General features: G+C 63.2%; 52 protein-coding genes and 5 pseudogenes (2 of these 57 cut by a window edge). 30 read left to right on the top strand and 27 right to left on the bottom strand.

The annotated features are described in order from the left end of the window. A protein-coding gene (locus tag MSTE_RS18775; RefSeq protein ID WP_096503516.1) for a purine-nucleoside phosphorylase crosses the window boundary here: on the bottom strand, positions 1–575 show its 5' portion. The gene continues 298 nt to the left of window position 1, outside the view; only the first 575 of its 873 coding nucleotides appear in the window; the start codon lies at positions 573–575; its stop codon lies off the left edge, out of view. 3 nt (positions 576–578) lie between these two features. Between MSTE_RS18775 and MSTE_RS18770 the strand changes: the two genes are divergently transcribed. Then, complete coding sequence (locus MSTE_RS18770; protein WP_096503514.1) at positions 579–1784, top strand: M20 family metallopeptidase; 1206 nt, start codon at positions 579–581, stop codon at positions 1782–1784. Continuing rightward, positions 1781–2965 (top strand): M20 family metallopeptidase, encoded by a 1185-nt coding sequence (locus tag MSTE_RS18765; RefSeq protein ID WP_096503512.1) that lies wholly within the window; start codon positions 1781–1783, stop codon positions 2963–2965. The genes MSTE_RS18770 and MSTE_RS18765 overlap by 4 nt, the downstream gene beginning before the upstream one ends. Here MSTE_RS18765 and MSTE_RS18760 read toward each other — a convergent pair. Next, positions 2962–3438, bottom strand: a complete 477-nt coding sequence (locus tag MSTE_RS18760) for a gamma-glutamylcyclotransferase (RefSeq protein WP_057964475.1) — start codon at positions 3436–3438, stop codon at positions 2962–2964. The genes MSTE_RS18765 and MSTE_RS18760 overlap by 4 nt on opposite strands. A 104-nt stretch (positions 3439–3542) precedes the next feature. Between MSTE_RS18760 and MSTE_RS18755 the strand changes: the two genes are divergently transcribed. The 3 genes from MSTE_RS18755 to MSTE_RS18745 all read left to right on the top strand — a co-directional run bounded on the left by MSTE_RS18755 (position 3543) and on the right by MSTE_RS18745 (position 7753). Then, positions 3543–4958: an NAD(P)H-quinone dehydrogenase gene (locus MSTE_RS18755; protein ID WP_096503510.1), complete on the top strand. Its 1416-nt coding sequence runs from the start codon at positions 3543–3545 to the stop codon at positions 4956–4958. 115 nt (positions 4959–5073) lie between these two features. Then, a complete protein-coding gene (locus MSTE_RS18750) occupies positions 5074–6840 on the top strand; it encodes a glycerol-3-phosphate dehydrogenase/oxidase (RefSeq protein WP_030096847.1) in 1767 nt (588 codons plus the stop codon). Between the two features lie 19 nt (positions 6841–6859). Continuing rightward, on the top strand, positions 6860–7753 hold the full coding sequence (locus tag MSTE_RS18745; protein WP_231896923.1) for a pseudouridine synthase: 894 nt from the start codon (positions 6860–6862) through the stop codon (positions 7751–7753). Here the strand turns inward: MSTE_RS18745 and MSTE_RS18740 are convergent. Genes MSTE_RS18740 through MSTE_RS18720 form a run of 5 tightly spaced genes read right to left on the bottom strand, consistent with a single transcriptional unit; the run spans position 7742 to position 14666 of the window. Continuing rightward, positions 7742–8413, bottom strand: a complete 672-nt coding sequence (locus MSTE_RS18740) for a hypothetical protein (protein WP_096503506.1) — start codon at positions 8411–8413, stop codon at positions 7742–7744. The genes MSTE_RS18745 and MSTE_RS18740 overlap by 12 nt on opposite strands. Beyond that, on the bottom strand, positions 8410–9012 hold the full coding sequence (locus MSTE_RS18735) for a pyridoxamine 5'-phosphate oxidase family protein (protein WP_096503504.1): 603 nt from the start codon (positions 9010–9012) through the stop codon (positions 8410–8412). Before MSTE_RS18735 ends, MSTE_RS18740 begins: the two co-directional genes overlap by 4 nt. Beyond that, positions 9009–9398, bottom strand: a complete 390-nt coding sequence (locus MSTE_RS18730) for a VOC family protein (RefSeq protein ID WP_096503502.1) — start codon at positions 9396–9398, stop codon at positions 9009–9011. The genes MSTE_RS18735 and MSTE_RS18730 overlap by 4 nt, the downstream gene beginning before the upstream one ends. Before the next feature lie 10 nt (positions 9399–9408). Further along, positions 9409–13956, bottom strand: a complete 4548-nt coding sequence (locus tag MSTE_RS18725) for an ATP-dependent helicase (RefSeq protein WP_096503500.1) — start codon at positions 13954–13956, stop codon at positions 9409–9411. Between the two features lie 29 nt (positions 13957–13985). Beyond that, positions 13986–14666 (bottom strand): TetR/AcrR family transcriptional regulator, encoded by a 681-nt coding sequence (locus MSTE_RS18720; protein ID WP_096503498.1) that lies wholly within the window; start codon positions 14664–14666, stop codon positions 13986–13988. A gap of 151 nt (positions 14667–14817) precedes the next feature. On the opposite strand from MSTE_RS18720, the gene MSTE_RS18715 reads away from it, so the two are divergent. Next, positions 14818–16209, top strand: a complete 1392-nt coding sequence (locus tag MSTE_RS18715; RefSeq protein ID WP_096506087.1) for an SDR family oxidoreductase — start codon at positions 14818–14820, stop codon at positions 16207–16209. A gap of 22 nt (positions 16210–16231) precedes the next feature. On the opposite strand, the gene amaB is transcribed toward MSTE_RS18715, so the two are convergent. Then, positions 16232–17791 carry an L-piperidine-6-carboxylate dehydrogenase gene (amaB, locus tag MSTE_RS18710; RefSeq protein WP_096503496.1) on the bottom strand — a complete coding sequence of 520 codons (1560 nt, stop codon included), beginning with the start codon at positions 17789–17791 and terminating at the stop codon, positions 16232–16234. Beyond that, complete coding sequence (hglS, locus tag MSTE_RS18705) at positions 17788–19095, bottom strand: 2-oxoadipate dioxygenase/decarboxylase (protein WP_096503494.1); 1308 nt, start codon at positions 19093–19095, stop codon at positions 17788–17790. The genes amaB and hglS overlap by 4 nt, the downstream gene beginning before the upstream one ends. Positions 19096–19185: 90 nt before the next feature. On the opposite strand from hglS, the gene MSTE_RS18700 reads away from it, so the two are divergent. Both MSTE_RS18700 and lat read left to right on the top strand, forming a co-directional pair. Continuing rightward, a complete protein-coding gene (locus MSTE_RS18700; protein WP_096503492.1) occupies positions 19186–19662 on the top strand; it encodes an Lrp/AsnC family transcriptional regulator in 477 nt (158 codons plus the stop codon). 125 nt (positions 19663–19787) lie between these two features. After that, entirely contained in the window at positions 19788–21086 is a 1299-nt protein-coding gene (gene lat, locus MSTE_RS18695; RefSeq protein WP_231897124.1) for an L-lysine 6-transaminase, read from the top strand. A 49-nt stretch (positions 21087–21135) separates the two neighbouring features. Here the strand turns inward: lat and MSTE_RS18690 are convergent, their stop codons facing one another. After that, complete coding sequence (locus tag MSTE_RS18690) at positions 21136–21801, bottom strand: GAP family protein (protein ID WP_157997720.1); 666 nt, start codon at positions 21799–21801, stop codon at positions 21136–21138. Between the two features lie 218 nt (positions 21802–22019). Between MSTE_RS18690 and MSTE_RS18685 the strand changes: the two genes are divergently transcribed. From MSTE_RS18685 to MSTE_RS18670, 4 genes are all read left to right on the top strand, one after another. Continuing rightward, on the top strand, positions 22020–23282 hold the full coding sequence (locus MSTE_RS18685) for a glycosyltransferase (RefSeq protein ID WP_096503486.1): 1263 nt from the start codon (positions 22020–22022) through the stop codon (positions 23280–23282). A gap of 729 nt (positions 23283–24011) precedes the next feature. Then, on the top strand, positions 24012–24257 hold the full coding sequence (locus tag MSTE_RS18680) for a hypothetical protein (RefSeq protein WP_096503484.1): 246 nt from the start codon (positions 24012–24014) through the stop codon (positions 24255–24257). A 514-nt stretch (positions 24258–24771) separates the two neighbouring features. Next, positions 24772–26487, top strand: coding sequence for an MSCRAMM family adhesin SdrC (locus MSTE_RS25595; RefSeq protein ID WP_231896922.1), 1716 nt, complete (start codon positions 24772–24774; stop codon positions 26485–26487). Positions 26488–26497: 10 nt separating this feature from the next. Beyond that, positions 26498–27130 carry an LpqN/LpqT family lipoprotein gene (locus MSTE_RS18670; RefSeq protein ID WP_157997719.1) on the top strand — a complete coding sequence of 211 codons (633 nt, stop codon included), beginning with the start codon at positions 26498–26500 and terminating at the stop codon, positions 27128–27130. A gap of 31 nt (positions 27131–27161) precedes the next feature. Here MSTE_RS18670 and MSTE_RS25590 read toward each other — a convergent pair. The 5 genes and pseudogenes from MSTE_RS25590 to MSTE_RS18650 all read right to left on the bottom strand — a co-directional run. Further along, positions 27162–27538: pseudogene (locus MSTE_RS25590) on the bottom strand (NAD(P)H-dependent oxidoreductase); the annotation flags it as partial. Further along, the gene (locus MSTE_RS18665) at positions 27539–27865 is read right to left on the bottom strand and encodes a hypothetical protein (RefSeq protein WP_096503480.1); all 327 of its coding nucleotides are present in this window, start codon (positions 27863–27865) and stop codon (positions 27539–27541) included. Between the two features lie 93 nt (positions 27866–27958). Next, positions 27959–29758, bottom strand: a complete 1800-nt coding sequence (locus tag MSTE_RS18660; protein WP_096503478.1) for an acetyl/propionyl/methylcrotonyl-CoA carboxylase subunit alpha — start codon at positions 29756–29758, stop codon at positions 27959–27961. Between the two features lie 121 nt (positions 29759–29879). Then, positions 29880–30290: a SufE family protein gene (locus MSTE_RS18655; protein ID WP_096503476.1), complete on the bottom strand. Its 411-nt coding sequence runs from the start codon at positions 30288–30290 to the stop codon at positions 29880–29882. Next, positions 30287–31183 (bottom strand): sulfurtransferase, encoded by an 897-nt coding sequence (locus tag MSTE_RS18650; protein WP_096503474.1) that lies wholly within the window; start codon positions 31181–31183, stop codon positions 30287–30289. Before MSTE_RS18650 ends, MSTE_RS18655 begins: the two co-directional genes overlap by 4 nt. A 99-nt stretch (positions 31184–31282) precedes the next feature. Here MSTE_RS18650 and MSTE_RS18645 point away from each other — a divergent pair. Continuing rightward, positions 31283–31857: pseudogene (locus tag MSTE_RS18645) on the top strand (hypothetical protein); the annotation flags it as partial. Positions 31858–32170: 313 nt separating this feature from the next. On the opposite strand, the gene MSTE_RS18640 reads toward MSTE_RS18645, so the two are convergent. Continuing rightward, entirely contained in the window at positions 32171–32506 is a 336-nt protein-coding gene (locus tag MSTE_RS18640; RefSeq protein ID WP_157997718.1) for a hypothetical protein, read from the bottom strand. 721 nt (positions 32507–33227) lie between these two features. Further along, on the bottom strand, positions 33228–34040 hold the full coding sequence (locus MSTE_RS18635) for a transporter substrate-binding domain-containing protein (RefSeq protein WP_096503470.1): 813 nt from the start codon (positions 34038–34040) through the stop codon (positions 33228–33230). A gap of 39 nt (positions 34041–34079) precedes the next feature. Between MSTE_RS18635 and MSTE_RS18630 the strand changes: the two genes are divergently transcribed. Beyond that, the gene (locus MSTE_RS18630) at positions 34080–34382 is read left to right on the top strand and encodes a hypothetical protein (RefSeq protein WP_096503468.1); all 303 of its coding nucleotides are present in this window, start codon (positions 34080–34082) and stop codon (positions 34380–34382) included. Beyond that, entirely contained in the window at positions 34379–34615 is a 237-nt protein-coding gene (locus tag MSTE_RS25335; RefSeq protein WP_193442039.1) for a hypothetical protein, read from the top strand. The genes MSTE_RS18630 and MSTE_RS25335 overlap by 4 nt, the downstream gene beginning before the upstream one ends. A gap of 97 nt (positions 34616–34712) precedes the next feature. Here MSTE_RS25335 and MSTE_RS18620 read toward each other — a convergent pair whose 3' ends face one another. From MSTE_RS18620 to MSTE_RS18605, 4 genes and pseudogenes are all read right to left on the bottom strand, one after another. Further along, positions 34713–35015 carry a hypothetical protein gene (locus tag MSTE_RS18620; protein ID WP_096503464.1) on the bottom strand — a complete coding sequence of 101 codons (303 nt, stop codon included), beginning with the start codon at positions 35013–35015 and terminating at the stop codon, positions 34713–34715. 299 nt (positions 35016–35314) lie between these two features. Then, positions 35315–35761: an META domain-containing protein gene (locus tag MSTE_RS25900; protein WP_408645927.1), complete on the bottom strand. Its 447-nt coding sequence runs from the start codon at positions 35759–35761 to the stop codon at positions 35315–35317. Between the two features lie 306 nt (positions 35762–36067). Beyond that, a pseudogene (locus MSTE_RS18610) lies at positions 36068–36596 on the bottom strand (DUF222 domain-containing protein); the annotation flags it as partial. A 66-nt stretch (positions 36597–36662) separates the two neighbouring features. Beyond that, positions 36663–37661: an LLM class flavin-dependent oxidoreductase gene (locus MSTE_RS18605; protein ID WP_096503460.1), complete on the bottom strand. Its 999-nt coding sequence runs from the start codon at positions 37659–37661 to the stop codon at positions 36663–36665. A gap of 71 nt (positions 37662–37732) precedes the next feature. Between MSTE_RS18605 and MSTE_RS18600 the strand changes: the two genes are divergently transcribed. Genes MSTE_RS18600 through MSTE_RS18580 form a run of 5 tightly spaced genes read left to right on the top strand, consistent with a single transcriptional unit; the run spans position 37733 to position 42141 of the window. After that, on the top strand, positions 37733–37987 hold the full coding sequence (locus MSTE_RS18600) for a hypothetical protein (RefSeq protein WP_096506083.1): 255 nt from the start codon (positions 37733–37735) through the stop codon (positions 37985–37987). Beyond that, positions 37984–38982, top strand: coding sequence for a phosphotransferase family protein (locus MSTE_RS18595; RefSeq protein WP_096503458.1), 999 nt, complete (start codon positions 37984–37986; stop codon positions 38980–38982). Before MSTE_RS18600 ends, MSTE_RS18595 begins: the two co-directional genes overlap by 4 nt. Then, positions 38982–40244 (top strand): acyl-CoA dehydrogenase family protein, encoded by a 1263-nt coding sequence (locus MSTE_RS18590; protein ID WP_096503456.1) that lies wholly within the window; start codon positions 38982–38984, stop codon positions 40242–40244. Before MSTE_RS18595 ends, MSTE_RS18590 begins: the two co-directional genes overlap by 1 nt. Positions 40245–40276: 32 nt before the next feature. Then, positions 40277–40756 (top strand): gluconokinase, encoded by a 480-nt coding sequence (locus tag MSTE_RS18585; protein WP_408645926.1) that lies wholly within the window; start codon positions 40277–40279, stop codon positions 40754–40756. Next, positions 40753–42141 (top strand): GntP family permease, encoded by a 1389-nt coding sequence (locus tag MSTE_RS18580; protein ID WP_096503452.1) that lies wholly within the window; start codon positions 40753–40755, stop codon positions 42139–42141. Before MSTE_RS18585 ends, MSTE_RS18580 begins: the two co-directional genes overlap by 4 nt. An 8-nt stretch (positions 42142–42149) precedes the next feature. Here the strand turns inward: MSTE_RS18580 and MSTE_RS18575 are convergent, their stop codons facing one another. Next, a complete protein-coding gene (locus tag MSTE_RS18575; protein WP_096503450.1) occupies positions 42150–42902 on the bottom strand; it encodes a class I SAM-dependent methyltransferase in 753 nt (250 codons plus the stop codon). Next, positions 42899–43609, bottom strand: a complete 711-nt coding sequence (locus MSTE_RS18570) for a dienelactone hydrolase family protein (protein WP_096503448.1) — start codon at positions 43607–43609, stop codon at positions 42899–42901. The genes MSTE_RS18575 and MSTE_RS18570 overlap by 4 nt, the downstream gene beginning before the upstream one ends. Positions 43610–43683: 74 nt before the next feature. Between MSTE_RS18570 and MSTE_RS18565 the strand changes: the two genes are divergently transcribed. Then, the gene (locus MSTE_RS18565; protein WP_096503446.1) at positions 43684–44343 is read left to right on the top strand and encodes a TetR/AcrR family transcriptional regulator; all 660 of its coding nucleotides are present in this window, start codon (positions 43684–43686) and stop codon (positions 44341–44343) included. 1073 nt (positions 44344–45416) lie between these two features. Here MSTE_RS18565 and MSTE_RS25740 read toward each other — a convergent pair. The 3 genes and pseudogenes from MSTE_RS25740 to MSTE_RS18550 all read right to left on the bottom strand — a co-directional run. Beyond that, a pseudogene (locus tag MSTE_RS25740) lies at positions 45417–46043 on the bottom strand (Maf family protein); the annotation flags it as partial. An 18-nt stretch (positions 46044–46061) separates the two neighbouring features. Continuing rightward, a complete protein-coding gene (locus MSTE_RS18555; protein ID WP_096503442.1) occupies positions 46062–46373 on the bottom strand; it encodes an acyl-CoA carboxylase epsilon subunit in 312 nt (103 codons plus the stop codon). Continuing rightward, the gene (locus tag MSTE_RS18550) at positions 46370–47980 is read right to left on the bottom strand and encodes an acyl-CoA carboxylase subunit beta (protein WP_096503440.1); all 1611 of its coding nucleotides are present in this window, start codon (positions 47978–47980) and stop codon (positions 46370–46372) included. Before MSTE_RS18550 ends, MSTE_RS18555 begins: the two co-directional genes overlap by 4 nt. A 107-nt stretch (positions 47981–48087) precedes the next feature. On the opposite strand from MSTE_RS18550, the pseudogene MSTE_RS18545 reads away from it, so the two are divergent. From MSTE_RS18545 to MSTE_RS18530, 4 genes and pseudogenes are all read left to right on the top strand, one after another. Continuing rightward, positions 48088–49107 (top strand): annotated as a pseudogene (locus MSTE_RS18545) (PucR family transcriptional regulator); the annotation flags it as partial. A gap of 84 nt (positions 49108–49191) precedes the next feature. Then, the gene (locus tag MSTE_RS18540; RefSeq protein WP_096503436.1) at positions 49192–49749 is read left to right on the top strand and encodes a nuclear transport factor 2 family protein; all 558 of its coding nucleotides are present in this window, start codon (positions 49192–49194) and stop codon (positions 49747–49749) included. After that, positions 49746–51413: an AMP-binding protein gene (locus MSTE_RS18535; RefSeq protein WP_096503434.1), complete on the top strand. Its 1668-nt coding sequence runs from the start codon at positions 49746–49748 to the stop codon at positions 51411–51413. Before MSTE_RS18540 ends, MSTE_RS18535 begins: the two co-directional genes overlap by 4 nt. A gap of 42 nt (positions 51414–51455) precedes the next feature. After that, on the top strand, positions 51456–52595 hold the full coding sequence (locus MSTE_RS18530) for a Rieske 2Fe-2S domain-containing protein (protein WP_096503432.1): 1140 nt from the start codon (positions 51456–51458) through the stop codon (positions 52593–52595). Between the two features lie 67 nt (positions 52596–52662). On the opposite strand, the gene MSTE_RS18525 is transcribed toward MSTE_RS18530, so the two are convergent. Beyond that, complete coding sequence (locus MSTE_RS18525) at positions 52663–53538, bottom strand: helix-turn-helix transcriptional regulator (protein WP_096503430.1); 876 nt, start codon at positions 53536–53538, stop codon at positions 52663–52665. Between the two features lie 164 nt (positions 53539–53702). Between MSTE_RS18525 and MSTE_RS18520 the strand changes: the two genes are divergently transcribed. From MSTE_RS18520 to MSTE_RS18500, 5 genes are all read left to right on the top strand, one after another. Then, the gene (locus MSTE_RS18520; protein ID WP_096503428.1) at positions 53703–54290 is read left to right on the top strand and encodes a non-oxidative hydroxyarylic acid decarboxylases subunit B; all 588 of its coding nucleotides are present in this window, start codon (positions 53703–53705) and stop codon (positions 54288–54290) included. A 28-nt stretch (positions 54291–54318) separates the two neighbouring features. After that, on the top strand, positions 54319–55746 hold the full coding sequence (locus MSTE_RS18515; protein WP_096503426.1) for a non-oxidative hydroxyarylic acid decarboxylases subunit C: 1428 nt from the start codon (positions 54319–54321) through the stop codon (positions 55744–55746). Positions 55747–55759: 13 nt separating this feature from the next. Then, on the top strand, positions 55760–56008 hold the full coding sequence (locus tag MSTE_RS25680; protein ID WP_269458214.1) for a non-oxidative hydroxyarylic acid decarboxylases subunit D: 249 nt from the start codon (positions 55760–55762) through the stop codon (positions 56006–56008). Positions 56009–56328: 320 nt separating this feature from the next. After that, entirely contained in the window at positions 56329–57309 is a 981-nt protein-coding gene (locus MSTE_RS18505; RefSeq protein WP_157997717.1) for an alpha/beta hydrolase, read from the top strand. A 75-nt stretch (positions 57310–57384) separates the two neighbouring features. Further along, positions 57385–57467, top strand: the start of a protein-coding gene (locus MSTE_RS18500) for a biotin--[acetyl-CoA-carboxylase] ligase (protein ID WP_096503422.1). 712 nt of this gene lie beyond the right edge of the window; 83 of the gene's 795 nt are visible here — the first part of the coding sequence; its start codon is at positions 57385–57387; its stop codon lies off the right edge, out of view.

The following is a 57467-nucleotide window of genomic DNA, read 5'->3' as shown; positions in this document are numbered from 1 at the left end:
TCCCGGGCCAGTGCCCGTAATCGTGGTGCGTACGCATCGACAAGGTCGACGAACTGCGCACCCACCAACGGTGAGCGGGCCGTGAGGTTGAGATGGTCGCTGATCAGCACCGGCTGACCCACCGTGTACTCGTCGCGCAATCCTCCGGCGGCGTTCGTGAGCACGATGGCGCGCGCACCGGCGGCACAGGCGGTGCGCACCGGGTGGACAACGTGGCGCAGGTCGTGACCCTCGTACGCGTGAATCCGACCCAGCAGGACCAGCATCCGCGCGCCGCTGTCGCCAATAGGCACCGACAACACTGAACCGCCGTGTCCGGCTGCGCTCGGTGGGCTGAATCCGGGTAGGTCTGCCATCGGGATGGTGGTGGCAGGGGCACCGAGCGCCGCGGCCGCCGGAGCCCAGCCGGACCCGAGAACCACCGCGACGGGGTGGGACGCGACGCCGGTGCGCGCGGCGATCTCCGCAGCGGCGCGCGCCGCCGCATCGGCCGGAGCCTCGTCGGTGCTGTTGCCTCTTCGCCCAAGTGGCTCATCGGTCACAGCTACGCAGCCTAACCATGATGGGATACTCATCTAATGCCCTTGAGCACCGGAGCGTCGTCCGCCGCGCATGCCCAGGCCGCTTGCACGGTCGTGGACGCCGCGGCAACGGATCTGGTGGCGTTATCGCACGATATTCACGGCGAACCCGAGCTGGCCTTCCACGAGGTTCGCAGCGCGCTGAAAACCCAGCGGCTGCTCGCCGAACGCGGATTCGAGATCGTGACCGGTCAGGGCGGTTTGGACACCGCATTCCGTGCCACCTTCGGGGATGGTCCGCTGGTCGTCGGTGTTTGCGCCGAGTACGACGCGCTGCCCGGTATCGGTCATGCGTGCGGGCACAACATCATCGCGGCCTCCGCGGTGGGCACCGGACTGGGGCTCGCCGAGGTCGCCGACGCACTCGGACTCACCGTGGTGGTTATCGGCACTCCGGCAGAGGAATACGGGGGTGGCAAGGCACTTCTACTCGAGGCGGGTGCTTTCGACGACATCGCGACCGCGGTGATGCTGCACCCCGGACCGATCGATATCGCGGGGGCGCGGTCACTCGCGCTGACCGACGTGATGGTCACCTATCACGGCAAGGAGTCACACGCAGCGGTCGCTCCGCACCTGGGAATCAACGCCGCCGATGCGGTGACGGTCGCTCAGGTCTCGATCGGTCTGCTGCGTCAGCATCTGTCACCCGGACAGCTGATCCATGGCATCGTCACCGAGGGGGGAGAGGCGGCCAACATCATTCCGGCTCGTGCGGCGATGCAGTACACCATGCGCGCCGTCGAATCGTCCTCCCTGCGCGAACTGGAGGAGAAGGTGTACGCGTGCTTCGCTGCCGGTGCGGTGGCCACCGGATGCAGCCATGAACTGGTCGAGTCGTCGCCCCCGTACCTGGAGCTGACGCCGGACCCGTGGCTGGTGGGAGTGGTCCGCGAGGAGATGGAGTCCTTCGGCCGTACGCCGGTGCCCGCCGAGTTCGAGGCCGCGGTGCCCCTGGGCAGCACCGATATGGGCAACGTGACGCAAGTGCTGCCCGGTATCCACCCGGTCATCGGCATCGACTCGGGCGGAGCGGTCATTCATCAGCCCGATTTCGAAAAGGCGGCCAGGGAGCCTGGCGCTGACCGGGCTGTGGTTGAAGGAGCGAAGATGTTGGCGCGCACCGTGATACGGCTTGCCGAGAATGAGACAGAGCGTTCCAGGGTGCTGGATCGGCTGGCGCGCAGGACGGTGACGGTGTGAGCGAATCTCTTTCCGCCGTCGCGGAGCAATGGCTCGCGGAGAATTCCGAGACGCTGATCGGGTGGCGCCGCCACATCCACGCGCATCCCGAGCTGGCGCGCCAGGAGCACGCCACCACCGAATACGTGGCAGCGCGGCTGGCCGAGGTCGGACTCAACCCGAAGGTGCTGCCCGGCGGCACCGGAATCACCTGCGACTTCGGGCCCGAGGACGGCCCGCGGGTGGCATTGCGCGCGGATATGGATGCCCTCCCGATGCAGGAACGCACCGGCGCGCCCTACTCCTCGACGGTGCCCAATGTCGCGCATGCCTGCGGGCATGACGCACATACCGCCATCCTGCTGGGTGCGGCCATGGCCCTGAATTCGGCTCCGTCCCTGCCCTCGGGCGTGCGCCTCATCTTCCAGCCGGCCGAAGAGGTCATGCCGGGCGGCGCCATCGACGTGGTGGCAACCGGGGCGATGGCCGGTGTGACGAGAATTTTTGCGCTGCACTGTGATCCGCGCCTGGAGGTGGGCAAGGTGGCAATCCGCGCGGGGGCCATCACCTCAGCCGCGGACACCGTCGAAGTCACGCTGCATTCCCCCGGAGGTCATACCTCGCGGCCACACCTGACGGCTGACCTGGTGTACGGGCTCGGCACCGTCATCACCGGATTGCCGGGGATGTTGAGTCGCCGGATCGACCCGCGCGCCGGCACCGTCATGGTGTGGGGTGCCGTGAACGCGGGGCAGGCGGCCAACGCCATTCCACAGATCGGCTCGCTGGCGGGCACGGTGCGCACCGGCAGCCGCGATGTGTGGATCACGCTGGAGGACACCGTCCGGGATGTGATCGAGGGGTTGCTGGCTCCGCTGCGCATCGACTACACCCTCAACTATCGGCGTGGTGTTCCCCCCGTCATCAATGAGTCCGACTCGACGCATATTTTCGTGCGGGCCATCGAGGACATCGGGCTGGACGCACTCGCGGAGACCACGCAGTCCGGTGGTGGCGAGGACTTCTCCTGGTACTTGGAGGAGGTGCCGGGTGCGATGGCGCGGCTGGGGGTGTGGTCAGGATCGGGGCCGCAGCTCGATATCCACCAACCCAACTTCGATATCGATGAACGGGCTCTTGGCGTCGGCGTGCGGACGCTGGTGAACCTCGTCGAACAAAGCGCCGCGCAGGGTTCTGTCTAGCTGGTTCCCGGGCCGATATTGCGTGAGGCGCGGGTGCGTAAACCGTGCACGTAATCTTCTGGCGCGCCTGCGATTTCCGCGGCGTCGGCCATCACGCCCAGGTATCGGGCGGACGGGAGTCCCCCCTCGTAGGCATTGACGACGTAGAGCCAGGCCAATACCGGGTCGATGGTCGTGTCGGAGGACTCGCGGTCGATCCGACAGCGAATCTTGGTATGGATGCCGAGTTCGGAACCCTCCCAGCGATCAAGGTTCTTCTCGTCGGCACCGGTCATGTCGTAAAGCACGACGAAGACCTTCGAGTGAGGGTCTTGGACGACGGTAGCCAGCGCGCCCTCCCAGCCGATGTCCTCGCCGCCGAAGGTCAGCCGCCAACCGTGCAGCCAGCCGGTGCCCGCCATGGGGGAGTGCGGCGCCCGCTGCAACATCTGCTCGGGATGCATGTTGGAGCCATAGGCGGCGTAGAGCGGCACGGGGGCAAGCCTAGTGGTCCTGTGTTGTAGATGACGGCAGGGATGGTGGCAAGTTCCCCCATCGTGGCAAGCCGGGTCGGTTCGGTCCTTGTAGGTTTGATGCCGTGGCGACGCGCATCGTGATCATTGGTGGAGGACCAGCGGGATACGAGGCGGCACTCGTGGCCGCGGCCCATGAGCGAAGCACCACCGAGGTGACGGTGATCGACTCGGACGGGATCGGTGGCGCCTGCGTGCTCTTCGATTGTGTGCCGTCCAAGACGTTCATCGCGTCCACCGGTGTGCGCACCGACCTGCGGCGCGCGCCCAACCTGGGGTTTGACATCGACGTGGAGCACGCCAAGATCTCGCTCCCGCAGATCCACAGCCGTGTGAAGCGCCTTGCGGCCGAGCAATCGGCCGATATCGCCGCGCGGCTGCGCAACGCCGGTGTGCGGCTGATCTCCGGACGCGCCGAGCTGGTCGATCACGTGGTCGGAATGGCATATCACCGGGTCAAGGCCACCGCCGCGGACGGAAGCAGCACCATTCTGGAAGCCGACGTGGTGCTCATCGCCACCGGCGCCAGCCCGCGGGTGCTGTCCCATGCGCGTCCCGACGGGGAACGGATCCTCACCTGGCGTCAGCTCTACGACCTTGAGGAATTGCCCGAACACCTCATCGTGGTCGGATCGGGTGTCACGGGTGCCGAGTTCGTCCACGCCTACACCGAGCTGGGAGTTCAGGTGACAGTCGTGGCCAGTCGGGACCGCGTGCTGCCGCACGAGGACGAGGAAGCCGCCCTGGTCCTGGAGGACACGCTGGCCGAACGTGGTGTGACGCTCATCAAAAATGCCCGGGCCGATGCGGTGACCCGGACCGAGACGGGAGTCCGCGTGGCGATGGCCGACGGCCGGGCGGTCGACGGCAGCCATGTGCTCATGACCGTGGGGTCGATTCCCAACACCGCGGGTCTGGGACTCGAGCGCGTCGGGATCAGCCTCGGCTCCGGTGGCTATCTGACCGTGGACCGGGTGTCGCGCACCTCAGTGGCCGGTATTTATGCCGCGGGCGACTGCACGGGTCTGCTACCGCTGGCCTCGGTGGCCGCCATGCAGGGCCGCATCGCCATGTATCACGCGCTTGGCGACGCGGTACAGCCCATCCGGTTGAAAACCGTTGCCGCTGCCGTGTTTACCCGCCCGGAGATCGCTGCGGTGGGGGTGTCCCAGGCGGCCATCGACAACGGCGAGGTTCCGGCGCGAACGGTCACGCTGCCCTTGAACACCAACCCGCGGGCCAAGATGTCGGGCCTCAAGCGCGGTTTCGTGAAGATCTTCTGTCGTCCGGCCACCGGTGTGGTGATCGGCGGTGTCGTGGTGGCCTCGAATGCCTCCGAGCTGATCCTGCCCATCGCGATCGCAGTGCAGAACCTGCTGTCGGTGAACGATCTGGCGCAGACCTTGTCGGTGTATCCGTCACTGTCCGGCTCGGTAACGGAGGCGGCGCGCCAGCTGATCGCCCACGATGACCTGGACTGACCTCGGGCGACATGCGCCACAGCGGTGTACATCACAGACGAGAGCGCTACCGGCCGGTAACGTGGCTTTCTGGAAGGACTCCGGGGCCCGGTAGTGGGCGTGGAAGGGAGCAGTCGTGAGTGACGCAACCAGCCCATCGGCGGGTGGACCCACATACACGTTCCTTGGACCACAGGCCCGTTCGCTGAACTGGGAGCGCCTGGGATCCGAGCAGTTCGATGTCATCGTGATCGGCGGCGGTGTGGTCGGCGCCGGGTCGGCTCTGGATGCCGCTACTCGCGGGCTGAAGGTGGCGTTGGTCGAGGCGCGTGACTTCGCGGCCGGCACGTCCAGCCGCTCCTCGAAGATGTTCCACGGCGGCCTGCGCTACCTCGAGCAGCTCGAATTCGGCTTGGTTCAGGAGGCATTGCGCGAGCGGGAGTTGTCGCTCTCGACATTGGCGCCTCATCTGGTCAAGCCGCTGCCGTTTTTGTTCCCGCTGACGAATCGGTGGTGGGAACGTCCCTACATTGCCGCCGGGATTTTTTTGTATGACCAGATGGGCGGCGCGAAATCTGTTCCCGCCCAGAAACATCTCACCCGTGCCGGCGCACTGCGGTTGGCGCCGGGACTGAAGCGCAACTCGCTCATCGGCGGTATCCGCTACTACGACACCGTGGTCGACGACGCTCGGCACACCATGAACGTGGCCCGGACGGCGGCGCATTACGGGGCCGTGGTCAGGACATCCACTCAGGTGGTCTCGCTGCTGCGTGAAGGTGATCGCGTCACCGGTGTGGTGGTGCGGGACACCGAGAACGGCGCCGAAACCGAGGTTCGCGGGCATGTCGTCGTCAATGCCACCGGGGTATGGACCGACGAGATTCAGGCGCTATCGCGTACCCGTGGCCGATTCCGGGTGACCGCTTCCAAGGGTGTGCACATCGTGGTGCCACGGGACAGAATCGTCAGCGAGGTGGCGATCATCCTGCGGACCGAAAAGTCGGTGCTGTTCGTCATCCCGTGGGGTAACCACTGGATTATCGGGACCACCGACACCGAATGGAATCTCGACCTGGCGCACCCGGCAGCCACCAAAGTGGATATCGACTACATTCTGGACAAGGTGAACACGGTGTTGGCAACGCCGTTGACGCACAACGATATCGATGGCGTCTACGCGGGATTGCGGCCGCTGCTGGCCGGGGAGGATGACGACACGTCGAAACTCTCCCGCGAGCACGCCGTGGCGGTCGCCGCTCCGGGGCTGGTGGCCATCGCCGGCGGCAAGTACACGACGTATCGCGTGATGGCCTCCGATGCCATTGACATGGCAAGCGAATTCGTGCCGGCGCGGGTGGCGCCCTCGATCACCGAAAAGGTGCCGCTGCTGGGCGCCGACGGATACTTCGCGCTGATCAATCAGACCGAACACGTCGGGGAGACCTACGGTCTGCATCCCTACCGGGTGCGGCACCTGTTGGACCGATACGGTTCGCTGATCGGCGAGGTGCTGGCCTGTGCGGGATCGGATCACAGCCTGTTGCAGCCGATCGCGAAGGCGCCGATGTATTTGAAGGTCGAGGCGCTCTACGCGGTGGCGGCCGAGGGTGCCCTGCACCTGGAGGACATCCTCGCCCGGCGTATGCGCATTGCCATCGAGTACCCGCATCGTGGTGTCGACTGCGCCCAGGAGGTCGCCGAGCTGGTGGCTCCGGTGCTTGGCTGGTCCGCGGAAGACATTGTGCGTGAGGTGGATACCTACCGTGCGCGGGTCGACGCGGAGGTACGTTCGCAACGTCAGCCCGATGATGCGTCGGCGGATGCGTTGCGGGTGGCCGCACCCGAGGCGCGGTCGTTCATCGTCGAACCGGTGACCGACGTATTGTCGCCGTCCAAGTAAGACGCGATAGGTTGCGCTGGTGAGCCCCAGAAGAAGGGCTCCAGAGCCGCCACTACCGCTGCGAGACGGCTTGGGGCCGGTGCGAATCCGCCTGCGAGAAGACGGACGAGTGGTTGACGAGCTGGTATCCCGATTCGGTTCGGACGCCGCCGACAAAGTGAGCCGTGGCGAGGTTGTCGACGCCACGGGTGCGCCGATCACCACTGATACGCGCCTGCGTTCGGGATCGGTGGTGTACACGTATCGCGACGTGGTCGTGGAAGTGCCCGTACCCTTCGCAGTCGACATATTGCACTGGGACGAAAATGTTCTGGTGGTCGACAAGCCGCACTTCCTCTCGACGATGCCGCGCGGGCGGCATGTCGTCGAGACAGCGCTGGTACGTCTGCGCAGGACGCTGGATCTGCCGGAACTGGCACCCGCACATCGCCTGGACCGGCTCACCGCGGGGGTGCTGCTGTTCACGGTGCGCCGCGAGGTCCGGTCCGCGTATCAATCGCTCTTTGCGCAGCGGCAGGTCGCCAAGATCTATGAGGCCTTGGCCCCCGTCGATCCCGGGCTGGCTCTGCCGGTCACGTTGCGGAGCAGGATCATCAAGCGGCGCAGCATCCTTCAGGCGGTCGAGGAGCCGGGTCCGGCGAACGCCGAGACCCATATCGAGCTGGCGGATCGCGATGGTTCGACGGGCAGATATCGTCTGACTCCGCGCACCGGGCAGACCCATCAGCTGCGGGTCCATCTGAACAGCCTGGGCATCCCGATCGTCAACGACCCGCTCTATCCGGACGTGCACGAGGTGGCGTCAGATGACTTCACGCATCCGTTGCAACTCCTGGCGCGCTCTTTGGCGTTCCGTGACCCGTTGACGGGCAAGGAAGTCCGGTACGAGTCGACGAGGACGCTAGGGCAGTGACGCTCGGAGATGTTCGGCGTAGTCCCGCAGATAGCGGCCCGGTAGATCTCTGGCCTTGTCGAGGTACTCGCGCAATAGGGTCTCGTCACCGACATACTCACTCAGACATTCCAAGCAGCCGATCTTGTGATGTTCTTCGTCGATCGTGCGCCAGGACTTTTCGATCAGCGACCGGATGCCCGGATATCCACCCTGTGCCAGGGAGATGAGCGCTAGGCGTTTGGTGTACTCGTCGGTGCTGTCGTAGAAGGCCAGCAGAACGGTTTCCGTATCTGCGTTGAGCGGTCCCAGCTTTCGGATGGAAGAAGCGAATTGGTATCGCGCGTCGTCGTATTCGACGCCCTCGATGGTTGCGGCCAGCCGGGCGAGTATCAGGAAGTCTTCTCGCTCAAGGTCGCCGAGGTTGGACAGGGTGGGCGTGTTCGACAGCCACGCGATCATCCGGCCGATATCCCAACCCCGAGCGATGAGATAGAGCAGGGCGGTCAGCTCGTCCTGGTTGAGCCGACCGACACCGCCGGTGGAGAGTAGCTCGGAGAAATGGGCCTCGACGTGCTTCCAGTGCGGATATCCGATTTCGTTGCCGGGATATTCCTGTAGCCAGTGCTTGAACCGTGTCGCGTGGGTCCGTAACACCCGATCAGCGGCGAGAGGGGTCACTGCGGTGCGGCTTCGAGGTCGGCAACCCGTGCGCGTAGTCGCTCTATCTCGGCGGTGAGCTCGGCCTCTCTCGCGGCGGCCTTCTCCTGATAGGCCTTGCCGAGATCGGACAGATACTGCTGGTCATAGCGGGGAATGATGCTGCGCGAGCAGTTCCAGTCGAATGCCTCCACGGTCACTTCGATCTCGCGGCGGGCGTCGTCGTGCACGGTGCCGCGGCCAAAAACCTTGAGGCGCTGCTTGCGCGGGTAATCGACGAAGAACATCGCCAGCCGATCGTCGGCGGCGAGGTTTCCGAGTGTCACGAATTGGTTGTTGCCCGGAAGATCGACGAACCGCACGGTGTTTCCGCGCAGATGGCGCACGAATCCCGCCGGACCGCTGCGGTATTGCAGATAGGGCCACCCCGTCGGGGTGACGGTGCCCAGGCAGAACTGAGTCGCCTCGGCGATCATCCGCAACTCACGCGATCCCAGATCGTCGGGGCCGTCATCCGGACGTTCCAGGTGTGTGCCGTAGGCGACGTAGCTGCCGTTGACTCGCTGTCGCTCGATCGCATCCGTGCCAAAGGCAATGTAGTGATAGTGGTTGTTGCTCATGGGTATACCGCGATCTCGATGAGGTTTCCATCGGGGTCTCTGCAGTAGTGCGATGTCATCTCGCCCAGCGCACCGATCTTGGTCACCGGCCCCTGCTCGATGTCAACCCCGCATGTCGCGAGATGCTCGCGAACCTCGGTGGGCGAGGCATCGGTGATGAAGCACAGATCATCGGACCCGGCTGCCGCGGCCAGGCCGGTGAACCACTCCTCCTGGGTCGCCGTGACTGGCCGTAGGTTGATCTTCTGAGTACCGAATGTCAGAGCCGTGCGGGCGGCGGGGCCGAAAGTCTCCCGAGTCATGCCGAGCACGCGCTGATACCAGGCCGCGGTGGTGTCCACGTCGGTGCAGTTGATCACGATGTGGTCGAACCGTGTCACCCTCATCGCTGTCTCCTCATCGGCGCACTCTCAGTCCCTTCGGCGTCCGTGCAAAACCGGCCTCCAGCAAGGCTGCGCTCACGGCAGACTCTCCGATGTCGAAGACCGATCTGCCATCGATCCTTTCGACCACCAGACCATCGAGTCCACCGTCGCGTACCAAATCCATCGTGCCCAACGCTGCGGCGTGCAGCATCGTGGGGTCGGTCACGAAGCTGAGCAGCGACTTGCCGCCCCTTTCGATGTACAGCACCAGAGTGCCATCGACGAGCGCCACGAGTGCCCCGGCCTTGCGGCCCGGTCGATGACCGGAATCGGACGCAGCGCGTGGCCACACCAGGGCCGCGCCGTACGGATTGGCCGGGTCGGTTGCCGCCAACACCGCCGCCCGATGCGGTGTGCGTTCGTCATCGACCGTGTCGAGGTACTCGCGCAGCCTGTCGACGGTCGAAGGGGAGGCGAACTGCGCACCTCCGAGTGATTCGACGAAATAGCCTCGGCGGCAGCGCCCGTTGTCCTCAAACGTCGACAACACCTTGTACAGCCAGGCGAAACCGCCCGCGACACCCTCCGCGACGACGCTGCCCTTGGTCACCACGCCATACCGTCCGAGCAGCAAATCGGCCTGTGTGTGTGAACGTTCGGTTCCGTCGGCAAGCCTCTCCGGGAGCAATGACCACCGGCCGGCGACCGCGGGATCGACCGGTGCTGCGGTGGGGATTGGGGTGTAGGCCCGCAACCGCGGAGCTCGCCGGTTCCGGTGCGTCGTACGCGATGTGGCGGCGGTGCCCAGCAGTGCTCGCAGCGGCGCAAAGGTGTCACCCGTCACCTGTCCGGCCCACACCAGATCCCATAACGCCCCGCGTGTGGCCCCTTCGCCGAACTGGCGGAAGAAGAATCCGCCGCCTGCGGTGAGGCCATCGAGGATCGCGCGGTGTGCCTCGCCGAGTACCACCGAATCCGGTGCGGCCAGCGTGGCCGGCGCGATCCCACTCGGATGCAAGGCGATCCAACCGTCCTGCGCGGTGATAGCGCCGTGTCCGGACCACACCGCCTCTCCGGAGGCCAGCAGCTCATCGAGCATCTGTGGCGAGTAGTCCCGCACCCTGCGCGCGAGAATCAGTGGCTCCCATGCGGATGCGGGTATCGGTACCCCGGCCAGCTGGTCGATGACGGTGGCGACGCCGTCGACGCCGCGCAGGCTGGAATCGAGGTACTGCCAATCGGGCAGGAACCGTGCGAATGCCGATGTGCTGACGGGCTCGACCTGCGCGCGCAGCGCCGCCAGGGAACGTCGGCGCAAAATCCGGAGAACCTCGGCATCGCACCACTGTTCAGAATCTGTTGCTTCGGAGGTGAATTCGCCACGCACCAACTGGCCACGGGCGGCCAGTGCCGCCAAGGCGTCGGCGGCAACACGCACACCGATACCGAAGCGTTCGGCGGCCTGGCCGGTGGTGAATGGGCCGTGCGTCCTGGCGTATCTGCCCAGCAGTTCACCGAGCGGATCGGCCGTCGCGTCGGTGAAGGCCGCGGGCACGCCCGGTGGCACCGGCACCCCGAGCGCGTCACGCAGCCGTGCCACATCCTCGACGGCGGCCCACCAGGCACGTTGCCCGTAGTGCGTCTCGATCACCCGGCGCGCGGTGACGAGCTCACGCAGCCAGTCGGCGCCCGCGCCGGAGCAGCGCGCGCGGACCTCTTCGGTGGTGATGGGGCCCAGGAGCCGGAACAGATCGGCGAGGCCTTCGGCGTCGCGGGCCTTGCGTTCCTCGACGAGGTGCTGCAGTTGTTTCTCGGTCGTCTCGATGACGGCGGGGTCGAGCAACTCGCGCAGCTCCACCCGTCCCATGAGCTCGGCGAGCAGACCGGTGTCCAGCGAGAGCGCGGCGGCACGTCGCTCGGCCAGGGGGCGATCCTCGTCGTACATGAATCCGCCGACATAGCTGAAAAGCTGAGCGGCCGCGAAGGGAGAAGGTACCTCGGTCTGAACCTCGACGATCCGGATCCGGCGCTGCTCGATACCCGACATCAACCGCACCAGGGTTCCGATGTCGTAAACGTCCTGCAGGCATTCACGTAACGCCTCAAGCACCATCGGGAAATCGGAATGCTTGCGTGCGACATCGAGCAGTTGTGCGGCACGCTGGCGTTGCTGCCACAGCGGTGTTCGGCGCCCGGGAGTTCGGCGTGGAAGGAGCAGAGCGCGCGCGGCGCATTCGCGGAACCGGGCCGCGAAGAGCGCAGATCCGCCGACCTCCCGCGTCACGATCGCCTCGATCTCCGCGGCATCGAAGACGAAAAGGCTTGCCCCGGGTGGATTGTCATCGGTATCGGGGAGTCGCACCACGATGCCGTCGTCGGTGGCCGTGGGTGACTCGCTGACCCCGTAGCGCTGTTGGAGCCGATCGGCGACGGCGAGCGCCAATGGGCCGTTGACCCGCAGCCCGTACGGCGAGTGCAGCACGATGCGCCAGTCGCCGAGTTCATCGCGGAATCTCTCGACGATCAGTGTGGTGTCGGTGGGGACGGCGCCTGTCGACTGCAGCTGGTCGGTGAGCAGCTTCCGTAGATTACCGATCGCGAAGTCATCGAATCCCACATCGGCACAACGCTTGTCGAATTCGTCGCTATCCGCCGCGGCCAACTTCCCGGTCAGGTGCCCCAGGGCCATACCCAGCTCGGCGGGTCGCCCCACGGAATCTCCGCGCCAGAACGGCAATCTGCCCGGTTGGCCGAAGGCCGGGACCACTATCACCCGTTCGTGGGTGATCTCGGTGATGCGCCAGCTGGTGGCCCCCAGGGAGATGACATCCCCCGGGCGTGACTCGTACACCATTTCCTCGTCGAGTTCGCCCACCCGTGAGGGCTTCTCACCCTCGGCACCGGCATACATGTACACCGTGAACAGGCCGCGATCGGGAATGGCGCCACCGGACGTGACCGCCAGCCGCTGCGCGCCGGGTCTTCCGGTGAGTGTTCCCTCGTCTCTGTCGTATACGACCCGCGGGCGCAGCTCGGCGAAATCGGTGGACGGGTACTTGCCGCTGAGCAGGTCGAGCACCGCGTCAAAGGCGCTGCGCGGCAGGGAGGTGAAGGGCGCACTGCGTCTGACCACGTCGAACCAGGTTTCGACGTCCAGTGGATCCAACGCACATGCGGCCACGGTGTGTTGCGCCAGGATGTCCAGCGGATTGGCGGGTACCTGCAGGGTTTCGATATCGCCGTCGAGCATGCGGCGGACCGTGACCGCGCATCCCAGCAGATCGGTGCGGTGTTTCGGGAACAGAACACCTCTGGAGATCTCGCCCACCTGGTGCCCGGCCCGACCGATGCGTTGCAGTCCGCTGGCCACCGATGGTGGCGCCTCTACCTGAACCACCAGATCCACGGCGCCCATATCGATTCCGAGCTCGAGGCTGCTCGTGGCCACCACGCATCTGAGCCGGCCGGTCTTGAGGTCGTCTTCGATGTTCGCGCGCTGCTCCTTGCTGACCGAGCCATGGTGCGCCCGGGCCAGCAAGGGTGCGGCACCGTAGGTCTGCCCGCTGCCCATGATGTGCGCCGGGGGACCTCCGGGTACGCCCGGATTGGCCACCGGGGCAAGATCCACACCCAGACGTTCGGCGTTAATCTCGTTGAACCGGGCGGTGAGCCGCTCGGCGAGGCGTCGCGAGTTGGCGAAGACGATGCTCGAGCGGTGCGCCTCGATGAGGTCGACGATGCGCTGCTCGACATGCGGCCAGATCGTGTTGGCGCCCGCGTTCGAGGCCTCCGCGTCGGGGTAGGTGTCGGGGGCGCTCATATCCGAAACGGGCACCACCACCGACAGGTCGAAGGTCTTCGGGCTGGCGGGAGCGACGACGTTGGCCGGGGCGCGACCGGACAGGAAGCGGGCGACCTCGGCCGCGGGTTTTACCGTCGCCGATAGGCCAATTCGCTGTGCCGGCCGGGAAAGACGCTCGTCCAGCCGCTCGAGCGAGAGCGCGAGATGCGCGCCGCGTTTGGTTCCGGCCACCGCGTGAACCTCGTCCACGATGACGGTGGTGACTGCTCCCAATGTCTCGCGTGCAGCCGAGGTCAGCATCAGGAACAGTGACTCGGGGGTGGTGATGAGGATGTCCGGGGGAGAGGAGATCAGCGCGCGGCGGCGTTGTCCGGGGGTGTCGCCCGAGCGCACCCCGATCGTGATGGAGGGCTCGGGCAGGCCCATCCGCTGTGCGGTGCGGGCAATCCCGGCAAGGGGCGCGCGCAGGTTCCGCTCGACATCGACGGCGAGCGCCTTGAGCGGCGAGATGTACAGGACCCGGGTTCCGCGCCGAGCCGGAGCCGCACCGCCGGCGATATTCAGCTCGGGGTCGGCACCGGCCAGGGTGTCGATGGCCCACAGGAATGCCGCGAGGGTCTTGCCGGACCCCGTAGGGGCGATGACGAGGGTGTTGTCTCCGTTGGCGATGGATTGCCATGCACCGGCCTGCGCCTGGGTGGGAGCCGGGAATGATTCGGCGAACCATTCCCGGGTGGGTGCCGAGAACCGGGCGAGTGGACCGGACTCGCTGCTCATCGGACCATCGTGCCAACAGGGGCCGACAATTAATCGGCACCCATGAGGTCCACCACTGCTTTCGGGATGTTCGGTACCCGCCGCACGGCGTCGATCATGGCGTGCGCGGAGGTATCGGCCAGCCAGTTGACGTCCAGGTCCGGGGTGATGGCCCGTTGGCGTGCCAGTTCCTGGTTGAAGGTAAGCCAGGCCCGGATGACCACGCGCAGGATGGTGACAAGATCCGGGGTCAATTCATCGCCGGCGACATGTTCGACGACGGCCATGATGCGGTCGGTCTGCTTGTCGTATTCCTGCTGCTCAATGGCCGCGACAGTGGGATCGGCAGAATCGATCATGCGGAACACGGTCACCGGCGCGTAGGGATGCTCCTCCTGGTAGTGCAGGTACACCAGAAGGGTGCGCCGGAGCCGCTCGAAACCGGAGAGAGCCGGATCCATGTCCAGCGAGATGGTGGCGTCGTAGAGCCTGTCGTACTCGGCCTGCATCACCGCGGTGTAGAAAGAGCGCTTGTCGGGAAAGTAGCGGTATAGCAGCGCTCGTGAGACGCCCGCCTGCTCAGCTACCTCATCCATGCGGACGTCGTCATAGTGACGTTCACCGAATAGTTGCGTACCGAACTCCAGTAGCTCGGCACGTCGGTCCTCGGGGGTGAGCCGCCGACGGGGCGATGAGCCGCTCGGGCGAACTGCATCGGAGTCGTCGGTCATCCAGCAGATTTTACTAGGCAGCAGGGTCGCGGTTGGCCCGATCGGTGCGTACGGACCATGGGCAGACGGCCTCCATCTCATCTGCTATTACGAGAACTGCCGGCCTCCTAACTACACTGCGTCGGTGGCTAAGCACATCGACCCCGAGGACATGGCCGTCTTTGGGCGTGTCCTGGATCAGGCCGCCGCGCTTGCACCCGATCATCCCGATTCGATTGCCGTGCAACGCGGCGTCGCCAAACTTTTCAAAATCCTCAAGAGGCAGCGCCGCCGGCAGGCGCGCCAGGCGGAGCTGGAAGCCGACCGTGCGGTGATCGGGGCCACCGCAACCGGATCGGCCGATCGGATCGATGACGAGACGGCAGGACTGCCGCTGCGTGGGGGTGACGCCGTCGGGACGCTGCGGCGTCCTCAGCATTGCTACATCTGCAAGGTCAGATATACCGAGATCGACGCATTCCACCATCAACTGTGTCCGGATTGTGCGCCTGCCAACAGGTCCCGGCGCGACCAGCGCACCGACCTGACCGGTCGGCGGGCCGTGCTGACCGGTGGCCGCGCCAAGATCGGGATGTACATCGCCCTGATGTTGTTGCGCGACGGGGCCAGCCTCACGATCACCACCCGATTCCCGCGGGACGCGGCGCGCAGATTCGCCCAGCTGCCCGATGCTGCGAGTTGGCTCGATCGGCTGAGCATCGTGGGTATCGACCTGCGTGACCCCGCCCAGGTGGCTCGTTTCGCCGATGAAGTTGCCGCGCAGGGACCGTTGGACATTCTGATCAATAATGCCGCCCAGACGGTTCGTCGCAGCCCGGGCTCCTACACGTCCTTGGTCGACGCAGAACAGGCGCCTCTCAGTGGAGCCGCTGCACGTGTTCCGATTACGGCGATGGGAGATTCCAGCGAGCTGCATCCGCACACCCTGGCGCTGGGAGAGGGTTCCGAGGCTGCGGCACACTCGCTGGTGTCGTTGGCCCTGACCGCCGGCTCGGCCACGCCGGAACGGATCGTCGACGGCACCGCCGTGGACGCCGGTGGGCTGTTACCCGACCTCGTCGACACCAACAGCTGGGTGCAGACGGTCGACCAGATCGACCCGCTGGAACTGCTTGAGGTTCAACTGTGTAACAGCGTCGCGCCGTTCATTCTGTTGTCCCGGCTCCGGCCCGCGATGCGTGCCTCGACGGCCCGGCGCAAGTACGTGGTGAACGTATCGGCGATGGAGGGCAACTTCTCGCGTGGTTACAAGGGGCCGGGACATCCGCACACGAACATGGCCAAGGCCGCGCTGAACATGCTGACCAGGACCAGTGCGGGTGAACTGTTTTCCGAGGGCATCCTGATGACCGCGGTCGACACCGGCTGGATCACCGATGAGCGTCCGCACACCAGCAAGATGCGTTTGGCGCAAGAAGGATTCCGGGCGCCGCTGGATCTGGTGGACGGCGCGGCCCGGGTTTACGACCCGATTGTTCAGGGGGAGCGTGGCGTCGATCTGTACGGCTGCTTCCTGAAGGACTTCCAGCCCCACCCCTGGTAGTCCATCCGATCAGCCCGTCCGATCAGCCGAAGTGCACGCCTTGGGCCAAGGGCAGCTCGGTGGAGTAGTTGACGGTGTTCGTGGCACGTCGCATGTATGCCTTCCATGAGTCGGAGCCGGACTCGCGGCCACCGCCCGTCTCCTTCTCTCCACCGAACGCCCCGCCGATCTCGGCGCCCGAGGTACCGATGTTGACGTTCGCGATTCCACAGTCGGATCCGTCGGCGGCCAGAAAACGCTCGGCCTCGCGCATGTCCAGGGTGAAGATCGCCGAGGAAAGGCCCTGGGGCACCGCGTTGTTCAGCGCGATCGCCTCGTCGAGGGTGTCGTAACCGAGCACGTACAGAATCGGGGCGAAGGTCTCCCGGTGTACGACGTCACCCTGTTCGGGCATCCGCACCACGGCCGGGGTGACGTAGTAGGCGCCGTCACCCAGCTCTCGACGTTCGCCGCCGATGACCGTTCCGCCCTGCGCGCGGGCGGTTTCCAGTGCGTCCTGCATATCGCGGAACGATTTTTCGTTGATCAGTGGGCCTATCAGGGTCTGCTCGGCGAATGGATCGCCGACCGGAAGCTGCCCGTAGGCATTCACGATGCGTTCGACCAGCGCGTCGGCGACCGAGTGGTGAACGATCAACCGCCGCAGGGTGGTACAGCGCTGGCCCGCGGTGCCCGCGGCAGAGAACACGATTCCGCGCACCGCAAGATCCAGGTCCGCCGAGGGCGTCACGATGGCGGCGTTGTTACCGCCCAACTCGAGCAGCGACCGACCGAAGCGGGCGGCTACCCGCGGGCCCACCTGTTGGCCCATCCGTACCGAACCTGTCGCACTCACCAGCGCGACGCGGGGATCGTCGACGAGTTGCTCGCCGACCTCACGGCCGCCCTGGATCAGTCGGCTGACCTCCGGCGGTGCGCCCACATCGGCGGCCGCGCGGTCTAAAAGTGCTTGGCAGGCAACGGCAGTCAGCGGTGTCAGCTCGGACGGCTTCCACACCACGGTGTCGCCACAGACGAGGGCGATCGCGGTGTTCCACGACCACACGGCGACCGGGAAGTTGAACGCGGAAATGACTCCGACCACACCCAGTGGATGCCAGGACTCCATGAGTCGATGCCCGGCACGCTCGGAGGCCATCGTCTTGCCATACAGCTGCCGGGACAGCCCGACCGCGAACTGGCAGATGTCGATCATCTCCTGGACCTCGCCGAGTGCCTCCGAGACAATCTTTCCGGCCTCGATGGTCACCAACTCGGCCAGATCCTTCTTGTGCTCCGTCAGCAGCTCGCCGAGACGGGCCACCAATGCGCCGCGCACGGGCGCCGGGGTGCTGCGCCATTGCGAAAATGCCTGGGCGGCTTCGGCGATGGCGCTATCGACGTCCTCCGTCGAGCTGGCCGCGAGCGTGAAAAGCGTGTCACCGGTGATGGGGGTGCGGACCGTCACGCCGCCATCTTCTTCCGCCTCTGTGCTCAGTTCTACGTCGGCGCCGATCCAGCGCAACGCGTTCTGGGCACGCGCGCGCAACTCGTCGGCGGACGGCAGCACCTCGGGGGATGAGGTAGGCAGTGTGGTGGTCATCGATCGGCTCCTATCGTGAGGTCAGATTGTGCGGCGATGGCGGCGTAGAGCGCGTACGGGTCGTGGATGTCCCGGGCTATGGCGCCCGACATCCAATCCTTCGAATAGTCGGCGGCGTAATCGTCGGCGCCATCCCCGTACGCGCCGTCGTCATCGAGATTGGACCGGAATATCCCGGCGGCCGAACGCGGCAGGAAATCTTCGTACACGATGGGGGTGTGCACGATCTCACCGTCGGCGCCGACATCGGTACGGAAGTATGCGAGCTCCTGCTCGGCCAAACCGGCCTCGGTATCGGGAAAGTGATCGGCCCAAATAGATGCGGCCCGTTCGGGATCTGCCTGTGCGGTATCGATGGCGATCATCGCGGCGTCGTAGCGAGTGCGACCTGTGGGGGTGAGGGCTATGCCCCGTGCCTCGACTTCGCCGAACCGGACCCGCAGCGTGTCGCTGGCCACGGTGCCGTCAGGCATGAGGAAACGGCGCGGCTCGGCCAGCGCCCGGAATGAGGTCTGCCGCAGGAGAACATCGGGTCCGTGCCAGCGCGGTGGCCCCTGGATCGCGTCGATCATGGTGATGCCGCGCGCCATCATCCGCCGGTACAGGTCATCGATATCGAGCACGCGCGGTGTCAGATGGTTGATGTGTGTGCCGCCCACGCCGGCGATATCCGCGGCGACCGGCGAGACCGCGGAAAGTTCGTCATACCAGGCACGGTCGATGGGGGCGGTGTACAGCGCGAACGACTTCACGGCCTCTCGGATGAAGTCCTCGGCCTGCGCCGGGGTGGCTCCGCCCGCGGTGCTGATCAGTCGCGCGTGGGCCAGCAGGGCCGGATCGAACAGCTCTCGCCGTTGTACGAAGTGATCCACGCGCGTGCGCAGTTCCGCATCGAAGAATCGGCGGTCAGCGGTCGCAAGCATTGAGGTGAACACTCGGAAGGGGTTGAGTGCCAACTCTTTTTCATCGATAGGTCGGAATGCTGTCGAGACCACCGGCACCGGCGACGCGGCGTCACGCAGGTCGTAGAAGTCGACGGGATACATCCCGAACGCTTCGAACAGGTCGGCGACGGCGGCGAGTTCTCGTGGGCTGCCCACTCGGATCGCGCCGTGGCGCTCGGCGGTCACGCGCTCAATCGAGCCGAGCCGCTCGGCATCCGGATGTGTTGTGGCGTAAGTCTGGTTCACCTCGGTGCTGACGTCGACCAGCGTGTTGTACGCGGGAACTTCCGTCCCATACATTCGGGACAGTGCCGCTGCGAAACCTGCGCGCAGTTCCCAGCAGGGGATGAGATCGGTCATCGAATTCGTCCTGTAGTTGTTCTCACAGTTGACGTGATTGGCCTGCGTAAGTTCGTTCCTTGTGGTCCGCGGTCGCGGTACTCTGCCCACGTGACTGCGGATTCTGAGAGAACGCCCGAGCGTCCGCTTGACGACGTCGACCGAATTCTGGTGCGCGAGTTGGCTCGCGATGGCCGGGCGACCCTTGCGCATCTGGCGGCAAAAGCCGGGCTGTCGATCTCTGCAGTGCAAACTCGTGTGCGGCGGCTGGAATCTCGCGGCGTTCTCACCGGGTATGCGGCCCGGGTGAATCCGGAGTCGGTGGGCCAACTGCTCTCGGCGTTCGTGGCAATCACCCCTCTCGATCCTTCTCAACCCGATGATGCTCCGGCACGGCTTGAGCGCATCGACGCCATCGAGTCGTGCCACTCGGTGGCGGGCGAGGAAAGCTACATCCTCCTGGTGCGGGTGCCCTCGCCGCGTGCGCTCGAGGAGCTGCTGCAGTTGATCCGCACCACAGCCAACGTTCGCACGCGAAGCACCATCATCTTACAAACTTTTTACGATGGTCGCCAGCTAGTGCCGTAAATATTCTTGTATTGACGTAGAGAAGTCGTAAATACTCCGTTAGAGTGGGTCTTATGACCGCACTCATGTTCCCGGGGGCCCACGTAGGCTCCACGACCGATGACGAGGCAACGCGTCCGGACCCGGTGACACCGGATCGGGTGCATGAGGTGCTGCGGCGCAGCATTCTGGCCGACGGAATGGACCTCGTGCTCGACCTGGAGCGTTCGCATGGGGCGCATCTGGTGGATGCGCGCGATGGGACCACCTATCTCGACATGTTCACGTTCTTCGCGTCGTCGGCGCTGGGGATGAACCACCCGATGCTTGCCGAGGACGGCGAGTTCCGTGCCGAACTGACCCGGGCCGCCATCAACAAGCCGAGTAATTCGGATATCTATACCGTCGAGATGGCGCGGTTCGTCGACACTTTCGCGCGTGTGCTCGGTGACCCGGCTCTTCCGCACCTGTTTTTCGTCGACGGCGGAGCATTGGCGGTGGAGAACGCACTGAAGGTGGCATTCGACTGGAAGAGCCGCTGGAACGAGGCGCACGGAATCGATGCGGCCCTGGGCACCAAGGTATTACACCTGCGTGAGGCCTTCCATGGGCGTAGCGGCTACACCATGTCGCTGACGAACACCGATCCCAACAAGGTGGCGCGGTTCCCCAAGTTCGACTGGCCGCGCATCGACGCGCCGTACCTGCGCCCCGACGCCGATGTCGAAGAGCTGGAGGCTGCGGCGCTGGCGCAGGCCCGACGTGTGTTCGCCGAAAATCCTCACGAAATAGCATGTTTCATCGCCGAGCCGATCCAGGGTGAGGGTGGAGATCGTCATTTCCGACCCGACTTTTTCCACGCCATGCGCGCGCTGTGTCACGAGAATGATGCCCTGTTCGTCTTCGACGAGGTGCAGACCGGCTGTGGACTCACCGGAACGGCCTGGGCATTCCAACAGCTGGGCGTGACTCCCGATATCGTGGCGTTCGGCAAGAAGACGCAGGTGTGTGGAGTCATGGCAGGCGGTCGTGTTGATGAGGTCGCCGACAATGTCTTCGCCGTCAGCTCACGCATCAACTCCACCTGGGGCGGAAACCTGGTGGACATGGTGCGCTCTCGCCGCATCCTGGAAGTGATTGAGTCGCAGCGGCTTTTCGGCAACGCGGCTCGGATGGGCGAGTACCTACTGGACCGTCTGCAGACCCTGGCGTTGCGGCACGGCGAGATCGGCGACGTGCGGGGACGCGGGCTGATGTGCGCGTTCAGCCTGCCGACCACGCAGGAGCGCGATCATCTGGTGGAGCGGCTGTGGTCGCAGGAGCGTGTGATCCTGTTGCCCAGTGGCAAGAACAGTGTCCGGTTCCGTCCGCCGCTGATCGTCAGTGCCGAGGAGATCGACGCCGCAGCGGCCGCGGTGTCTAGGGTGTTGTCTCACCGGGTATAGAGGGATGCATTCGGTGTGTGCATTGGTCAGCACCTCTGCGCTGCCGACGTCATATTCCGATTATTGCGGTGGTGACCAATAGGCCACCCACGACGGCGGCAATGCCGACAACCGTGTGTCGTCGATATATCTCAGCCCAGGTGTGTACCCGCAGCATCACCTCACGGGTTCCCGATGGCATGAATAGGTAACTGATCAACGGAATTTCCACGATCGTGAAGGCGATACAGGTGAACAGCAGCACGGCCCCGATTTGGGCGCTTGCGGTTGCTTTGGAGACCAGGACGGCGGCCAGCACAGCCAAGTATTCCCATGGAGTCGCCATTCCCAGCCCTGCCGCGAAAGCAATCCACAGTGACCTGCCGCGGAGTGGGCCACCGGTGCGTATGTGCTTCCCGGATAACTTCCTCGAGTGGCGGAGGCGCCGCGTCCATCGTGCTGCCATGAGGAGCACAAGAACTCCGATGGACAGCTGAAGGTAGCGGGCAGGCGGTGTCGCAGCGATGTCCGTTATGCCATGTAAGATCCCCAACGCGTAACTCCTCAGCACGGCGAGCACAAGTATGCCCAGACTGAAGGCCATAGCCAGTCCGCCTATCCAGAATGCCAACGCATTGAGAATCGGCCGCGGCCTGGAAAAGAGCAGTAAGGCAACACCGATCCGTAGGGGATCGGCTGCCGCAAGTAGGGCCAGCACCAAAATTGCACCCCACATGGTGGACCAGGTTACTAGCGCGAACGTGTCACGGCGAAACGGATCTTCGAACATAGTTTGCGGTGAGAAAGTCTGTCGCTTAGATAGGCAATTGTCGAGTCGCGCATGCGGGCTTGGGCCGATATGTTTCACCCATCTTGTTCAAGCTCTTCTGTTGGTCGGGAAATTAGTTGGGGATGTGATGGCATGAACATGCAACAAAAAAGCGGCGTGACGACATGAGGTTTGCCCTAGCGGTCCACGGAACCCGCGGCGACGTCGAACCGTGCGCTGCGGTCGCACTTGAGCTGCGCCGCCGGGGGCACGACATCGCGATGGCCGTTCCACCCGATCTCATCGGGTTCATTGAGTCCGCGGGACTGACCGCGGTGGCCTACGGACCCCATTCCCAACAGCAGATGGAAGAGGACTTCTTTCGTGAATTCTGGAGCGTACGGACATGTGGGAGCTTTGCACGCAGAGCCCGTGAGTACGTCACCCGCGGCTGGGACGCGATGAGCCTCACGGTGACCGAGCTTGCCCAGGGCGCTGATCTGGTCCTCACGGGAACGACCTACCAGGAGGTCGCCGCCAATGCGGCTGAGCACCACGGCGTTCCCTTCGCGGCGCTGCATTACTTTCCTTTGCGCCCCAATGGCCGCCTGTGGCCACAGCTGCCCTCGCTACTGAATCATGCTGTTGTCACGGCATTTTCGTGGATACATTGGAGGTTGATCGAGAAATCAGACTCAGCGCAGCGCAAACAACTGAATCTCTCGTGCTCAGTTGGTCCGTCCTATCGGCAGCATCTTCGACGCGGCGCGCTGGAGATCCAAGCCTATGACTCCGTCTTCTTCCGCGGGTTGTCGGACGACTGGTGCAGGAGGCGGCCGTTCGTCGGGGGGCTCACCCTCGGATTGGCGACATCAACCGACCACGAAGTCGATTCGTGGATATCTTCAGGACCACCACCTATTTACTTCGGATTCGGCAGCATGCCGGTCGAGTCGCCCACCACGATGATCGCGATGGCGGCCGAGGCGTGCCGGCAACTGGGGCTGCGTGCACTCATCAGCTGTCCCGCGGCGGCAGCTAGCGATCTCACAGCGGTGCAGTCAGAGGGTGTAAAAATCGTTGGTGTCGTGAATCACTCGGAGGTCTTTCCGCGATGCCGGGCTATTGTCCACCATGGTGGCGCAGGCACCACTACCGCCGCGTTGCGGGCGGGGATACCAGCGCTGATCTTATGGTTCGGAGCCGATCAGCCGATTTGGGCGGCCCAGGTGGAAACTCTGGGCGTGGGTTCGGCGCAACGCTTCTCGAATGTCACAGTACCGTCATTGGTCGCACGGCTCCGGTCCGTTCTCACCCCGGAATGTGCTGCACGGGCTCGCTTCACCGCGATGCAGATGACAGATGCCGGAATGAGTGTCAGCACCACCGCCGACCTTTTGGAGGACACGGCCTGCCGCAGCGCACGTCAGCGTGGTCGCACCGGGTAGGGCGCTTTCACCCCACCAGCGTGACGGGCCGTGCAGACAGTCGGCGCGCGCCGACTGCGGGTGCGATGCTCAGCGCCCGCGCGGTAGGCGGCTGCGGTGATGTCGGTGTCCGATCCTTTCTGCGGCTTCGAGTAGTCGTTGAGTGGTGCCTAGAAGTTTCGGCACGGGAACAGGAGTATTTTCCGTGACAAGCAGATACCCCGTATCGGACATATCGGCGCGCGGGGCTAAGCGGTCCCTATCTGTCTTGGGCGGCGGGGGTGGCCACACCCTGGACATCGACTATCGCGTAGATCGCCTCTCGCGGTCGTCTGACCTTGGCTCGGTGCGCTGTTGAACAAAGATCGCCGTCGGCTAGTGCTGCCCCGATTCTAGTGCTTTGACGGACACAACCAAGAAATTAGGCTGACCGTTACCGTGTTGGGGCGCACGTGATCGCGGATCGATCCGGCTAGCTGCGCTGCAGCCTATACCGACTCGTCCGATCCGACGAACGAGTGAACGTGGCTCGCTTCGCTGTTGTGCGGCGTTGCCGGATGCTGCCGCTGCCTGGTCTCGACCAATACGCTGGTTTACCGATGTGTCGATCCACACCGCGATGCTGCGAGGACCCCGAATCCGGGGATCTGGTGCAGGCGGACATCACGAAGCTCGGGCGCATCCCCGGCGGTGGTAGAAGCCGCAAGCTGGGACGCTATGCGGGGCGGGGTATCTCGGCTAGGGCCGGGTATGCGTACGGGCATCTCGCTGTCGCTGATCGCTCCCGATCGACTCACCGAGGTCCTCGACGAGGAACGCAAGGATACTGCTGCTGAGTTTCTGGAGACGAGCGAATATTTCTTCGTCGAGTGCGGAATCACGGTCAAACGCATGCTAGCGAATATCGGAAACGGTTACTGTTCACCAGATTGCCCTAAATCCCCGAGCACTCAGGGCAGCCGTAAGCGGATCCGCCTGTATCGTGAAGTCGAGTGATTCAATCGCACTCTGGCCGCTGAATGTGCCGATGACCGGACCGCCCTGTCTGACGCTGATCGGCCAGCGGATTCATCGAACTTCCTGCGTGTGTTTAGACATGACACTCCTGATGGTCCCTGCCCTCTGGATTCCTGGGGAGTGGCGACCGCGGAACTTCGTTATGAAGCCTCGGAGGTTTCCAGCCTGTTTCGACATCCCGCCAACGGGACTGTTTACGTGACGGGAGATTAATTCTGGGCGAACGTGTGTCTTTGTGGCGCTTCTGGGCTCGCGGTTCGGGTGCGATCTTTGGCATCCTCATCCCTAGTGGGATGTCAGTTTTGCGGTTCGCGTTTGCCATCCAGGTCGGGTGTTTACGGAAAAGGATGTTTCTAAGATGCCGCGTTCTCTTCGTAGTCTAGGTATTGATGTTGTCCTCACAGCTCTGCTGCCTGTTGCGGTAGTGGCTTCGGTCGGTTTGGCGAGTGTTGATAGCTCCGTTGCCGGAAATTCCGGCCGTAGATCGTTAATTATGTTAGTAGACAGTACATCTGATTCATCTGAAGCTGGCGGGAAGTCGGGGCCTTCTGAGGCGAAGTCCAAGGCTGAGGCGAAGACTGGGGTTAGGCCCGGTACTGAGGCGAAGACTGAGGCGAAGACTGAGGCGAAGACTGGGGTTAGGCCCGGTACTGAGGCGAAGACTGGGGTTAGGCCCGGTACTGAGGCGAAGTCCAAGGCTGAGGCGAAGACCGAGGCGAAGACCGAGGCGAAGACTGAGGCGAAGACTGAGGCGAAGACTGAGGCGAAGACCGACGCGAAGACCGACGCGAAGACCGACGCGAAGACCGAGGCGAAGACCGAGGCGAAGACCGAGGCGAAGACCGAGGCGAAGACCGAGGCGAAGACCGAGGCGAAGACCGAGGCGAAGACCGAGGCGAAGACCGACGCGAAGACCGACGCGAAGACCGACGCGAAGACCGACGCGAAGACCGACGCGAAGACCGACGCGAAGACCGACGCGAAGACCGAGGCGAAGACCGACGCGAAGACCGACGCGAAGACCGACGCGAAGACCGACGCGAAGACCGACGCGAAGACCGACGCGAAGACCGACGCGAAGACCGACGCGAAGACCGACGCGAAGACCGACGCGAAGACCGACGCGAAGACCGACGCGAAGACCGACGCGAAGACCGACGCGAAGACCGACGCGAAGACCGACGCGAAGACCGAGGCACCAGCGACTGATTCGGGTGTTGCTGTTGGTGTGAAGCCTGGGTTGGTGGTCGAGTCGGAGTCGGAGTCGGCCAAGAAGCCGAGCGTGAAGGCTGGGGCTGTCGAGCTTGGCGGGCAGGCTTTGGTCGGGCAGGGACGTTCCGACGGGGCGAGGTTGGGTGCGCTTATCGGTGCCGGTATTGGCGACTCGGTGAATGCGCTTGTTGGTGTTACGGGTATTACCAATGATGTTGCCGCTCAGCGTGCATTGCGTTCGGGCTTCATGACCGTGGGTTCTGCGCTAGGCGCTGAGCTTGGTGCTGCTCTGGGTGGCACGACTGAGGGCGCCATTGCAGGTTTGTCCCAGTGGAATCCGAATGTTGATGTGCCAAAAAATATTTCGCAGGTTCTCTGGAAAGCGCAGTCGGGCGCTTCTGCGGCGACTGCGGGTGGTGACGTACGCATCAGAGGGTCCGTGATCGAGACGATCGACGGTACGTTCCCGGTTCTTGGCGCCTCGGCAGGCAAGTTGGTGGGTGCGACGGTCGGTGCGAGTGTCGGCGCTTCTGCAGCAACTTTGCTGAGTACGATAGGTGCTGCCAGTGTGGTGGGTCTGCCGGTGACGACCGCTGTCAGTTATGAGGTGACGCGTGCAAGCATTCGGTTCTTCACATCTGTGGGCGGTGATTTGGGAACTGCTCTCGGGGCCGGGGCTGCTGGCGCGGCTATTTCTGTTCTCGATGGATCGGCAGCGACAGGCGGAATACCAAGTGTCGTTGACAGTATTCAGGTGCACGCCGCTAAGGGGAGTCCTCTAGCGGCGGCCCTGCTCTCGGGTTCGGCTTCGCGGATCGGCTCTGGCGTGGGGGCGATGGTCGGCACAGCGACTACGACGACGGTCGCGGGGACAATGACCGACGTAGGCATGTCCGGGAGCCTGGTGGATCATACGAGCCAGACGATTGGTGCGCTTGTGGGTAACGCTGTGGGCGGTGCTGTTGAAACAGTGCTGAAGCCGTATGCGCAGCCGTAGGGCCCCTGTGGTGGCAGCTGTTGTCGTCACGCTAGTTAGCCTTGCGGCGGGGGGCTGTAGTGCGCGGACTGATAAGGAATGCGAGGCTCCTGACAGCAGAAGTGCCGGTACGGACGTGGCACATGATATGACTCTCGACGAATATCTCACTAGCCATGGAGTCCGTGCTGCGGTGCAGACGAGGGCAGACATCAGCGACTTTGGTATTGGCATGCAGCAGCCACCCCACTGGTATGTGACCAGGGAGCATCAGCTGCCGAACACGTATGTGGTGGTTTCGAATACTGATGCCGTGGACCAAAGTTTCGTTCCGAATGCGGTTCTTATTGTGCATCGATTGACTGGAGATTTTTCCCAGGAGGAAGCCATACGGCGGGGTTCAGTTGATACCGAACGCTACGACGGTTTTGTTCTCGAATCAGAGAAAGTCGAAGATTTTCAGCACGGCCTATCGTCGGTGATTTCCGGAACATACAACGACCAGGGGAAAAGACTGCATGTTGTGAACCGGTACGTTCTCGCCACCGTGCACGACACGCGATATCTGATACTCAACACCATAACTACAACGGCTGATCAATTTCCATCACTTTCAGGTGACGTGAAGTATTTTGATGAAGGCATCAAAATATTCATCAGATGACGTGGTGCGGTCAGCTGAGACGCACCGATCTCCATGCGCCGTGGAAGCTGACCACATCCCGGGTGGTCAGGGCATATGGTTCGACGGCCCGTAATCTACCGGACTCCCGCATACGAGGTGGACCCGACCGTTTTGGCCTGCCACTCGATGTGATGCCGGTCGATCAGGTTCTTCAGTGGGTGGGCAGCTGTGATTTTGCTCCGTCGTGACCACAAGGAACGCGTCGGCAATGCGCATCCGTGTGGTCGCCTTGACGAGTTGCGCGGTGTTTCGGCCTGAGCTCTTCTGGAGAGGCGAATCGGCAGAGGATAATCCGCGAGGCGGAAGCTGGGCCTTTTCTGCGATCCAGTTCGCCGCGGTGGGGCCGAACCCACCATCACAAGTGCTGGCGCAGACGGTTACTTTCCTTCACACAACCATCGCATCGGCGAAGCGCCGCACTGCGGCGACCGCCTCCTTTTCTGCGCCGCCCGATCCGGGGTAGTCGGTACGTGCCCGCGACTCGATCGTCCCGGTGGAGGGGTCGAGCCGCACCTCGGCCACCATCTGGGCGGTGGTGGGCTCGCAGACGGCCCAGCTATACAGGCGATCGCGGTCCCAGTCCGTGGTACGCGTGGACACGTAGTCGACGTCATCGACGCCCAGTGACGTCAATGCCGGACGGTCGTCCATGCGTTCGTCGGCACGCAGGGCACGCAAATACCATGCACCCGCGTTGATCTCGATGGGTTCCATGTACCTCCTCACACCGAGTGAACCGCCGACCAACTAAGAAACGCCGAGTGCGTGCATAGGTGCCCACACTCGGCGTTTCTTCGTAATGACGTGTTACTTGATCTCTGCGATGACCGTACCTTGGGTGATGGCGGAACCGGCCTCGACACTCAGCCCCGTGATAGTGCCGGCCTTGTGCGCGGTGACGGGGTTTTCCATCTTCATGGCTTCCAGCACCACGATCAGCTCGCCGACCTCGACCTCCTGGCCCTCTTCGACGGCGACCTTGACGACGGTGCCCTGCATCGGAGCAGTCACCGAGTCGCCGGTGGCGCCGCCGCCGCCGTGGCCGCCGCGCTTGCGGGCCTTGGGCTTCTTACGGATGACACCGTTCGCGGCACCACCGCCTCCGCCGCCGAGCGAGATGTCACCGGGCAGCGACACCTCGAGACGACGGCCGCCGACCTCGACGACCAGCTTCTGGCGGGGCAGAATCTCGTCCTCTTCGCCTTCGGCGGCGTCGGCCGTGAACGGCTCGACGGTGTTGTCCCACTCGGTCTCGATCCAGCGGGTGTGCACGGTGAAGCCGTCCTCGTCGCCGATGAAGGCGGGATCGGAGACCACTGCGCGGTGGAACGGAATGACGGTGGCCAGACCCTCGACGTTGAACTCGGCCAGCGCACGCCGCGAGCGGGCCAGTGCCTCGTTGCGGTCGCGGCCGGTGACGATCAGCTTGGCCAGCATCGAGTCGAACTGTCCGCCGATCACCGAACCGGCCTGCACGCCCGAGTCCAGGCGCACGCCGGGGCCGGTGGGGGTGTCATAGACCTTGACCGGGCCCGGTGCGGGCAGGAAGTTACGGCCGGCGTCCTCGCCGTTGATGCGGAACTCGATCGAGTGGCCGCGCGGGGTCGGGTCCTCGGTGAACTCCAGCGCCTCGCCGTTGGCGATCTTGAACTGCTCCAGGACCAGGTCTACGCCTGCGGTCTCCTCGGTGACCGGGTGTTCCACCTGCAGACGGGTGTTGACCTCGAGGAACGAGATCAGGCCGTCCTGGCCCACCAGGTACTCGACGGTGCCGGCGCCGTAGTAACCGGCTTCCTTGCAGATGCGCTTGGCGGACTCGTGGATCTCCTTGCGCTGAGCGTCGGTCAGGAACGGCGCGGGCGCCTCCTCGACCAGCTTCTGGAAGCGGCGCTGCAGCGAGCAGTCGCGGGTACCGGCGACGATCACATTGCCGTGCTGATCGGCGATGACCTGGGCCTCGACGTGGCGCGGCTTGTCCAGGTAGCGCTCCACGAAGCACTCGCCACGACCGAAGGCGGCGACGGCCTCACGGGTGGCGGATTGGAACAGCTCGGGTACCTCTTCAAGGGTGCGGGCCACCTTCATGCCGCGGCCACCGCCACCGAATGCCGCCTTGATGGCGATCGGCAGACCGTGCTCCTTGGCGAAGGCGACAACCTCGTCGGCGTCCTTAACGGGGTCGGCGGTGCCGGGTACGAGCGGGGCCTGCGCCCGGGCCGCGATGTGGCGGGCGGTCACCTTGTCGCCGAGGTCGCGGATGGACTGCGGGCTGGGCCCGATCCAGATCAACCCGGCGTCGATGACGGCCTGGGCGAAGTCGGCGTTCTCAGAGAGGAAGCCGTAACCGGGGTGGATGGCGTTGGCACCAGACTTCTCGGCGGCTTCCAGGATCTTGCCGAAGTCTAGGTAGGACTCGGCGGCGGTGTTACCGCCGATACCGAAGGCCTCATCGGCCAGGTGGACGTGGGGTGCGTCGGCGTCGGGCTCTGCGTAGATCGCGACGCTGCCCAGTCCAGCATCCTTCGCCGCGCGGATAACCCGGACCGCAATCTCACCGCGGTTGGCGACGAGTACCTTGCTGATCTTCGAGCTGGCGTGATTGGGCACCTGGCCTCCTGGTTTTAGTGCTTTCTTAGAGTCTCGGCAGTGAGTTTATGCATCCGTGGCGTCAAACACACATCCGGGATGGGGTGTGCCGCCCCAAGTTTTTACCTACTGACGAGTAGGTTCAGGACAGTCGTCGCTTGATGCGTGCCAGCATCGCCGACATTCCCCGCAGTCGCAGTGGGCTGATCAGCGCTGCCAATCCGAGGCCGGCATAGAAGTCGTCGGGGACCGCCAGGATCGCGTCTGCGGAATGGCCGTCCAGACCCTGATGCAGGATCGCGGCGAACCCGCGTGTCGTTGGAGCCTCGGCGGGTGCACTGAAATAGAGCCGTACGCCATCGCGGTCACTGGAGTCGACGTCAAGGAACAGCGGTGACTGGCATTCCGGCACCGGCTCCATCGCCGCCTGTTCCAAATGCGATGGCAACTCAGGTAATTCGGCCGAGAATTCCAGTAGCAGGCGAAGCTTGTCCTGCCCCTCGACGGCCTTGAAATCGGCGACGATCTTGGCGAGTTCGGCGGGGAGGCTCATGCTGCAGGGGGCGCGCCTGGTTTGTCGCCCTTGACGATCGGAGTACGGACCCGGTTGCCCCATTCGGTCCACGAGCCGTCGTAGTTGCGCACGCCCTCGACGCCCAGCAGGTGAGTGAGGACGAACCACGTGTGGCTGGAGCGCTCGCCGATGCGGCAGTAGGCGACGATGTCGCCGTCCGCGGCGATAACATCGCCGTAGATGTCATCGAGTTCGGCGCGGCGCCGGAACCTGCTGTCGTCCGCGGCGGCCTTGGCCCAGGGGATCGAGACTGCGGTGGGGATGTGTCCACCCCGCAAAGCGCCCTCTTCCGGGTAATCGGGCATGTGGGTGCGTTCGCCGGTGTATTCCGCAGGGGAACGCACATCGACCAGCGGTCCATGTCCGAGGTGGGCCAGCACGTCGTCGGCGTACGCGCGAATCGGTGCGTCGTCGCGGTCCACCACGGGGTAGCCCTCGGTGTACTTGGCTGGAACATCGAGTGTGGTGTCGCGCCCCTCAGAGATCCACAGATCCCGCCCACCGTCGAGGAGCCGGACGTCGGGGTGGCCGAACAACGTGAACACCCAGAGCGCGTAGGCAGCCCACCAGTTGGACTTGTCGCCGTAGATGACAACCGTGTCCTCGCGACGGATCCCCTTGCGGTTCATGAGCTCTGCGAACTGCACGCCGTCGATGTAGTCGCGGACGGTGCCGTCATTCAAGTCGACGTGCCAGTCGATCTTCACCGCCCCGGGAACGTGCCCAATGTCGTAGAGCAGAACGTCTTCGTCGGACTCCACGATGGACAGTCCGGGGGTGCCTAGGTGTCCGGAAAGCCAGTCGGCGGAGACGAGGCGTTCGGGGTGGGCGTAGGCGGCGAATTCAGGTGCGGGGTCGGCCGGAAGGGTCACGTTGTGAGCCTAGTCGCGTTCGAGGGTGGTCGGCTCATCGAGTTGGATACTGAGTTCAGATCCGCGGTGCGTTGCTGGTCGCGGTGCGAGAATTCGCCAATGCCGGACTGGACATACCACCCGCTGAGCCCGATCGCGTTGTCCGTTCTCGGTGAACGCAGGACACGAGTACGGGTGATGAAGGTCCTGGCGGCGGCGGTGACGCGCGCCGGAGGTCGGCGCTGGATTCCCTGGGTATTCGACCACCCGCCCGTTCCGCCGCAATGGCACGGCCGGTTCGGGGCGACGGTTCCGCCGCCGATCGCAGATGCCGGGTTGTCGCGCTCGTCGCTACCACCGAGCTGGCCGATGCGGTGGCGCCCTTCGTCGGCGCGGTGTCCTGGCCCGCGTGGATATGGGGTGCCCTGGTTGGGCTGGGTCTGATTGCCGCGGGTATCGGGGCGGCCGCCATCTCGTTGGGCCCCGTGCTGCTGTGGTTCGACCGCGACTAGCTGGGGCTGTCGGTCGACGGCCTGCACGGCGGCGTGAACCATGATCTGGTCGGGTTTCTGCAGCATGACCGGCTCACCATGGCGGGCGACATGATTGGTATCGGTACTATGTATCTGGGGTCGGCCTGGGATGGGGCCAGAGAAGGGCACCGGGTCCGTAACGCGCTGTTGATTTCCTGGGCACCTGACGTGTCCCCGGGATGACGGACAGTTTCATGGGGGTGTTCACAGCACCAAGAAAATCCGAGCCCACCAACCACCATTCTCACCGCATCGCGGCGTCATCGGCCATGCCAGTCTACTGGCATCAAGGACGAAATCGGGAACGATTCATTCAGCGACTAAATGCCGATACAGTCGAAAACCGCGTTAAAATCGCCAGCTACCGACTACCTCCAATCTGGATATCGAGGCTGAGTACTTGGAATGCGATAATAGCGCCATTACGGCTGCTGCCGCACGACAAGTGGGCGGCCCAGCCCAGGGCTGTTCGCTCCTACTTCACTACCAAGGCAGTGTCATCCTCGTATATGCGGTCAAGAACTTCCCGAACCGCTATCGCTGCGCTGTCGAAGCCCATCTCGGCGAGGGCGGTACAAGACTCCTCCAGAACCTGGCGATCCAGCTCGGCCATTCGCTGCCCTAGGGAGCTTAGGCGAGCTAGGTCGCCGTCGAGCTCGCCGCCAGCCTTCGCAAACCCTTCCTGCAATTTGGCAAAATTCTGGTCATTCTCTATTGGGATCAGCTCGTTCATCGCAGCGCGGATGCTACGAAGTTCGGCTTCGATAGCAAGCACTCTACGGACCGCAGGGCAGTCAGAAGAATTGTTCATAGCGTCAATTATAGCGGGGGACTTTTGGTCCCTATCCCGATGAGTTCCGCGGCAAGATGACCGATCCTGATCCGATGGCCGTCCTACGGCTCAGGTCGCTGCCGACATCGTTATCAGTGACCAGACGATCTATGCTCTGGCGTCTCCAGGAACTAATCGACACCGGGCGGCTACCCAGGACACTACGGCGCCGAACTAGCTGAGCCCGGCGCTGCTAACAAGCTCGTCAGCGAGATATGGGGCTGCGTTCGATGAGCTGTAGCTGTCAACAGCTACTAAGGATTTATCAGGAATCCAAAGGCCGACTCTATCGATCACGCAAACGTTCCGCATCACGCCAAATCGCGAGTTGACTAAGGTCGAAGGTATTTGCATCTGTTACCGACGGCTGTGTCGCTTCCTTATGGTCTGGTAATCGCACGGGTGACCGTATCGGCTACCTATTAATTGGATAGCGCGCTGCTTTCGCAGCAGTATGTGTGAAAGAATCGTACGCACATCGATTTCAACGGCCGCAACAGGAGCGAGGGCGAGCTTCTCATTTGCGGGAATCCCCCGCGCCATCAGGGCTGCAACGGTCTGAACGAGGTTCATCTGAGATGTTCCGACCGTCAGCCCGGTGCGCAGCAACCAATGTGGTTCGTGGTTTGGGACGTGAGTGAATGCCTCGTGATTGCGTAGATAATCACCGGAACCCGCGGCAGCCCTAAGGATTTTGGGCTTATCGCAGCCATTTACTCAGTAACCGACTAAAGGTGCCATTCGTGAGGGCTTCGGCGAGCCATTGGTTCGTCTGCTCGATCAACGGACTACCCTTGGGGAGCATGTACGCCTTGTAATCGACAGTGAAAGGCTTGCCCGAATATCCAGCTACCAGTTCAGGGTGTTGTTTGGCCTGGTAGAGGGCCTCAATGGCATCGGTAATCATGACGTCGGCGTTGTCCTGCAGTAACTGGTCAAACACTGTCATGTTGTCTGGCCAGATGGTCAGGGTCGCTTTTGGGAAGTTCCGTCTTGCGAACTCCTCATTGGTTCCCCCCGAATTCTCAATTACGCGTATACCGGGGCGATTGATTTGCTCTATGGACTGGAGGCGCTCCGCGTTGCCATATCTGGTCAGCGGCATCTTACCACTGACCAGATATGGCAGTGTGAAATCAGCGAATTGTTCACGTGCCGGTGTCCTAGAGATCCCTCCCATAGCGATATCACATTTACCCGGCGCAGCCATATCTTTCATGAGCGTCCCCCATGTCGTGGCAATGAACACTGCGGTCGCTCGCAAATGTGCAGCAAGGTCGTTGGCTATGTCAATATCGACACCAAGGTACCGCCCAGTTGCTGGATCGCGCGAGGACATGGGTTTGTAGTCGCCCGTCGTGCAGACCCGTAATACTACCGGCGCGGCATCAGGTCTGGGTGTCGAGGCTTGGCGAGCCTCCGGCGCATTATCTAGGCAACTCGTGCAGACAGTAGCGAAAGCAAGTGTGCTAACTGTGATAGCCGAGAAACGACCACCGAATCCAATACCCATAGATACAGCATTGCATGAGCACCTGGGTCTGTTGCACGGATGGGTGTCATCGTGGCGAGGCTGTTCCTTGCTGAGTTCGGTGCCGATGTGGTGCGGGTTGCCGGTGTGGCGCTGGAGCAGGTCGCCGCAGATTTAGGTGTCCACCCGATGGTGCTGTTGAAGTGGATGTGCCTGGCCGATGTCAATGACGGTTATCGTCCTGGCGTGACCTCAGCGGAATCCGCTCAGAATCGTGAACTCAGGAAGTGGGTCCGGTTACTGGAGCAAGAAAATGAGGTGCTGAGGCGGGCGGTGGTGTATCTGTCGCACCCGAGCTTGAAGCTGGGTCATTTCCCAAAATGATGTACCCGCTCGTTCGTGAGCTGGCCGCGGACGGTTTTCCCGTCACGGTGACGTGCCGGGTTCTGGGAATCGCTCGTGCGCCGTTTTATCGCTGGCGTGCTGATCCGGTCACCGGCGCCGAGTGGACGCAGGCCTTTGTGATGAATTCGATCTATGGCGCTCATCGTGATGACCCGGAGTTCGGCTGCCGATTCCTGGCCAACGAAGTCCGGTCGGCGGGAATCGCGGTTTAGTTCCGATGAATATCGACTACGCTCCTCGAAACTACTAAAGTCGGCACTATAGTTGATAGTGCCGCCAGGAAAGATACTTTTCAAAATAGGAAATTCCCTATTCAACAATAGGCATAGCGATGGTCTCAGAGTTTCCATTCATATCGGTGATTGTCAGCTGGGTGAATTGCAACCAACCGCTGTCATCCGGGACGGATTTAGGGGCGTCGAAAAGCAACGTTACAGTGCGGGATTTGACTAAGCCTGTGGCACAGTTGGGCACACAATCCTTGGTATGCCGCGTACCTGCTCCCGCAGCGCTTTCCTTGGTCCATGAATCCCAAACAATTCCAGTCAATATGTCACCACTATCAGCAGCCGTAAGACTGATGTATTCCGGCTTCACTTCCGGGCGATTCATCCAAATGTTCCAGTATACACCTCCCGCGGGTACCGGTGGGCCCAGGGGGTAGTCTTCCTGTGTAGGTTGTTGATGAGGGCCGAATGGGAGAGGAACGTTTGAGGTAGTCGAGAGGTCTGAGGCAATACCAATATTCTGCTGCTTCTCCCCTGGGGAATTGCATGCGGTGAGCATGCAGACTATCGAGACCGCGCCAAGGAATTTTATACTGTTTTTCATGGCTCCTATTTCGGATAGTATAGATAACTAAACTGCTCGAGATGTTAACGAAGAACCGCCCCTGCGACGATGTTTATGCATCAACTCGGCGATTGAAAGATCCACAAACGACGACTATCGGGGGCCATGATTGTGAGGCGGTCTCCGCCAATCCAGAAGTCACGATTTCCATCGAGCGCTTCCAGGAATTGTTGTTCTGCAGAGTCCCAGGGGCACAGCCTTCGAGTGCTTCCAACTGGCGCGAAAGCGAGATGTTGAGCCTGACGAACTACAGCACCCATGACGCGGTTACAACCGTTGGTACCCGTTACATTTAAAGTTGAGTTGGTACTATCATTGATGTGATCAAACTGCAAATATGCCTCCTCGCCCGAATATGGCATGAGTAGTTTTTCTAGCGAGTAGGACACTAAGACCCATCTTTTTCCAACGAGGTTTTGGAGTGGGTGACTGGCGGCGACATGAATCGGCTGCGCGGCAATCAATTGGATACATACGAGCGCCACAGCACATACCCCAACTGCCATCATCTGTGTCAATCTCTTACCCAACCAGTGCATCATTATGCCCCTTAGCGTTTTTCAACGGACGGTAGTCTGCTGCACTGCACATCGTTTAACTCTTCGTCTTCGTTACTAACGAGTTTAGAGACCAGGGGGGTCTGCGGAGGGTTTGGTTGATTCCTGACCCGCAAGCTTGGTGCTTGTGGTGGGAGGATGTTGATCATGGCGAAGGCTTATCCGCCCGAGTTTCGTAGCAATGTGATCGCCGTGGCGCATCGGCAGCGGGGTGCCGGCGCCGGTGGTGGCTATTCCGGCGGTGTATTCGAGTTAGGTCAGGGTGGTGGTAACCACGACCGTCACGGGTAAACCGTGATGGGAACCTAGGTCGCCGGAGGCCAAAGTTCCGCGCAGGCAGGCACGCAGCGCGTCATGGCTGCGCTGGGCCGATGTGCGGTGGTCGTGTTCAGCGGCCATCTGGGCCAACTGCCTCTCGGTAGCTTCGCGGGTCGGCATATCCACCACGGCCGGTAGCCGATCAAAGAAGCGGCGAATGATCCGCACATGCTCCTCACCCACCTCGCCGCGACATAGCGCGGCGGCCACATTCGGCGCCGCGCCGCACCCCTGCTGACATTCAACCGCCGCGATAACACATATCGGCATACGAAGTGCCCCCGAGTTCTACGGGCGAGGCCCGGGCCGTGACCTTGGGCACCAGCCCCAACCCACCGGCAGACAAGCGGCGCTGCACCACCTCCAGGCGGGCCGGCACCGTCAGCGCCTCAGATGCAGTCAGCTCCTGGATCGACTCAGTGCAGAGGGCATCAACCGCCGCCTCCAACACCCCAATCGAACTCATGTTTGAATAGTAACGGTGCCCACCAGCGACTAGCCGCATCCTGAAACGGCTGTGACAGAAGTGAATTCAGTCGCTCGGCGTCAGCCCGCTGACCTCGGCCACGATCTCCAACGCCCGCAGTTGCAGTTTCCGGTCGGGCGCGTTGGGGACCACGATGAGCTCGTCGGCATCGGCCAGTTGTGCAAAATCGTCCAGGTATGCGCCCACATCGTCGGGTGTTCCTACCGCGAAGTACTTCGTCATCGCCTTGATCTGTTGCCCCGCAGGGGACTCCAGCGCGGCGAGGGCCTCGTTATCGGTGAGGCGGGGTCCGCCTCCGCGATGCAGGAAAAGCTTGGCGCGTTCGATCAACACCGCCCGGTACTGCTCTCGGGCGGTGTCTTCCTCGTCGGCGGCGATGACGTTGACCCCGGCGATCACGTACGGCTCCTGCAGCTGCTCAGAGGGCTGAAACTCTCGCCGATACAGCGCCACCGCATCCTGCAGCGCGGAAGGCGCGAAGTGCGAGGCGAAACCGTAGGGCAGGCCCAGCACCGCCGCCAGTTGTGCGCCGAACAACGACGACCCAAGGATGTAGAGCGGTACATGTGTCCCGTGCCCCGGTGTCGCGGTTACCCCCGGCACCCGGCTCTGATCGCTCAGATATGCCTGCAGCTCGATCACATCCTGCGGGAAATGCTCGGCATCGGCGGGGGAGTGCCGCAACGCGCGCAGCGTCACCTGATCCGTCCCCGGGGCGCGGCCGAGGCCGAGATCGATGCGTCCCGGGTACAGGGTTTCCAGGGTGCCGAATTGCTCGGCGATCTGCAGCGGGGAATGGTTGGGCAACATGATGCCGCCCGCGCCCAGCCTGATGGCCGAGGTCTGGGTGGCCACATGTCCGATCAGGACACTCGTCGCCGACGAGGCGATGGACCGCATGTTGTGGTGTTCGGCGTACCAGACGCGGTGAAATCCCAGTGCTTCGGCGTGCCGCGCGATCTCGACGCTGGCGGCGAAGCTCTCGGCCACGGTCTCGTGCGGCGCCACCCGCGCCAGATCCAGAATCGACAAAGGTCTCGCCATGAATTGGAGCAACCCTCGGAGTTTCTTCGCTATTCCCCCGTGGGACGCACCATAGAAGGTACAAACGGATGGTGCCCTTCATTCCGACCGCAGCGGAACTGGCGGGTGCTCTCGCCGAACTGCTCGACGACCTCCAATCTGAGCTGCCCGCATCCTCGGTGCATCGCGCCCGCGTCGGGGCCAACATCGCCAGGATTCTGCAGCGAGAACTGACCACGCCCGCGCAGCCGCCTGCCGATGACCCGTCATGGGACGACCTGGCCGAGGCGGTCCGTAGTGAACTTGCGGTCGTCAAGCCCGGGTACGACGCCTGGGAGGGCGAATGACCGACCTGGCCGACGGGCTGACCCGTTACCTGCACGACGAATTCGGCAAAAAATTCCAGGTGTCTGGCGTGGTTGGCGTTTCCGCGGGCGCGCGACGGCGAAATGTGCTGTTGGATGCCACTTTTGGGGGTGAGACTCTCGAGCTGGTGGCGACGATTGTGCCTGCAGTCGTGCAGCAGGTCCCGGTGGGCAGTGAGGCCGGGGTGCGTGAGCTGGCGCGCAGCCATGGTGTTCCGGTGCCGCGGGTTCGAGGTGTGTGTTCCGAGGCCTCGTATGTCGGTTCGCCTTTCATGATCTCCGAACGCATCGCGGGCGAGACGGTTCCCCGTAAGGTGCTGCGGCTGGTGCAGTCCACCGGGATCGAGGATCTGGTGGCCGAACAGCTTGGTGCGGCGATGGGTCGGCTCCATGGGATAGACCCGGCGATGGCGCCGCCGGATCTGCCCGGTGACCCGGAGGCCGAACCGGCGGTCGTCATGCTGGAACAGATGCGCGAGGGGGTGGCGGCGTTGCTCCCGGATCGGCCGGTGTTCCTGCGCACGCTGTCCTGGTTGGCGGAGCGCATGCCGGGTCCACCCGCTCGGCGATGCCTGGTGCACAACGATATTCGTAATGGCAACGTCATCGTCGGCGAGGACGGCTTGCGCGCGGTCCTCGACTGGGAGGGCACCACTCGTTTCGGAGATCCCATGCGCGATGTCGGCTGGACCGCGCTGCGGATGTGGAGGTTCGGTGTCGACGAGCACGAGTTCGGTGGCTTCGCGGGCCGTGAGGTGTTTGTGCGTGCATACGAGGACGCAGGCGGAACATTTGATGCCGACAGGTTCCGGTGGTGGAAGGTGCTGGGCACCCTGTGGTGGGGTGTTGGCCTCGCCGCGCAAGCGAAGTCGTATCTGGACGGAAGTGTGCGGGACATCGTGATGGCAGCTAGCGGTCGCCGGATACCCGAGATCGAGTGGGACCTGTTGATGTTGACGAAGCCGGAAGGTCGCTGATGAACTTCGAACTGCCGCCCGAACTGGTCGGTTATCTCACGGAGCTTGACGAGTTCATCGACCGCGAGATCGTGCCGCTCGAACAATCCGATGACAACATCCGATTCTTTGATCACCGACGCGAAGATTCCCGTACCGACTGGGATCGTGGTGGTCTGCCCAATGGCGAGTGGGAGGAACTGCTCGGTGAGGCCCGTCGGCGTGCCGATGAGGCCGGTCACCTCAGGTACCCGTTCCCCGCGGAGTTCGGCGGACGTGACGGGTCCAACCTCGGCATGGCGGTCATCCGTGAGCACCTGGCGCGACGCGGTCTCGGACTGCACTGCGACCTGCAGAACGAGCACGCCATCGTCGGTAACAACGTGGGGCTGCTCCTCATGCTGGAGTACGGCACCGCGGAGCAGAAAGCTCAGTGGGTCGAGGGACTCGCCAGTGGCACGAAGTTTTTCGCGTTCGGCATCACCGAGCCCGAACACGGCTCAGATGCCACCCACATGGAAACCCGGGCCACAAAAGATGGCTCGGACTGGATCATCAACGGCGAAAAGACCTGGAACACCGGTGTACACATCGCCGACGCCGACCTGATTTTCGCCCGGACCTCAGGCGATCCGGGTGACGGGCGCGGTATCACCGCGTTCCTGGTGCCCGCGGATGCTCTCGGTTTCAAGGTCGAGGAGTACCTGTGGACCTTCAACATGCCGACCGACCACGCCCGCATCTCGCTGACCGATGTGCGGGTCCCCGATTCGGCGGTCTTCGGCGGGGAGGGCCGCGGGCTGGGGGTGGTGCAGCACTTCTTCAACGAGAATCGGATTCGTCAGGCCGCGTCCAGTCTTGGTGCGGCGCAGTTCTGCATCGATCGATCTGTCGAGTATGCCAAGGAGCGCAAGCCGTTTGGGAAGCCGCTGGCATCGAATCAGGCCATCCAGTTTCCGCTCGTCGAGCTGCAGACCCAGTGCGAGATGCTGCGGGCACTGATTCACAAGACGGCATGGTCGATGGACACCTACGGCCCGTTCTCGGTCTCCGAACAGGTCTCGATGTGTAATTACGTCGCAAACCGGTTGTGCTGCGAGGCCGCCGACCGCGCCATGCAGGTTCATGGCGGGATGGGGTACTCGAGGCATATGCCGTTCGAACATATCTACCGCCACCACCGGCGGTACCGGATCACCGAGGGTGCCGAGGAGATTCAGATGCGCCGGGTGGCCGGGTATATGTTCGGCTTCATGAATCAAAAGGCGCCCAAGGGGGTCTAGTGGGCGAAACGTCTGTGCCCGTTGTGGTGGTCATGGGTGTGGCGGGGGTCGGCAAATCGACCGTGGCGCAGGCCCTGGCGCAGCTCCTCGGTGCGCCCTGTGCTGAGGGTGATGATTTCCACCCGGACGCGAACATCGCCAAGATGTCGGCCGGAATCCCGCTGGACGACACCGATAGATGGCCGTGGCTGCAGCGTATCGCCGAATGGATGTCCGAGCGCGGACGGGAGGGGACAGGTGGGGTGGTCACCTGTTCGGCACTCAAACGCCGCTACCGTGACGTTCTCCGTGCGGGATACCCGGACGCGTTCTTCGTGTATTTGTCCGGAGACAGGGCGCTCATCGGTGACCGGATGTCACATCGCTCAGGACATTTCATGCCAACGTCGTTGTTGGATTCGCAGTTCGAGATTCTCGAACCACTGCAACCCGATGAGCGGGGTGCGGTGTTGGATGTCGGTATCGGGCCGGATGAACTGGTAGCGGAGGCCTTGAGGCAGATCGGCGCATGAACGCCAACCTGATTCTGCTGGCCGAGCCGGCGAAGATCCCGCACACCACCAGCGACGTTCGGCTACTTGTTGCCGTGGTGCTGAGCATCGGCGTGATCATCGCGCTCATCACCCGGCTCAAGATGCATCCCTTCCTGGCGCTGCTGCTCGGATCGGGAACCCTGGCCGCCGTCGCGAGTGTGCCGTTCGACAAAATCTTGGGATCCTTTGTGACGGGCTTCGGCTCGACCATCGCCGGTGTCGGACTGCTCATCGGTTTGGGGGCGATGCTGGGCCGCCTGTTGGCCGACTCCGGCGGCGCCAACATCGTCGCCGATGCCGTGCTCGCACGGTCGGGTCCACGCATGCTGCCCTGGGCGGTGGCCTTGATCGCGGCCGTGCTCGGGCTGCCTTTGTTCTTCGAAGTGGGTGTGGTGCTGCTGATTCCGATCGTGCTTTTGGTGGCGCGCCGGGGAAATGTGCCACTGCTGCGGGTGGGAATTCCCGCGCTGGCGGGGCTCTCCGTATTGCACGGCCTGGTTCCGCCACACCCGGGTCCCTTGGTGGCGGTGGACGCGCTGAAGGCGGACTTGGGTGTCACCCTGGCGTTCGGTCTGCTGGCCGCGGTGCCCACCCTGATTGTCGCGGGGCCTCTCTATGCGCGGGTGGCAGAGCGCTGGGTGGGGCCACTGGACATCCCGACCGCGACCGTACCCGAAGCCGACCGAAAGGGACCGGCTCCCAGTGTTGCCGCGGTGTTGGCGACGATCTTGCTTCCGGTGGGTCTGATGTTGGCGAAGGCACTCTCCGACGTGGTGATCGATGATCCGAAATCGCTGGTGCAAAGGATTTTCGATACTGCAGGCACGCCGCTGGTGGCGCTGCTGGTGGCGACTCTGGTGGCAATGGTGACACTGGGCACGGCATCTGGCCTGGACCGCGCGGGTGTCTCGGGAATCATCGAGAAGTCGCTCGGGCCCATCGCGGGCATCGTCTTCATCGTCGGTGCCGGGGGCGGATTCAAGCAGACCCTCATCGACGTGGGGGTCGGTGACGCCGTGAGCACCTGGTCGGAGAAATGGCATATCCCCGCGCTGGTGCTGGGCTGGCTTATCGCGGTGCTTATCCGATTGGCCACCGGTTCGGCCACGGTGGCGACGATCACCGCCGCCGGTATCGTCTCTCCGCTCGCCGCAGACATGTCTACCGCGCACGTCGCGCTGTTGGTGCTCGCGATAGGTGCCGGGTCGCTCTTCTTCTCCCACGTCAACGACGCCGGATTCTGGTTGGTGAAGGAGTATTTCGGGATGACCGTCGGCCAGACCCTCAAGTCGTGGTCGGTGATGGAAACGGTGATTTCGGTCGTCGGGTTTGCGATGGTTCTGCTGCTGAGCGCCGTTGTATGACTCGTCGTCTAGCTCTTTGTCGCACTCACGAACTGTGAGAGCCCCCGGACCTCCTGCTCAATGTCGTGAAATCCCGAGTTCCACAGCACCGAGGTGATGTCGTCGCGGTCGAAGCCGTGTAAGCCGTTGCGTGCCGCCATTTTCACGGAGAGCGATCGGACGAGCCTGGGGCCGCGGGTGCAGCTGGTCATCACCGCGATCCGGCCGCCCGGCCTGAGCACCCGGAGCATCTCATCGAGAACCTTGAAGGGCTCGGGTACCAGATACAGTGCGGCGAAACAGCACACCGCATCAAAGCTTCCGTCGTCGAACGGCAGGGTGCGCGCGTCCGCACGCAGGTATCCGACCCCGTCCGCGGTGTTGGTCCGGACCGCGCGCCGCAGCATGGGTTCGGAGAAGTCGAGCCCGACGGCCAGCCCTCCGGCGGATAACTGGCCGCCCAGGTGTTTGGTGAAGTTTCCTGGCCCGCAGGCGACATCGAGCAGTGTGTGGGCCGCGTCGAGTCGCAGGGCCCGTGCCGCACGGCGCCGTTCTGCCGAGGGCGTGATGCCGGTGTAGAGCACGGTCTGGCCCCAGCGCCATGGTCCTTGATAGATCGCGGCCACCACCGGGTTGTTCATGGCGCGCTGCGCGGCGCGCTGAGGTTGATCCGAGGGCGGCGGAAGCAGATCCAGATAGCCTGCCGACGAATGCGCGCCCGCGTCGAGTGCGTCGGACCAGACAAGCTCGCCGAGCCGATCCAATGCGGTCGGGGTTGTCATTGGGCCTCCTGCAGCCTGTCGTCGTCGTGAAGGTGCTGAGCGAAAAAGGAGTAGACCCGTTCCCAGGCGTCGGCCTCCGCTTCGGGGGAGTACCCGAATCCGGCGATTCGCATCAGTGGTTGCATCGGCAGCTGGTTGGCGAAACTGTGCCCCGCGTCGTACTTCTTGATGTCGTGTTCGATGCCGTGGGCCTCCAGCGCCTTGCGCAACCGAGGCTCCCCCCGAACCACGAATGGGTCCCGAGTGGCCAGGCTCGCGACGACGGGGCACGCTCCCTCGAAATGGTCGCAGTAGGGGCCGGGCATCGCACCGTAGAAGGGTGCGGCCGCGTCAAAACCCTTGGTTGAGGTGATAAGTACGAATCCGCCGCCCATGCAGAAACCGGCGACACCGACCCCGCCGGTGGTGTACGGAAGCGACAACAGGTGATCGCGCGCAGCCAGGATCTCGTCGATCGCACGGCCTCGGCGGGTAATGAGGTTGGTCATCACTCGGCTGATGCACCGGATACGTCCACGCGAGTACAGATCGGGCGCCAGGGCCACGTAGCCGTTGGCCGCCACGTTCTTGGTGATGCGACGCAAGTCGGGAGTGGAGCCGTTGATGTCATGCAACACCACGATCGACGGCCACGGCCCGTCGCCCGCGGGCTTCTCCAAAATGCCTGTGACTTCACCACTTTTTGTGGGGAAACTGATGTCCGCCATAGCGCTCCTGTGATCGATCACAAATATTGTTTACAGTGATGTTAAGCTAATTGGAAAGGTAGGCTCCAGCTCTGATGGCTGTCAATACCCCGTCGGGTCGGTCCCGGGGGCGCCCCGCGCGCACGCCCGAGCAGCACGAGCAGATGCGCGCACGTATCCTCGCCGCTGCCGGTGCCGTGTACGCCAAGCACGGGCAGCGCGGCACGACCGTGGCGCGCATCGTCAAGAAGGCTCGCCTGTCCCGGCCGACGTTCTATGTGTTCTTCGATGGAACCGACGATGTCATCACCGCATTGGTCAATCACACCCAGTCGCAGCTCAACGGGAGGCTCTACGCGGCGATGGTGGAGCCGGCCGATCTGATCACTCAAATCGTTGCGGCGGTGGACGTTTACCTCGATACCACCGAGGAGATGGGCGATGCGGCGCGGGTGTTCCATATCGAGGCCCACGATCCGGCTTCCTCCGCGCATCGATTGCGCCAGGAGAACGAGGAGGTGATGGTCGACATGCTGCGCGGCCGGATCATCGAGTCCGGCCGTCCTGCACCATCGTCAGAGGCCTTCCGGATGTTGTTCGGAACCCTGCAGGCGGGCAGTTACCGCTACTCGTCGACGCCCGGCAGCGATCGCCGGGAGGCGCGCGCCGCCATGCTGCGGGCGGCGGTGGCGCTGGTGGGCACGCCGGAGGACTGGCGCCGGGCCGCCGAGCGTCCCGATCTGTTCGGGCAGTAGGGCTAGATGCTCAGATATTGGGGCGTCAACACAATGGAATACAGGATGGTTCGGTAAGCCCGGGTGGGATCGGTAACCCATTGGCTCACCAGAAAATACAGCGTCTGAGTGCCATCGGCGTTCATGGTGATGCTGACGACCTGCGGTCCATACGGCTGCAACAGCTTGTGTGGATCACGGGAGATGAACGGATCATCCGGTCGCGGATCTGACGGATCGTTGCGGATCAGCACTGTCATGGGCTCGCTGACCAACTCCTGAGGAGTGCGAAACAGCTTGAGTCCGATGTGCGCGTCGCCGGAGCCGTTGGAATCGAGCAGGCCGAAACCGCCTGCAGGTAGCGCGAACAACTGATTCTCACGGTCGCCGCCACCGCTGATCTGACCGATCTTCTCCCACGCCGACGAGTCCAGGAAGGCCGGATCGTCGATCGGAGGTGTGAGCCACGCATACCGCGGCGCCCAGGGGCCGGTTCCGGCATTTCCCGCCACCAGCATTCGTCGACCGGTCGCCGAAACCCCGCTCGGCTGGGAGATTCCGGCCATGACACCCATCGGTTGGTATGTCGATCTGCCCGGCTCGCTCACGTCGTAGACGGTGGTGTCCGCCGAGACGAAGGTGCTGCATCCCGGCGACGGAATACACGAGGCGAACAACAGCGAACGATGCGCCAGCTCCGCAGATCCGGTGGGCAGCAGCCGGGCACCGTCCTGCGCATCCGTTGGCAGCGTAAGGGGTTTGGAACGTCCTCCGAGTGCCACCGAGGGGCTGGCGGGGTCGACGGGAATCAGCTGAATGCCGTCACCGGTGTTCAGGTAGTCGCCGGTCCACAGGCAGGCGCCGCGGTTGGTGTGCACGCCGAGGTCGAAGGAATCGTCGCGGCAGGCGTTCTGAAAGCTGGCATTGACCGACGGCATGTGCGGAATCGGGCTGCCCTGGGCGTCCTTGAATTCCTGCTGTTGGGTCGGCCCGATCATGACGAGTGAGTCGAACAACGGCACCATGCGGGGCGGCAGCGGGGCAGGGGTAGGAGTGTCCGGATGGAATGGCTTTGGGGGCACGTGCTTTTCGTGCCGGACCCACAATGACGAGGCGGGTACGTCCAGCCTGCTCAGCAATTGGCCCAACAGCGGCACGCTGACCCCGATCACATTCGAGGGATCGCCATCGATGCCTTCGACGAACCAGCTGCCCAGTCCGTCGAGCGTGAAGGCTCCGGCCACCTGCAGTGGCTCGCCGGTAGCCAGATACGCCTCGAGATCTGCGTCCGATGGGTTGCCGAAACGCACTGTGGTCGAGCGTGTTTCACTGACGCGTGCGACGGGCTTGCCTTCGATCACCCGCACCAGGCAGTGCCCGGTCAGCAGCTGAGCGGACCGCCCGGCCATCAGCGCCCAGCGGCGGCGCGCTTCCGCTACGGTGCCCGGCTTGCCCTGCAACGTGCCGTCGAGCAGGAGCATCGAATCGCAGCCCAGCACCACCGCGTCGGCGGCCACCTTGCCGGCCAGGGTCGTCGCGACGTCAAAGGCCTTGGCGCAGGCCAGCACTTCCACGGCTCGCTCCGGGGCGGTACCCGAGGGCTGGGTGGCCATGACGAGATGCTCGTCGACATGCGAGACGATGACGACCGGGTTCAGGCCGGCCTGCTCCAGGATCCGTTCGCGCGCGGGAGAGGCCGAGGCCAGGACAAATGCGGTCACGGGGCCGGTGACGGCCGTCTAGAACATGCCCTGCGGGCGCGCCAGCTTCGCGCGCTCGAACAGGGTGACTCGCTGCCAGCTGTGCGGGCTGTAGCGGAGCATGTCGATGGGCTCGGCCCAGAGGTTCCGAGGCTTGAGGCTCTCGGTCTCTGCCTTCGAGGCCAGCGCGCTGAGCGCCGCGACCAGGGCCGCGATCTCCTCATCTGTCGGGTTGCCGCTGAGCACCTGCACGTCGGCGGCCTTCACCTTCCCGGAATCGCTTTCGTCGGTTACGGTCTCGCTGGTCTCGGTGCCTTCTTCGGTCACGGACGCACCTTCTTCATTCGTCACAGCGGAATGTTTCCGTGCTTCTTCGGTGGGAGCCGCACGATCTTGCGATCGAGCAAGCGCAGCGAGGTGGCGATGTAGCCGCGGGTGTGCGACGGCGGGATGACCGCGTCGACGTAGCCGCGCTCGGCAGCCATGTACGGGTTCACCAGGGTGTCCTCGTACTCGGCCTGCAGCTGCAGGCGCAGGGCGTCCACGTCGTCGCCGTTCTTGGAAGCCTCGGCCAGCTGCGAGCGGTACACGAATCCGACCGCACCGGAGGCGCCCATGACCGCGATCTGTGCGGTGGGCCAGGCGACGTTGACGTCAGCGCCCATGTCCTTGGAGCCCATGACGCAGTACGCGCCACCGTATGCCTTGCGGGTGATGACGGTGATTTTCGGAACGGTGGCCTCGCCGTAGGCGTACAGCAGCTTGGCGCCGCGCCGGATGATGCCGTTGAACTCTTGCTCGGTGCCGGGCAGGAAGCCGGGCACATCCACCAGAGTGATGATCGGGACACCGAAGCAGTCGCAGGTGCGGATGAACCGCGCGGCCTTCTCCGAGGCGTTGATGTCCAGGCAGCCCGCGAACTGGGTGGGTTGGTTGGCGACGATGCCCACGCTGCGGCCATCGACACGGCCGAAGCCGACGATGATGTTCTGGGCGTATCCGGCCTGCACCTCGAGGAACTCGTCGTCGTCGAGGATGCGGGTGATGACCTCGTGCATGTCGTACGGCTGGTTCGGAGAGTCCGGAATCAGCGTGTCGAGCTCGATGTCCTCGTCGGTGAGGTGGTCTTCGATGGCGCCGTCGGTGGGCTCCGGTCCCGGATAGCGCGGCGGCTCGGAGGCGTTGTTGGACGGCAGGTAGCTCAGGATGTCGCGGACGTAGTCGAAGGCGTCCTGCTCGCCGGAGGCTACGTAGTGCGTGGTGCCGGACTTGGCCTCGTGGGTGTGTGCGCCACCCAGCTCCTCCATGGTGACGTCCTCACCGGTGACGGTCTTGATGACGTCGGGACCGGTGATGAACATCTGGCTGGTCTGGTCGACCATGACGATGAAGTCGGTCAGCGCGGGCGAGTAGACGTGCCCACCGGCAGCCGGGCCCATGATCAGCGAGATCTGCGGGATGACGCCCGAGGCGATGACGTTGTTGTGGAAGATCTGGCTGTAGAGACCGAGGGAGACCACGCCCTCCTGGATGCGCGCGCCGGCACCCTCGTTGATGCCGATGAGCGGGCGGCCGGTCTTGAGGGCCAGCTGCTGCACCTTGACGATCTTCTCGCCGTACACCTCGCCGAGGCTGCCGCCGAACACCGAAACGTCCTGGCTGAAGATGCACACGTCGCGCCCGTCGATGGTGCCGAAACCGGTCACCACGCCGTCGCCGAGCGGGCGCTTCTCGCCCAGGCCGAAGTTTGAGCTGCGGTGCTTGGCCAACGCGTCCAACTCCACGAACGAGCCCTCGTCCAGCAGCGCGTGGATGCGCTCACGGGCGGTCAGCTTGCCCTTGGCGTGGATCTTGTCGACGGCGGCCTCGCCGACCGGGTGCAGTGTCTCCTCGCTACGCCGACGCAGATCGGCGAGCTTGCCCGCGGTGGTGTGGATATCGGGCTCGGTGGTCGTCATGGGTCCCGATGTTATCGCGCTGCACCCGGCAGAACGCGCATGGGCCTTAGAGAGTTCTCAGAAATTTTCTCGAATGGATGTTCACCGATCGAGGTACATAGAAGGAGATGGACAAACAGCCCGCACTGGATGCCGATCTGGTGTTCACGATCGTGTCCCGTTTCGACCAGCTCGAAGGTGCCGACGCGGAGCTCGCGGTGCGTTTGGCGGCCGAACTGGCCGAGTGCCCCATCGGTGTCCGGTGGTCCGAGGACTCCGAGCCCACGGCATGGCTGGAACGCGAGGGCCAGGCCCGATCCACCGACGAGTTCCTGTTGCATCGGCTGCACCACGTCCTGCGCCGATCTGTGCCGGATGCGGCACCGACCACCCTGCATATGGACGATCCGGCCCTGGTCGAAGTGCTGTTGTCCAGCGGCTCGCAACCCGAGGATCGGGTGCGCGCAGCGCGCCTTCTTGGTCTGGATGACGCACGGGAGCTGCGGGTGTTGGCGATTTCCGCACCGGCGGATGCGCGGCGCCTGCTCGCCAAGGTGCTGCCGGACCGGGTGATTCATGCGGCGACCATCGGGCGGGTCGGAGCCCTGATATGCCAGGCGAGCGAGGACACCAAAACCTTGTCGGATCACCTGGAGGTCGTGATCGTCGGCGAGTTCCCGGCATCGCCCCGCGCGGTGCCGGGTCCCTGGATCGGGATCGGGTCCAGCATCGCCGTCATCCAGGCGCCGACGTCATGGAGTCAGGCCCAGCGCGCGCTGCGCTTTGCGTCTTCGACCGGCTTCGGGCGGCGTGCCATCGCGTACGAGCGGCTCCGCCTGCTGGAGGTGCTGGCGGACATCCCACCGGAGAGGCTGCGCGAGATCGACGATGTGGTGCGGATCGATCAGATCGCGTCCACGACCGCCGGTGCCATCGAGGTCGACACCCTCGAGGCGCTCTGCCAGTTCGGCACGCTGCGTCGCACGGCCGCCGAGTTGCATCTACATCACAGCACCGTTGCCGCACGCATTCAGCATGTCGAGCAGTTGATGGGCTGGGACCTCGACGATCCGATGGACAGATTCCTGGCCACGTTCGCGCTGATGTTGCGGCGGATATCGCTGTCCACTGCGGAGTTATCCGGCGGGCAGCCGCCACATGTCGGGCACGTCGCGGATATTTCTCGACGGCTGTCGGGTGACACCACAGGTGCGAGCGGACACCATTGATCCATGGCGGTCATCGACACCGGACGGACCTGGGAAATGGTCGAAAAGCGGCTTGCCGCAACGACAAACGAGCGGCACCGGGTGGTGCTGGGCGCAGTGCTGCATCACATGAGGCTGGAGCGCGACGCCGATCTCGACGGACTGATCGACACTCTGAACGCGAATCCGAACTATCACTTCTGGATGGACGGTCAGGATTTCGGACCCAAGGGCCGCGACGGCGTGCGCACCTACTACGCGGGGCTGGTGCGGGGGCGAATGAGCGTCATGGAATTCGAGATGGATCGGCTTCTCGTCGACGACGATTGCGTTGTCACCGAGGGATTTCTCAAACAGATCTATCCCGGTGCGGTCGCGCAGAGCATGGGCTTCCCGATCGAGGAGCCCGGCGCCGACTACTTGTTGGTATTCCGCCAGTTGGTGCTGTGGCCGGTCGACGCAGACGGCTTCATCGAAGGTGAGGACTCGTACCACTCGGGACCGGTGAGCATCACCAAGCTCGCCCCCGAGGAATTACCGCAGGAGTACCGGGATCTGAAGGGCGCATCATCGGCGTTATGACTCGTGAGTCCACTCCTCGGGCCGATATCGCTGCCATGCTCCTGGATCGTGTCGGCGACAGCCGCCTAGGGCTACGTACCCGCGATCGCGACTGGACATGGGACGAGGTGATCGGTGAGTCCGCCGCACGGGGCGAGCTCGCGCGGAAGTTGCGGGCCGAGGGTCCCTTCCATATCGGGGTCCTGTTGGAGAACGTTCCCGACTTCGTCTTCTGGCTGGGCGGTGCCGCACTGGTCGGGGCCACCATCGTGGGTATCAATCCCACCCGAGGGCCTGTCGAGATGGCCGCCGAGATTCGTCATACAGACTGTCAGCTGATTGTCACCGACACCCGCAATCTCGACCGGTTGCGGGATCTCGAGCTGGGTCTGACGGTGGACCGGTTTCTGGTGATCGACACGCCAGAATATCTGGCGCAGATCGACGAGAATCGCACTGCCGCATCGATTTCCGGTGGAGTGGGTGCGCAATCGCTGCTCCTGCTACTGTTCACCTCCGGCACCACGGGTGCTTCTAAGGCGGTGAAATGCAGTCAGGGCCGCCTGGCGCAGATCGCACACCTGGCCACCGACAAATTCGGACATCACCGCGGCGATGTCGACTACTGCTGCATGCCGCTGTTCCACGGGAATGCGTTGATGGCGCTGTGGGCTCCGGCGCTGGCCAATGGCGCCACGGTCTGTTTGATTCCCACCTTCTCGGCGTCACGCTTTCTGCCCGACGTCCGGTACTTCGGCGCGACGTTCTTCACCTACGTCGGTAAGGCACTCGGATATCTGTTGGCCACCGCGGAGCAACCCGACGATGCCGAGAACCAGCTGGTGCGCGGATTCGGCACCGAGGCTTCGCCGGAGGATCAGGCCGAGTTCCGACGACGATTCGGTGCGGAGCTGTTCGAAGGTTATGGCTCCAGCGAGGGTGGGGGAGCCGTCGTGCTCGATCCCGACGCGCCGTCCGGCGCGCTGGGACGCCCGGCACACGAGGGTGTCGCGATCGTCGACCCGGAAACGCTACGAGATTGTGTCGCGGCAGTTTTCGATGAGCACGGACGTGTGCTCAACGCCGATGACGCGGTCGGCGAGATTGTCGATAAACAGGGTCGGCGCGGGTTCGAGGGCTACTACAAGAACGACGACGCCGATGCCGACCGCATCCGCAACGGGTGGTACTGGACCGGTGACCTCGGCTATCTCGATGCCGCCGGGTTCATCTACTTCGCGGGGCGTCGCGGTGACTGGATCCGGGTCGACGGTGAGAACACGTCGGCGCTGACCATCGAGCGGGTGCTGCGGCGCCACCCGTCCGTGATCGCGGCAGGTGCCTACGCGGTACCCGATCCGCGCTCCGGTGATCAGGTGATGGCTTCCATCGAGGTGGCCAATCCGGAGGCGTTCGATGTGGACGGGTTCACCGAGTACCTCTTGACGCAGGAGGACCTGGGTGGCAAGGGAATTCCACGTTTCCTGCGGGTGTCGGCAAACCTGCCGGTGACGGGTTCCAACAAGGTGCTCAAGCGCGAGCTGCAAGCGCAGCGCTGGCATACCGATGAACCCGTGTTCCGTTGGGAGGGAAGGGGCACGCCGGTGTATCGGCGGATGAGTGCGGATGACAAAACCGCACTCGATGCTCAATTCACGGCATATGGGCGACAACGGCTGCTGTAGCGCGCAGTATGGAAGGCAAGTCAGCGAAAGGACAGCCCCCCGATGACTGACGAAATGATTCGCGAAATCGACAGCGGCACAGTGATGACCCGGTTTGCCCGGGGGTGGCATTGCCTGGGACTGGCCGAGTCGTTTCGCGACGGTGAGCCGCACGGTATCGAGGCCTTCAGCACGAAGTTGGTGGTGTTCGCCGACTCGCACGGCGAGATTAAGGTGCTGGACGGATACTGCCGTCACATGGGCGGTGATTTGTCGCAGGGCACCGTCAAGGGTGACAACATCGCGTGCCCATTCCATGACTGGCGTTGGGGCGGTAACGGTAAGTGTGCGCTGGTTCCGTACGCCAAGCGCACCCCCAAGCTTGCGCGCACTCGCAGCTGGCCCACGCTTGAGGTGAACGGTCAGCTGCTGGTGTGGCACGACCCGGAGGGGTCTGCGCCACCGGCCGAGCTCAGCCCGCCGACGATCGAGGGCTATGCGGAAGGTAAATGGTCATCATGGCAATGGAACTCGATCCATATCGAGGGATCGCATTGCCGCGAGATCGTCGACAACAACGTCGATATGGCGCACTTCTTCTACATCCACCACGCCTATCCGACGTACTTCAAGAACGTCATCGAGGGGCAGACTGCCAGCCAGTTCATGGAGTCCAAACCACGACCCGACTATGTTCCCAACCCCGAAAAGCTTTGGGAAGGGACGGGTGTGCGGTCGGAGGCCACATACTTCGGCCCGGCATACATGATCGACTGGATTCACAACGACCTCGGTCCCGGCTTCACCGTCGAAGTGGCGCTTATCAACTGCCACTATCCGGTGACGCACGATTCTTTCGTGCTGCAGTGGGGCGTGGCCATCCAGGAGATGCCCGATCTGCCGCCGGACAACGCACGTAAGCTCGCCGCCGCGATGGCCAGATCATTCGGCGACGGATTCCTGGAGGATGTCGAGATCTGGAAGAACAAGACGCGCATAGACAATCCGTTACTCACGCAGGAGGACGGTGCGGTCTATCAACACCGGCGTTGGTACGAGCAGTTCTATGTGGATCTGGCAGATGTCACCCCGGACATGACAGAACGTTTCGAGATCGAGGTGGACACCACGCATGCCCATGGTGTGTGGGTGCACGAGGTCGAAGAAAATCTTGCCGAGCGGGCCGCCACGGCGTCGCACTGAGAGTCTCGTTCCGGAGTCACATACAGATGCGCGGATGACGCGGGCTACGCGCGAAGCGTGGGCGCGCTCAGTTGTTCCGGCCGCCCCGGAGTCCCCGTGCGCTGTCTCGAAAAGCTTTGGGTGTCTTTCCGGTCCGAGTGCGGAAGAACTTCGTGAAGGCGGTGGCGCTTGACAGTCCGACTCGCGCTCCGATGGCCGAGCTGGACAGATCGGTATGTACAAGTAGGCGCTTTGCTTCCAGGACCACTCTGTCGTCGATCAGTTGTTTTGCGCCTTGGCCGGTCGCTTCCCTACATGCTCGAGTAACTGTCCGCACACTGTAGCCGAGCGCTCGCGCGTAATCCTGGACGTGATGCTTGTGTGCAAATTCGTGTTCGACTGCGTCCCGGAACCGCATGAACGCCGCACCCGCGGCGGCGGAATCGGTTTTCCCTGCGTGCGTGATGCACAACAACACGACGGCGAGCAAGCGGCGAACGACGTCAATGTGGACATCGGTCGGCAGGTCATCGCGGTGGCTGTACTCGTCGGCCAGGACCTTCATGGCTCTTGTGGCAGAGACTGACTGGATCAACGGACCCGCATTCGCGACTTTGTCCAGCTGCACTGCTGCGGCCGTTGTCTCATCGATAAACCCTGGGCGAAACAGCACAGCGAAACCGGCAGATGTTTCCAGGCTCGGGCCGAACTCGAGAACCTGATGTGGGCGAACCCACAGCCAATCCTTTGGCGCAAGTTGATATTCAGTGAAGTCGACGAATGCCTGAAGGCGACCGTTGTTCACCTCAATCAGATGGTGGAAGTCTGCGCGCAACGGGGCGTGCGGATTGACACCGTGCCCGCGGGCACGTTCGAGAAGTGCGGCGAAGGTGAGCACCGCCACCCCAGGGAGCGTGCCTTCCGGTTCCCGGAACGGAACGGTAGCCACGGTGGGTTCAGCCATCTACACCGCCTTCCGCATGTAAAGAATAGGTCCGATTTTGAACATACTAAGTCCGCAGCAGGACTCGGCAGGCTCTTCGAAGATGGGTAATTTTTCTGGTGAATTCAGCGACACTATTTTTGTCGGCCAAGACCCGGTCGACTATGTGACCGAAAGAGACCATTATGCGACTGATTGTGGGGATCACCGGCGCCACCGGGGCCGTGATTGGTGTCCGACTACTGGAGCACCTCTCGAAGCTGGAAGTGGAGACACATCTTGTTCTCAGTCGCTGGGCCCGCACGACGATCGAATTGGAATGCGGTATGTCGGCCGCACAACTTGGCGGGCTGGCGGCGACCGTGCACCACCCCGAAGACCAGGCCGCGACCATATCGTCGGGGTCGTTCCGCACCGACGGCATGATCATCGCACCGTGTTCGATGAAGACATTGGCTGGAATTCGGGCAGGGTATGCCGAGGGGTTAGTGGGCCGAGCGGCGGATGTCACCCTAAAGGAACGGCGCAAACTCGTCCTGGTGCCACGCGAAACTCCGCTTAGTGAAATCCATTTGGAGAACATGCTGGCACTGTCGCGGATGGGCGCACAGATCGTGCCACCGATGCCAGCTTTCTACAACCATCCGCGGACTGTGGACGACATCGTCGACCACGTCGTAGCCCGTGTCCTTGACCAGTTCGACCTTCTGGCCCCAGATGCCAAACGCTGGAACGGTATCCGGGCTGCCCGCACGTGTTCTGTCGCCTCTTGAATCTCCTGCCCATAGATAGGACCGAAACATGGCATACGACGATTTGCGCAGTTTCCTTCAAGCCCTCGATAGCGAGGGACAATTGGTGCATATCGCCGACGAGGTAATGCCTGAACCGGATGTCGCGGCCGCTGCCAACGCCGCGCCCCGTCTCGGTGACAAGGCTCCGGCCTTGTATTTCGACAATGTGAAGGGTTTTACCCGTGCCCGGATTGCGATGAACGTGCATGGATCCTGGGCCAACCACGCACTGGCGCTCGGCCTACCCAAGGAGACGGGTGTCAAAGCGCAGGTTGACGAGTTCATCCGGCGGTGGGATCAATTTCCGGTCAAACCTGAGCTGAGGGCGGATCCACCATGGGCTCAGAACACTCAAATCGGTTACGACGTCAACATTTTCGAAGTACTGCCCCTGATTCGGCTCAATGACGGGGACGGGGGCTTCTACATTGACAAGGCTGCTGTCATCTCTAAGGACCCGGAAGACCCCGAAGATTCCGGCAAACAAAACGTGGGCATCTATCGCATCGAGGTGAAGGGGCGCAGGAAGCTTGCACTGCAACCCGTCCCGATGCATGACATCGCTCAGCATCTGCGCAAAGCCGAAGAGGTCGGTGAGGATCTCCCGATAGCGATCACGCTCGGCAATGATCCGGTGATTTCGATCGTGGCTTCCACTCCTATGGAATACGACCAGAACGAGTACGAGCTCGCTGGCGCGCTACGCGGTGCGCCCGCGCCAGTTTCGTTGTCTCCGCTGTATGGGCTGCCGGTGCCGTGGGGTTCCGAGGTTGTGATCGAGGGTGTCATCGAGGGTCGTAAGCGAGAGATCGAGGGGCCTTTCGGTGAGTTCACCGGGCATTACTCTGGCGGGCGAAATATGACCGTGATCCGTATCGATCGCATCTCTTATCGGAATGACCCCATTTTCGAACATCTCTATCTGGGGATGCCGTGGACAGAGATCGACTACTTGATGGCCGCCAACACCTGTGTACCGCTGCACAAACAGCTCAGGAAGGATTTCCCCGAGGTACGCGCGGTCAATGCCACGTATACGCATGGTCTGGTTGTGATCGTGTCCACCAAGATCCGATATGGGGGCTTCGCCAAGAGCGTCGGCCTGCGGGTACTGACTACGCCACATGGCCTCGGGTACGCGGCGACGGTGATCGTCGTCGATGAGGACGTGGACCCCTTCAATCTCCCGCAGGTGATGTGGGCGCTGTCAACCAAGATGAACCCATCGGGCGATCTGGTGCAAATCCCCAATCTTCCCGTGCTGGAGTTGGCGCCTCAGGCCAGTCCCTCCGGGATTGTCGACAAACTCATCATCGATGCCACCACCCCTGTGGCGCCGGATCGCCGGGGCAACTATGGAAACCAAGTGCGCGACTTGCCGGAGATGAACGAATGGCTGGTCAGGCTCGCCCAACTGACCGCAAACAAAAGATAGTGAGGTAACTCTGTTGTCCGACAACAACATTTGTCCATGTTGCGCGTTCGAGGCCGTTGAGACGGTCTTCACGTCGCCGGTTCCGGGGGCCTGGGATGTGCTGCAGTGTCAGCGGTGTCTGTATTGCTGGCGCACCAGCGAGCCTGACCGGCGTACCCGGCGTGATGCCTACCCCGACAGCTTCAAAATGACTGCCCAGGACATTGCCTGCGCGCCGGAGGTTCCATCGGTCCCCCCGCTGCGCCACGCCCAGTTTGGATGACACGGTCGGAGCCGCTTGCGGTTCGCCATGTTGCCCCGACTTAGTAGGAAGGCTTCACTGTGACTCGCTACGTCACCACGATGTGGGAGGCGAAAGCCATCGATGGAAGAGCTGGCCAAATCGTGGATTGTCTGTCTAATTGCGTTGTACCGCAAATTACTTCGCGTTATCCGCAATGCATCGCGCAGGTGTACCGATCCGCGGACGAACGAGTGGTGTTGGTTGCTACCGGGGCTGAGTGGTCACCGGAGATACCCGACATGCCCCATGGTCTCAGTGAGCGTCCACCTCACCAGTGGCGCTTCGAACCATGTGGAGCTTTGCAGACGCAGGATTGGCAGGAAACGGTGGGAACGCGCGTATTGGGGGAAGGTGTCATCGTCCGCGATATCCAGTACAGCGAATCTGTCGACACCATCGATGATTCCGGCAACCTGCTTGATCTCTACCTTCCAGATGGTGCCGATGGTCCAGTGCCCCTGGTGATTTGGACGATGGGAAGTGGATTTACCGCTCCGTCGGGCAGAGATGCTGGTGAAAAGTTTGCGGCGCAGCTTCTGCCGCATGGTTACGCGGTCGCCGCCGTGGCTGTGCGTGGAAGCTATCAAGCGCAGTTCCCCGCCCAAAAGCATGACACTCTGGACGCGGTGGCGTTCTTGCGGAGCAACGCTGCGCAATACTCATTGGACCCCGGGCGTTTTGCCTATATCGGCCACTCTTCTGGAGGCTGGAGCGCGGCCGTAGCCGGTACCGCAGGTCATGGGGAATCGGCGGTCAACGCGGTGATCGCGTTGTCGGCCCCAACCGATATTGCCGCTATGGATCGGCAAGCGCTCCCGGATGCAGGACAGAGAATAGCCGCCGGGCGGGTCGAGTCTGATGCCCTCGACGTGTTACCCGCATTTGATGGGCGGCACGAGGCCGCCGGTTCTCCCGAAGGAATGCTCCTTGGAGGTTCGGTGAGTTCCCGCCGTGACAAGGCAGCAGCTGCCAGTCCCGCACTGCATGTCACCCCCGAGGGTCCTCCTTTTCTTATCGTGCACGGCACGGAGGATGAATATGTTCCCTTTGCGCAGGGTGCGACCCTCTACCGTGCACTGGCTGACGCTGGCCGGGATGTGACCTTCGTGGTGTTGGCGGGAGGGAATCACAGTGCGTCACTTCCGCCTTGGGAGTCCCAGGTTGTCCAGAAGGCGACGCAGACCCAGAGCGTCGGATGTCGCGCTACGTTGACAAGTCGGGTCTCTGGTGACGGTTGGTCACAGATATTGAGCTTCCTGGACAAGCATCTGTCTAGGTGACCCGTGTTCTCTACTTGTAGAGACCTTGTGGCTTACGGGTGAGGCAGATGCGGTCTATCGGCCTAGGCTGAACGTGTGACCTCGGACAGACTCACCCTCACCGACAGCCCCGACGGACAGTGGCGCCGCATCGACGTCGTCGACGAAACCGGATCCAC

This window comes from [Mycobacterium] stephanolepidis (assembly GCF_002356335.1).
In the GTDB taxonomy this organism is placed as follows: domain Bacteria; phylum Actinomycetota; class Actinomycetes; order Mycobacteriales; family Mycobacteriaceae; genus Mycobacterium; species Mycobacterium stephanolepidis.
The sequence above is the reverse complement of the archived record's forward strand: the minus strand, read 5'-3'. Positions and strand labels throughout refer to the sequence as shown.

Bases quoted from the DNA above. Each gene is read 5' to 3' on its own strand.
- MSTE_RS18770 (WP_096503514.1), top strand. From the start codon at position 579: ATGCCCTTGAGCACCGGAGCGTCGTCCGCCGCGCATGCCCAGGCCGCT.
- MSTE_RS18735 (WP_096503504.1), bottom strand. From the start codon at position 9,012: ATGAGCAACAACCACTATCACTACATTGCCTTTGGCACGGATGCGATC.
- MSTE_RS18730 (WP_096503502.1), bottom strand. From the start codon at position 9,398: ATGAGGGTGACACGGTTCGACCACATCGTGATCAACTGCACCGACGTG.
- MSTE_RS18725 (WP_096503500.1), bottom strand. From the start codon at position 13,956: ATGAGCAGCGAGTCCGGTCCACTCGCCCGGTTCTCGGCACCCACCCGG.
- MSTE_RS18720 (WP_096503498.1), bottom strand. From the start codon at position 14,666: ATGACCGACGACTCCGATGCAGTTCGCCCGAGCGGCTCATCGCCCCGT.
- MSTE_RS18715 (WP_096506087.1), top strand. From the start codon at position 14,818: ATGGCCGTCTTTGGGCGTGTCCTGGATCAGGCCGCCGCGCTTGCACCC.
- amaB (WP_096503496.1), bottom strand. From the start codon at position 17,791: ATGACCACCACACTGCCTACCTCATCCCCCGAGGTGCTGCCGTCCGCC.
- hglS (WP_096503494.1), bottom strand. From the start codon at position 19,095: ATGACCGATCTCATCCCCTGCTGGGAACTGCGCGCAGGTTTCGCAGCG.
- MSTE_RS18690 (WP_157997720.1), bottom strand. From the start codon at position 21,801: ATGTGGGGTGCAATTTTGGTGCTGGCCCTACTTGCGGCAGCCGATCCC.
- MSTE_RS18685 (WP_096503486.1), top strand. From the start codon at position 22,020: ATGAGGTTTGCCCTAGCGGTCCACGGAACCCGCGGCGACGTCGAACCG.
- MSTE_RS18680 (WP_096503484.1), top strand. From the start codon at position 24,012: ATGCGTACGGGCATCTCGCTGTCGCTGATCGCTCCCGATCGACTCACC.
- MSTE_RS25595 (WP_231896922.1), top strand. From the start codon at position 24,772: ATGTTAGTAGACAGTACATCTGATTCATCTGAAGCTGGCGGGAAGTCG.
- MSTE_RS18665 (WP_096503480.1), bottom strand. From the start codon at position 27,865: ATGGAACCCATCGAGATCAACGCGGGTGCATGGTATTTGCGTGCCCTG.
- MSTE_RS18655 (WP_096503476.1), bottom strand. From the start codon at position 30,290: ATGAGCCTCCCCGCCGAACTCGCCAAGATCGTCGCCGATTTCAAGGCC.
- MSTE_RS18640 (WP_157997718.1), bottom strand. From the start codon at position 32,506: ATGAACAATTCTTCTGACTGCCCTGCGGTCCGTAGAGTGCTTGCTATC.
- MSTE_RS18635 (WP_096503470.1), bottom strand. From the start codon at position 34,040: ATGGGTATTGGATTCGGTGGTCGTTTCTCGGCTATCACAGTTAGCACA.
- MSTE_RS18630 (WP_096503468.1), top strand. From the start codon at position 34,080: ATGGGTGTCATCGTGGCGAGGCTGTTCCTTGCTGAGTTCGGTGCCGAT.
- MSTE_RS25335 (WP_193442039.1), top strand. From the start codon at position 34,379: ATGATGTACCCGCTCGTTCGTGAGCTGGCCGCGGACGGTTTTCCCGTC.
- MSTE_RS18620 (WP_096503464.1), bottom strand. From the start codon at position 35,015: ATGAATCGCCCGGAAGTGAAGCCGGAATACATCAGTCTTACGGCTGCT.
- MSTE_RS25900 (WP_408645927.1), bottom strand. From the start codon at position 35,761: ATGGCAGTTGGGGTATGTGCTGTGGCGCTCGTATGTATCCAATTGATT.
- MSTE_RS18605 (WP_096503460.1), bottom strand. From the start codon at position 37,661: ATGGCGAGACCTTTGTCGATTCTGGATCTGGCGCGGGTGGCGCCGCAC.
- MSTE_RS18595 (WP_096503458.1), top strand. From the start codon at position 37,984: ATGACCGACCTGGCCGACGGGCTGACCCGTTACCTGCACGACGAATTC.
- MSTE_RS18590 (WP_096503456.1), top strand. From the start codon at position 38,982: ATGAACTTCGAACTGCCGCCCGAACTGGTCGGTTATCTCACGGAGCTT.
- MSTE_RS18585 (WP_408645926.1), top strand. From the start codon at position 40,277: ATGGGTGTGGCGGGGGTCGGCAAATCGACCGTGGCGCAGGCCCTGGCG.
- MSTE_RS18580 (WP_096503452.1), top strand. From the start codon at position 40,753: ATGAACGCCAACCTGATTCTGCTGGCCGAGCCGGCGAAGATCCCGCAC.
- MSTE_RS18575 (WP_096503450.1), bottom strand. From the start codon at position 42,902: ATGACAACCCCGACCGCATTGGATCGGCTCGGCGAGCTTGTCTGGTCC.
- MSTE_RS18570 (WP_096503448.1), bottom strand. From the start codon at position 43,609: ATGGCGGACATCAGTTTCCCCACAAAAAGTGGTGAAGTCACAGGCATT.
- MSTE_RS18565 (WP_096503446.1), top strand. From the start codon at position 43,684: ATGGCTGTCAATACCCCGTCGGGTCGGTCCCGGGGGCGCCCCGCGCGC.
- MSTE_RS18550 (WP_096503440.1), bottom strand. From the start codon at position 47,980: ATGACGACCACCGAGCCCGATATCCACACCACCGCGGGCAAGCTCGCC.
- MSTE_RS18540 (WP_096503436.1), top strand. From the start codon at position 49,192: ATGGCGGTCATCGACACCGGACGGACCTGGGAAATGGTCGAAAAGCGG.
- MSTE_RS18535 (WP_096503434.1), top strand. From the start codon at position 49,746: ATGACTCGTGAGTCCACTCCTCGGGCCGATATCGCTGCCATGCTCCTG.
- MSTE_RS18530 (WP_096503432.1), top strand. From the start codon at position 51,456: ATGACTGACGAAATGATTCGCGAAATCGACAGCGGCACAGTGATGACC.
- MSTE_RS18525 (WP_096503430.1), bottom strand. From the start codon at position 53,538: ATGGCTGAACCCACCGTGGCTACCGTTCCGTTCCGGGAACCGGAAGGC.
- MSTE_RS18520 (WP_096503428.1), top strand. From the start codon at position 53,703: ATGCGACTGATTGTGGGGATCACCGGCGCCACCGGGGCCGTGATTGGT.
- MSTE_RS18515 (WP_096503426.1), top strand. From the start codon at position 54,319: ATGGCATACGACGATTTGCGCAGTTTCCTTCAAGCCCTCGATAGCGAG.